This window comes from Vallitalea pronyensis, from assembly GCF_018141445.1.
Taxonomy (GTDB): domain Bacteria; phylum Bacillota; class Clostridia; order Lachnospirales; family Vallitaleaceae; genus Vallitalea; species Vallitalea pronyensis.
In genome coordinates this window covers 435,687-493,357 of sequence record NZ_CP058649.1, presented here as the reverse complement: position 1 = coordinate 493,357, position 57,671 = coordinate 435,687, and the positions used below count along the sequence as shown (strand labels likewise).

44 protein-coding genes, 1 tRNA gene and 1 other annotated feature (2 of these 46 cut by a window edge) are annotated in these 57,671 nt (G+C 36.6%); of the genes, 12 read left to right on the top strand and 33 right to left on the bottom strand.

The annotated features are described in order from the left end of the window. Window positions 1-96, bottom strand: the beginning of a protein-coding gene (locus HZI73_RS02080; RefSeq protein WP_212696610.1) for a methyl-accepting chemotaxis protein. Its footprint begins 2,124 nt before the window's first position; the window shows 96 of its 2,220 coding nt (coding positions 1-96); its start codon is at window positions 94-96; its stop codon lies beyond the left edge, outside the window. A gap of 623 nt (window positions 97-719) precedes the next feature. Between HZI73_RS02080 and HZI73_RS02075 the strand changes: the two genes are divergently transcribed. Further along, window positions 720-1,928, top strand: coding sequence for an AI-2E family transporter (locus tag HZI73_RS02075; protein WP_212696609.1), 1,209 nt, complete (start codon window positions 720-722; stop codon window positions 1,926-1,928). A 193-nt stretch (window positions 1,929-2,121) separates the two neighbouring features. Here HZI73_RS02075 and trxA read toward each other — a convergent pair whose 3' ends face one another. Then, entirely contained in the window at window positions 2,122-2,442 is a 321-nt protein-coding gene (gene trxA, locus HZI73_RS02070) for a thioredoxin (protein WP_330619680.1), read from the bottom strand. A 427-nt stretch (window positions 2,443-2,869) separates the two neighbouring features. Here trxA and HZI73_RS02065 point away from each other — a divergent pair, with 427 nt between their 5' ends. Further along, entirely contained in the window at window positions 2,870-3,868 is a 999-nt protein-coding gene (locus HZI73_RS02065; RefSeq protein ID WP_212696608.1) for a CPBP family intramembrane glutamic endopeptidase, read from the top strand. 174 nt (window positions 3,869-4,042) lie between these two features. Here HZI73_RS02065 and HZI73_RS02060 read toward each other — a convergent pair whose 3' ends face one another. The 4 genes from HZI73_RS02060 to trmB form a co-directional block, all read right to left on the bottom strand. Beyond that, window positions 4,043-4,192: a hypothetical protein gene (locus tag HZI73_RS02060; RefSeq protein WP_212696607.1), complete on the bottom strand. Its 150-nt coding sequence runs from the start codon at window positions 4,190-4,192 to the stop codon at window positions 4,043-4,045. Window positions 4,193-4,282: 90 nt separating this feature from the next. Continuing rightward, window positions 4,283-4,933 (bottom strand): hypothetical protein, encoded by a 651-nt coding sequence (locus HZI73_RS02055; protein ID WP_212696606.1) that lies wholly within the window; start codon window positions 4,931-4,933, stop codon window positions 4,283-4,285. 84 nt (window positions 4,934-5,017) lie between these two features. Further along, window positions 5,018-5,590, bottom strand: coding sequence for a hypothetical protein (locus HZI73_RS02050; protein WP_212696605.1), 573 nt, complete (start codon window positions 5,588-5,590; stop codon window positions 5,018-5,020). A 74-nt stretch (window positions 5,591-5,664) separates the two neighbouring features. Beyond that, the gene (trmB, locus tag HZI73_RS02045) at window positions 5,665-6,300 is read right to left on the bottom strand and encodes a tRNA (guanosine(46)-N7)-methyltransferase TrmB (RefSeq protein ID WP_212696604.1); all 636 of its coding nucleotides are present in this window, start codon (window positions 6,298-6,300) and stop codon (window positions 5,665-5,667) included. A 559-nt stretch (window positions 6,301-6,859) separates the two neighbouring features. On the opposite strand from trmB, the gene HZI73_RS02040 reads away from it, so the two are divergent. The 5 genes from HZI73_RS02040 (at window position 6,860) to HZI73_RS02020 (ending at window position 13,113) form a co-directional block, all read left to right on the top strand. Then, window positions 6,860-7,348, top strand: a complete 489-nt coding sequence (locus HZI73_RS02040; RefSeq protein WP_212696603.1) for an NADH-quinone oxidoreductase subunit NuoE family protein — start codon at window positions 6,860-6,862, stop codon at window positions 7,346-7,348. Window positions 7,349-7,466: 118 nt separating this feature from the next. Further along, on the top strand, window positions 7,467-9,260 hold the full coding sequence (locus tag HZI73_RS02035) for an NADH-quinone oxidoreductase subunit NuoF (protein ID WP_334300227.1): 1,794 nt from the start codon (window positions 7,467-7,469) through the stop codon (window positions 9,258-9,260). A 25-nt stretch (window positions 9,261-9,285) separates the two neighbouring features. Beyond that, window positions 9,286-11,100 (top strand): NADH-dependent [FeFe] hydrogenase, group A6, encoded by a 1,815-nt coding sequence (locus HZI73_RS02030; protein WP_212696601.1) that lies wholly within the window; start codon window positions 9,286-9,288, stop codon window positions 11,098-11,100. A gap of 414 nt (window positions 11,101-11,514) precedes the next feature. Next, entirely contained in the window at window positions 11,515-12,324 is an 810-nt protein-coding gene (locus HZI73_RS02025) for a creatininase family protein (RefSeq protein WP_212696600.1), read from the top strand. 423 nt (window positions 12,325-12,747) lie between these two features. Further along, window positions 12,748-13,113 carry a hypothetical protein gene (locus HZI73_RS02020; RefSeq protein WP_212696599.1) on the top strand — a complete coding sequence of 122 codons (366 nt, stop codon included), beginning with the start codon at window positions 12,748-12,750 and terminating at the stop codon, window positions 13,111-13,113. Window positions 13,114-13,240: 127 nt separating this feature from the next. Here HZI73_RS02020 and HZI73_RS02015 read toward each other — a convergent pair whose 3' ends face one another. Next, window positions 13,241-15,664 carry a hypothetical protein gene (locus tag HZI73_RS02015; protein WP_212696598.1) on the bottom strand — a complete coding sequence of 808 codons (2,424 nt, stop codon included), beginning with the start codon at window positions 15,662-15,664 and terminating at the stop codon, window positions 13,241-13,243. 349 nt (window positions 15,665-16,013) lie between these two features. Here HZI73_RS02015 and HZI73_RS02010 point away from each other — a divergent pair, with 349 nt between their 5' ends. After that, complete coding sequence (locus tag HZI73_RS02010; RefSeq protein ID WP_212696597.1) at window positions 16,014-17,066, top strand: pyruvate kinase; 1,053 nt, start codon at window positions 16,014-16,016, stop codon at window positions 17,064-17,066. A 114-nt stretch (window positions 17,067-17,180) separates the two neighbouring features. On the opposite strand, the gene HZI73_RS02005 is transcribed toward HZI73_RS02010, so the two are convergent. From HZI73_RS02005 to pgmB, 20 genes are all read right to left on the bottom strand, one after another. Then, a complete protein-coding gene (locus HZI73_RS02005) occupies window positions 17,181-17,978 on the bottom strand; it encodes a GNAT family N-acetyltransferase (protein WP_212696596.1) in 798 nt (265 codons plus the stop codon). Window positions 17,979-18,049: 71 nt separating this feature from the next. Further along, window positions 18,050-18,976 (bottom strand): GNAT family N-acetyltransferase, encoded by a 927-nt coding sequence (locus tag HZI73_RS02000; RefSeq protein WP_212696595.1) that lies wholly within the window; start codon window positions 18,974-18,976, stop codon window positions 18,050-18,052. Between the two features lie 50 nt (window positions 18,977-19,026). After that, on the bottom strand, window positions 19,027-19,905 hold the full coding sequence (locus tag HZI73_RS01995) for a glycosyltransferase family protein (protein WP_212696594.1): 879 nt from the start codon (window positions 19,903-19,905) through the stop codon (window positions 19,027-19,029). Beyond that, the gene (locus HZI73_RS01990) at window positions 19,902-21,038 is read right to left on the bottom strand and encodes an NAD(P)-binding protein (protein ID WP_212696593.1); all 1,137 of its coding nucleotides are present in this window, start codon (window positions 21,036-21,038) and stop codon (window positions 19,902-19,904) included. The genes HZI73_RS01995 and HZI73_RS01990 overlap by 4 nt, the downstream gene beginning before the upstream one ends. Further along, window positions 21,038-21,796, bottom strand: a complete 759-nt coding sequence (locus tag HZI73_RS01985) for an NAD(P)-dependent oxidoreductase (RefSeq protein ID WP_212696592.1) — start codon at window positions 21,794-21,796, stop codon at window positions 21,038-21,040. The genes HZI73_RS01990 and HZI73_RS01985 overlap by 1 nt, the downstream gene beginning before the upstream one ends. A gap of 60 nt (window positions 21,797-21,856) precedes the next feature. Further along, window positions 21,857-22,897: a glycosyltransferase family protein gene (locus HZI73_RS01980; RefSeq protein ID WP_212696591.1), complete on the bottom strand. Its 1,041-nt coding sequence runs from the start codon at window positions 22,895-22,897 to the stop codon at window positions 21,857-21,859. Window positions 22,898-23,525: 628 nt separating this feature from the next. After that, window positions 23,526-25,478 (bottom strand): FtsX-like permease family protein, encoded by a 1,953-nt coding sequence (locus tag HZI73_RS01975; protein ID WP_212696590.1) that lies wholly within the window; start codon window positions 25,476-25,478, stop codon window positions 23,526-23,528. Then, the gene (locus tag HZI73_RS01970; RefSeq protein ID WP_212696589.1) at window positions 25,475-26,230 is read right to left on the bottom strand and encodes an ABC transporter ATP-binding protein; all 756 of its coding nucleotides are present in this window, start codon (window positions 26,228-26,230) and stop codon (window positions 25,475-25,477) included. Before HZI73_RS01970 ends, HZI73_RS01975 begins: the two co-directional genes overlap by 4 nt. A 455-nt stretch (window positions 26,231-26,685) precedes the next feature. Further along, window positions 26,686-27,735 (bottom strand): sensor histidine kinase, encoded by a 1,050-nt coding sequence (locus HZI73_RS01965; RefSeq protein ID WP_212696588.1) that lies wholly within the window; start codon window positions 27,733-27,735, stop codon window positions 26,686-26,688. After that, window positions 27,710-28,399, bottom strand: coding sequence for a response regulator transcription factor (locus HZI73_RS01960; RefSeq protein ID WP_212696587.1), 690 nt, complete (start codon window positions 28,397-28,399; stop codon window positions 27,710-27,712). Before HZI73_RS01960 ends, HZI73_RS01965 begins: the two co-directional genes overlap by 26 nt. A gap of 532 nt (window positions 28,400-28,931) precedes the next feature. Further along, entirely contained in the window at window positions 28,932-29,150 is a 219-nt protein-coding gene (locus HZI73_RS01955; RefSeq protein ID WP_212696586.1) for a hypothetical protein, read from the bottom strand. A 200-nt stretch (window positions 29,151-29,350) separates the two neighbouring features. Next, window positions 29,351-31,291 (bottom strand): alkyl/aryl-sulfatase, encoded by a 1,941-nt coding sequence (locus HZI73_RS01950; RefSeq protein ID WP_212696585.1) that lies wholly within the window; start codon window positions 31,289-31,291, stop codon window positions 29,351-29,353. Window positions 31,292-31,394: 103 nt separating this feature from the next. Next, window positions 31,395-32,819 carry a stalk domain-containing protein gene (locus tag HZI73_RS01945; RefSeq protein ID WP_212696584.1) on the bottom strand — a complete coding sequence of 475 codons (1,425 nt, stop codon included), beginning with the start codon at window positions 32,817-32,819 and terminating at the stop codon, window positions 31,395-31,397. A 424-nt stretch (window positions 32,820-33,243) separates the two neighbouring features. Continuing rightward, window positions 33,244-34,620: a tryptophanase gene (locus HZI73_RS01940; RefSeq protein WP_212696583.1), complete on the bottom strand. Its 1,377-nt coding sequence runs from the start codon at window positions 34,618-34,620 to the stop codon at window positions 33,244-33,246. Window positions 34,621-34,998: 378 nt separating this feature from the next. Continuing rightward, on the bottom strand, window positions 34,999-35,919 hold the full coding sequence (locus HZI73_RS01935) for a hypothetical protein (protein ID WP_212696582.1): 921 nt from the start codon (window positions 35,917-35,919) through the stop codon (window positions 34,999-35,001). Between the two features lie 384 nt (window positions 35,920-36,303). Then, a complete protein-coding gene (locus HZI73_RS01930) occupies window positions 36,304-36,732 on the bottom strand; it encodes a hypothetical protein (protein WP_212696581.1) in 429 nt (142 codons plus the stop codon). 527 nt (window positions 36,733-37,259) lie between these two features. Then, window positions 37,260-37,333: transfer RNA gene (locus tag HZI73_RS01925), tRNA-Arg, on the bottom strand. 310 nt (window positions 37,334-37,643) lie between these two features. After that, a complete protein-coding gene (locus tag HZI73_RS01920) occupies window positions 37,644-39,461 on the bottom strand; it encodes a M56 family metallopeptidase (RefSeq protein WP_212696580.1) in 1,818 nt (605 codons plus the stop codon). Window positions 39,462-39,464: 3 nt separating this feature from the next. Then, entirely contained in the window at window positions 39,465-39,854 is a 390-nt protein-coding gene (locus HZI73_RS01915) for a BlaI/MecI/CopY family transcriptional regulator (RefSeq protein WP_246552319.1), read from the bottom strand. A gap of 345 nt (window positions 39,855-40,199) precedes the next feature. Continuing rightward, on the bottom strand, window positions 40,200-40,850 hold the full coding sequence (gene pgmB, locus HZI73_RS01910; RefSeq protein WP_212696579.1) for a beta-phosphoglucomutase: 651 nt from the start codon (window positions 40,848-40,850) through the stop codon (window positions 40,200-40,202). 571 nt (window positions 40,851-41,421) lie between these two features. On the opposite strand from pgmB, the gene HZI73_RS01905 reads away from it, so the two are divergent. Further along, the gene (locus tag HZI73_RS01905) at window positions 41,422-44,643 is read left to right on the top strand and encodes an SNF2 helicase associated domain-containing protein (protein ID WP_212696578.1); all 3,222 of its coding nucleotides are present in this window, start codon (window positions 41,422-41,424) and stop codon (window positions 44,641-44,643) included. On the opposite strand, the gene splB is transcribed toward HZI73_RS01905, so the two are convergent. Together splB and uvsE are read right to left on the bottom strand one after the other, a co-directional pair. Further along, window positions 44,640-45,653: a spore photoproduct lyase gene (splB, locus tag HZI73_RS01900; RefSeq protein ID WP_212696577.1), complete on the bottom strand. Its 1,014-nt coding sequence runs from the start codon at window positions 45,651-45,653 to the stop codon at window positions 44,640-44,642. The two genes, HZI73_RS01905 and splB, sit on opposite strands and share 4 nt — an antisense overlap. Before the next feature lie 48 nt (window positions 45,654-45,701). Further along, window positions 45,702-46,661, bottom strand: coding sequence for a UV DNA damage repair endonuclease UvsE (uvsE, locus tag HZI73_RS01895; protein ID WP_212696576.1), 960 nt, complete (start codon window positions 46,659-46,661; stop codon window positions 45,702-45,704). Between the two features lie 161 nt (window positions 46,662-46,822). Here uvsE and HZI73_RS01890 point away from each other — a divergent pair, with 161 nt between their 5' ends. Then, window positions 46,823-48,154: a M28 family metallopeptidase gene (locus tag HZI73_RS01890; protein WP_246552507.1), complete on the top strand. Its 1,332-nt coding sequence runs from the start codon at window positions 46,823-46,825 to the stop codon at window positions 48,152-48,154. Window positions 48,155-48,338: 184 nt separating this feature from the next. Here the strand turns inward: HZI73_RS01890 and HZI73_RS01885 are convergent, their stop codons facing one another. After that, window positions 48,339-49,214 (bottom strand): DUF3881 family protein, encoded by an 876-nt coding sequence (locus HZI73_RS01885; RefSeq protein ID WP_212696574.1) that lies wholly within the window; start codon window positions 49,212-49,214, stop codon window positions 48,339-48,341. A 289-nt stretch (window positions 49,215-49,503) separates the two neighbouring features. Then, window positions 49,504-50,778: an O-acetylhomoserine aminocarboxypropyltransferase/cysteine synthase family protein gene (locus tag HZI73_RS01880; RefSeq protein ID WP_212696573.1), complete on the bottom strand. Its 1,275-nt coding sequence runs from the start codon at window positions 50,776-50,778 to the stop codon at window positions 49,504-49,506. A 294-nt stretch (window positions 50,779-51,072) separates the two neighbouring features. On the opposite strand from HZI73_RS01880, the gene HZI73_RS01875 reads away from it, so the two are divergent. Further along, window positions 51,073-51,351, top strand: coding sequence for an ArsR/SmtB family transcription factor (locus HZI73_RS01875; RefSeq protein ID WP_212696572.1), 279 nt, complete (start codon window positions 51,073-51,075; stop codon window positions 51,349-51,351). 146 nt (window positions 51,352-51,497) lie between these two features. Here HZI73_RS01875 and serS read toward each other — a convergent pair whose 3' ends face one another. After that, a complete protein-coding gene (gene serS / locus HZI73_RS01870; RefSeq protein ID WP_212696571.1) occupies window positions 51,498-52,784 on the bottom strand; it encodes a serine--tRNA ligase in 1,287 nt (428 codons plus the stop codon). 60 nt (window positions 52,785-52,844) lie between these two features. Continuing rightward, window positions 52,845-53,053, bottom strand: a binding site (T-box leader). A gap of 46 nt (window positions 53,054-53,099) precedes the next feature. Continuing rightward, window positions 53,100-54,161 (bottom strand): HD-GYP domain-containing protein, encoded by a 1,062-nt coding sequence (locus HZI73_RS01865; RefSeq protein WP_212696570.1) that lies wholly within the window; start codon window positions 54,159-54,161, stop codon window positions 53,100-53,102. Between the two features lie 993 nt (window positions 54,162-55,154). Here HZI73_RS01865 and adhE point away from each other — a divergent pair. Next, window positions 55,155-57,671, top strand: partial view of a bifunctional acetaldehyde-CoA/alcohol dehydrogenase gene (adhE, locus tag HZI73_RS01860; RefSeq protein WP_212696569.1) — the 5' portion only. The gene runs 90 nt beyond the window's last position; only the first 2,517 of its 2,607 coding nucleotides appear in the window; the start codon lies at window positions 55,155-55,157; the stop codon falls past the right edge of the window.

Genomic DNA, 57,671 nt, shown 5'->3' with positions numbered 1-57,671 from the left:
GGATAGAATCATTTTTACCATTAAACTGTTCTTAAATTGGCTTAGTCGCATTTTTTTCTTACCTTTTGCTGTCTTATCCTTGTGTTTACGCTGCATGTTATACCCTCCTTGATAACGTGTCACTTAATTAGTCGTTCACTAAATAATACAAAATGATATTTTACCATTTCATAACTTAGTGTGGTGTTCCCAATGCATACTATACATGCTAACCTAATAACCCGTAAGGTTACCATTTTCCACTATCTCCTAATTCAGACCAGTTGGGATATGCAATAAAGCTAGGACTACTGTATTCTACTTCCTATACCATGACCGATTTCATATCCCTGAATTATGAAATAACCATAAAAAATACAAACATACAAATAAGCGATAATCTCCCCCTGAAGATACCCAATTATTGTAAAACCAGAAACATAACACACGTATGATTTTTCTTACTAAATTATATACTTTAAGACGTGTATAAAATTGCATATTTTGTATTTATTTGGTAATAATTATTATAATATGAATTGCTATAATTTACAAGTAGGATGTTAATCGTTTAACCCTTTGTGGATACTCATTTTCTGAAGAAAATATTAATTTTATATTAATTTTGGGTTATAATCCACTTCTGATTCATAAAATTTGTTATGATGATAGAAGCTAATATGGGATGGTTATCCCTATTTTCAATACTTGTAATTCGCGATGAAGGAGGACAACATAGCATGAAAATCCGTTGGAATAAGCAATATACAACCATCAGTGTATATGCTCTTTTGGTTATATTTGCTGGTCTTATTTTTTATAAATTTATAGGTAACTGGGAAGAAACGAAAAAATTTCTAAGAACCTTACTCCAAACCCTTTCCCCGTTCATACTGGGCTTCTTAATTGCCTATTTTATTGATCCCTTGGTAGTTTGGTATGAGAAATGTGTCACCAAAATGCGTATTAGAAAATTTCAAATCAAGCACCCAAAAATTAAACGTTCACTGGCCATCTTGTTAACTTACATAACTGTTCTAGGCTTTATCATTATGATCCTTGCTTTTGTTATACCAGAACTGGCTAAAAGTATTGCTGATTTGGTTAATGGTTTACCTGATTTGACAACAGACATAGTGAATACCCTTACGGCATTTATTGAGGATAAATCCTCTCAATTTGATTTTATTGATCCTGATAAACTGGAAGCTACCATTACAGAATATATTCCAACAACCATTGATTCTGTAAGAGAATTTGTTCCTAGTATTATGAACTCTGTATTTGATATGACCAAAAACTTCACCTTTGGTATCTTCAATGTTATTCTTGGCTTTATTATCGCGATATACTTGTTGGTCAGCAAAGAAAAATCCATTGCTGGTTTTGAAAAAGGCATTATCGCTCTATTTCATGAAAAAACATCTTCCAACATACTGTTTATCTTAAAAGACAGTCACCGTATCTTCTCGAGTTTTTTTGTAGGCAAGCTCATAGACTCCCTTATTATAGGTGCTTTGTGTTTTGTAATTACAGCCATTGCTCGTATTCCGAACCCTTTACTGATTAGTGTATTTGTAGGGGTAACGAATATGATCCCATACTTTGGACCTTTTATCGGCGGTTTTTTCGGTATCGTCCTTGTGTTTATACAATCCCCTATCCAAGCCTTATGGTTTGCACTTATTATATTAGGACTTCAACAATTTGACGGCAATATTTTAGGTCCTAAGATTCTTGGTGATTCAACGGGCCTTAGCCCCTTTTGGGTTATCTTCTCCATTCTCATTGGAGGAAAATTCTTCGGTATCTTTGGTATGTTTCTTGGTGTTCCATTCTTCGCAGTCATTAAAAATATCATTGATCGACATATTGAGAGTAAATATAAGAAGCGTATGGAGGATAAACGCCAGCAAGAATTATTGGATGAATCAGCCAACTTACCATAATACTTATTATGCTATAAAAGAGATAACAAAGGAGGCTGCGCCTCATTGGCAAAGAGATTTGTCTGTTAGGAAAGTTTCCTTAGCACAATTCTTAATGCTCCTATCTCATTTGTTACATTATAAACGCCTATAACATAAAAAAAGCTTCTAACCGTTTAATAGGATAGAAGCTTTTTAAGCTATACTATTGTGCTTACATAGCAGATTCAATTTTGGATTCAAGTTGCTGCTTAGGTACAGCACCAACAACGGTGTCGACAACCTTACCATTTTTTATAAGTAACATGGTTGGTATGCTCATCACACGATATTTCTGAGCTGTTTCCCCATTCTGATCAACATTAAGCTTTCCAATCTTTGCTTTACCTTCATATTTCACTGCTAATTCATCTATTACAGGGGCCATCATCTTGCATGGTCCACACCAATCAGCGTAAAAATCAACCAATACTGGTACATCTGAATTTAATACTTCCGCTTCAAAATTATTATCTGTGAATGCTAATGACATCATTAAAACCTCCTTATTATTTGTTATATGTTTTATATTACTATCATCTTAATATTATTATATTACAATATAGTAATATATGTCAACACTTTTTGTCACTTTTTTAAAAAATTTTTTTATTAGACTTAACACACATGGGCATTGGTTAAAATGTAACCTATTCCCTTTGTACATGATAATACCTTCATAGTATATCTCATATACCACTTTTTAAACACAGAATTGTAAAATTAATCCTAAACAATGGGTAAACAAACAACCATGAATATCTTCTCTTTCTTCAACATATGCAGCCCTTAGCGTTTATATCCATTATTATGGAAATTCTACAGATAACTGTTAACCATTTAAATATACCACTTCGGCTCCATTATTGCAATGAGAAAAGCATTATGCTATATTAGGATGTAATGACATATGCTATATCAAGATGAAGAATTGGATAGAAAGGATGAAATATACGATGAACTCTGCTAAGCGTGGCAATCGCTTTGTATTTCTTTTAATATTATTTAGTGTGATTATTGTCAATGTAATGGGAATTATATTGAGTATACAAGAAAGAACTTTAACAACTGTACAGAGTATTCTATTCTCCCAAGTTGTGCTGATTAGTTTACCCATCATCTTATACTTTGTGTTTACAAGAGCTAATGTGAAAAACACCCTGCTGCTTCATAAGATGGATACCATTAATGTGTTACTTGCCATTGGTATTGGTATTTTTATTCAACCCTTTTTAGGGCTTATTAACTTATTGTCACAGATTTTCTTTGAAAATCAAATTGCTGGTACCATTGAACCTTTGTTACAACAGCCCTTATGGCTATTGCTTACATTGGTAGCTGTATTGCCAGCCATTAATGAGGAGTTTCTTTTGCGTGGTATTTTACTCACGAATTATGAACATGTGCCACTTGTAAAAGCTGCACTGATGAATGGTTTATTTTTTGGGTTGCTGCATCAGAATGCCAATCAATTTACCTATGCATTTGCCATGGGTATTATGCTCTTTCTCCTTGTTAAGATTACAGGTTCTGTCTATGCCGGTATGATTGTCCACTTTATTGTCAACGGTACGAACATGGTCTTAGCAAAACTATTAACGGTGTTACAGAATATTTTTTCAAGCTTTGTGGAATCCGATGCTTTTGTTACTGCTCAGACCTCAGAAGTTTCCGTGTTATCTGCACTACCTCTTTATTTAGTGATGACCTTATTTTCCTTGCCTTTGGTGTATTTATTTTATAAAATTGCCATCACACATAATAAAAAGCAGCATCTGTTTACTAAGAAACATGTAGACCAAGATACATTAGAAGGGCCAAAAAGAAAAGTATTTGATGGTTATGTGATAGGTTCTATCATTCTCTTTCTGATTATCTTTTTCCTAAATGAACTATTACCCTTATTACTTCCTGCTGCTTAGCACATGATAAAAATAAGTGGCTTCATATTCAATACATTTATATGTATCCGTTCCATAACATATTATAGGTTAAGTGGGCTAAAAACAGTCACATCGAGACACTTACTTCCATGGATTTGTTATGCCATGGCTAGGTCTCAGAAAAACTTAACCTATAATATGTTTAACGTGTTTTTATTTTTTACTCTTGGTTAATAATTGTTCTAAGTAACTTTCCATTTCATCCAATGACCGTGTAAAAGCTTGTTTTTGGGTTTTTTTATTCCGACGTCCATAACTTTCCTGTAAATATCGGTATTTTAACTTCTCAAAAAATCGCATCATCTCACCCTATCGTATCAAATATACCTATTTGATTTTCGTTTTAATATAGTATATTCATGGAGGTACCACAATGCTAATGTGTGAACAACCTCATGTTAAGCTGTCATCCATAGCTGTAATATGGAAAATAATCTCGTCCATTTGATCGTCCTGTTCATTCACCTTCGTAAAATGAACCGTACATTCCCCTTCATGTTCAACAGCAAATCCCCAGTGCTGCCTCTTATAGCCTTCTTCATCTTCCTCGTGATAGCTTAGAAGACGCAGATGATCTTTTACCCTGTCATATACCCATCGCTGCCCCTTATCCTGTTTTAAAGTTATAGCTACCGTCTTATTTTTAGCAATGGTGATGTTATGTTCTTCCATATCCAATAAACCATCGGGAAAAATGCCCAAGTAACCGCTAATGGTTTCTCTTTCATCGATTTTAATGCTACGATCCTGTTCATTCGCTATGACTTTTGTAGCTGTGTAGACTTCATGATTTTCCTCATGTTCAACAGCATGCATCATCACAACATTCCCATCTGCTAATGCTGTTGATATACCTTCTTCAAACACAGCTTCATCATCAATACGAATGAGATACTGTCTTTCTTTATCAACGGTTTTCAGTAACCAACTGGCGTCATCTTTTTTTTCAATCACTTTAGCTATAATGTAAATCTCAGGATTATCTGCATGTTCACATTCTAGTTCTTGCTCTTTATGCTCGGACAAATCCAACACTCCTTTCATACTTAAAGGTATGTGTGTAATATCCAGAACATACATAAAAGGAGCAATCCTTTCTTAGCGACTGCTCCCTCCTTCATGTGTTTGTTATATACTTGTCATATAAGCCCCATCCACCTCCAGATCCGTTACAATCTTATGGAAATTAATGGCATTAAACAGCCCATAAGTAAAATATTCTTTATCAAAGAAAGAGTCAAAATAACCTTTTCTGAAATCTTCAAAGGTTTCTTCTTCATCTTTCACGAAGCCTATACCCATTTCCACATCATAGATACCAAAAATACGATCAAAGATATCCCGATTGAAATGACCTTCCGGTATAATAAATCCTATTTTATAAGAAGGATTGTTCTGCTCTTTCTTGGTGAATATACCAAAGATGGATTTACGATTGGTATTTTCTATGGGCATGACCGTATGTTGGTATCCTGCATCTTTTACATAGCGTTCAATGACCTTAATATTATCTCTCGGCACACTATTATCAACTGTACAACAGAAGTTGGTATTAATGACCATAAAAAACGACTTTTTTCCTAATAAATGGTCCAAGGCTTGAAATCGAAAATTTTCTTTATCTTTGTTTTTATAATAATCAATAAACGTTCTACCTAATTTCTCATCTTTTCTAACTGTCACAGGGTGCTTCATCATCATCACTCCTCATGTAACAAGTCCATGGCCTATGCCGTATGCTTGTCATTATAGTTTTAGTATAAACGATTTTAATGTTATTTAAAAGCCTCTAATCGATAAATAGGCATACCCAATCCTACAAACTTTTCTTCGTATTCTGTCATCACATTACCTTCTAAATAGGGGCTGTTATGTAAATCCCTTGTTACTTTTTCCACCTTCCAATGATGTTTTTCCATCTCTTCCAGTGAATAATCAAAAAGTAGCTGATTATCTGTCTTGAAACATATCTTTCCACCTGATGTTAATACCTTTTCATAACGTTCTAAGAAACCATGATGGGTTAATCGCCTTTTATCATGTCGGTCCTTGGGCCATGGGTCTGAAAAATTAAGGTAGATACGCTCAATCTCTCCTTCTTCAAAAACATCCAGAATTTCTTCCACATCCATGCGTATAGCGTATAGGTTCTCCATGGCTTCATCATCCAGATTACCAAGGGCTCTTACTAAAACATTGGTAAATTTCTCAAATCCTATGTAATTCACATGGGGATTCTGCTTGGCTAAGGTACTTATAAACTGCCCTTTACCCATACCAATCTCAATATGGATAGGATGGTTATTGCTAAACTGTGTGTGCCACTTACCTTTTAGACACTTTTCATCCTGAATAATCTTAGGATGATTCTCTAATTTCTCTGTTGCACCAGGGATACACCTTAATCTCATGATATACTCCTTACTTCAATCTATTTATAGGATACTGCTTCCATTCTACTTAACATGTCATTGTATCATTCTATATTATGATTTATGAATCTTTAAATGTCAACACACAAAAAAAACCTATCCATGCGGGATAGGCTAAAAGCTTTTATATATAAATAAAAGGGGGGTAGTTTCTACGTTATTATCGTAACATACAAATATGTCTAAATTATGAATTTAATATTACTATTAGATGTAAAGTTTTGGAACATTAGCCAACTATTTATTATCTTATTTTGCAACCACTAAGCCCATAAAATAAGCCTTTTTAGGTACTCGCACTTTTAATTATAAAGCATGCAATGTTACAAATAAATGTCATGAAAATACATATATGCCAAATATTACTATTAACCTCTGTAAAACTTGTCTATTATTTATCAATCAATAATCCCTTAAATATTCACCAAACAAGCAAGAACATATGAACTTTTAGCCGTATAAAAAGGTAAGGATTGGTATAGCCTAACATTAAGATGGCATGCGAAAGAAAATATGTTGTCATTCATGGAGGTGTCTAATGAAAACCCAAACCAACAATCAACTGGATGATTATAAGGCTCTGGATCAAGTCATAGAAACATACAAAGATGAACAGGGTACCCTCATTCATATTTTGCAAAAAGCTCAAGATATATTTGGTTACCTGCCCATGACCGTTCAATCCTACATTGCTGAAAAATTATCCATTCCAATCTCAACCATTAATGGGGTGGTCAGTTTTTATTCCCTATTTTCTCAAGAACCAACAGGTAAATATACCATTGGCGTTTGCCTAGGTACGGCTTGTTATGTAAAAGGTTCAAACGACATTCTTGAAGCCATTAAAGAAGAATTAGGTCTTGATGTAGGTGAAACCACATCTAATAAAATGTTTACCCTTAAGGCAACACGGTGTATTGGTGCGTGTGGTCTAGCCCCTGTTATCACCATTAATGATGATGTATATGGCCGGCTATCACCATCGGATATCCCGTCCATTATTCATAAATATACGAAAAACACATAAAGGAGATGAAGCTATGCAATATGAACCTATCCGCTCCATGGCTGAATTGAGCAAGCTCCAAGAAGAGCACTATCAAAAGCTTGTTCTTCGACTAGGTGAAACTTCTCTCGATGAAGAAATTCATAAATTCCATATCCTCGTTTGTGCTGGAACAGGTTGCACCGCTTCCAATAGTGGGCAAATACTTCACAAGCTGCAAAAAGAGGTAAAAAAAAGACATCTTGAAGACCAAGTCAAAGTATTTAAAACCGGTTGTTTTGGCTTTTGTAAACTGGGTCCCATCATTGTGGTTCACCCTGACCGAACCTTCTATTGTCAAGTTGACGTTACAGACGTGGATGATATTCTAGAAGAACATATTGAAAATCATCGTGTTGTGGAAAGGTTATTATACAAGAACCCTCGAACCGATGAGGTGCAGCAAAAGATTGATGATCTGGATTTCTTTAACCATCAACAGCGTATTGCATTACGTCATTGTGGTGTTATAGACCCTGAGAACATCTATGAATACATTGCCTTGAAGGGTTATGAAGCTGTTGGAACCATCTTAGATGACAAAACGCCTCCTGATGATGTCATTGACACCATCAAAACATCTGGCCTAAGAGGGCGTGGAGGCGGTGGTTTCCCAACAGGTAAAAAGTGGGACTTCGCAAAATCCTATGAAGGTAAGAAAAAATATGTGGTATGCAACGCCGACGAAGGTGACCCTGGTGCTTTTATGGACCGTTCTATTCTAGAAGGCGATCCTCATAGTGTGATTGAAGCTATGCTGGTAGCTGGTTATTGTATTGGTGCTGACCAAGGGTTTATCTATGTACGAGCAGAATACCCCATCGCTGTTGAACGATTAGAAATTGCCCTAGACCAAGCTAAAAAGTGCGGCTTATTGGGACAGAATATCTTAGGTACAGGCTTTCATTTTAATTTGGATATCCGACTGGGGGCAGGTGCTTTTGTCTGTGGTGAAGAAACAGCTCTTATATCTTCTGTCATGGGACTACGTGGCGAGCCAAGACCAAGACCTCCTTTCCCTGCTGAAGTGGGTCTGTGGGAGAAACCAACCCTTAATAATAACGTAGAAACCTACGCCAATGTACCGGCCATCCTTCTCAAAGGAGCTGATTGGTACAACAGCATTGGCACCGAAGACAGTAAAGGAACGAAGGTCTTTGCTCTAGCTGGTCAGATTAATAACACTGGGCTTATTGAAGTCCCTATGGGGACAACCCTAAGAACCATTGTCTATGACATTGGCGGCGGTATTCCTGGTGATAAGACATTCAAAGCTGTACAAACTGGTGGTCCTTCAGGGGGCTGTATTCCTGAAAAGCATCTGGATACCAAGATCGATTATAAATCCTTAACAGATATTGGCTCTATGATGGGTTCTGGCGGTATGATTATCATGGATGAAACCGATTGTATGGTGGATATTGCGCGGTTCTATCTGGAATTTGCTACAGATGAATCTTGTGGAAAATGTGTTCCTTGCCGTATTGGTACTAAAAGGCTGTTAGAAATATTAGAAAAAATCACAGAAGGAAAAGGTGACATGGAAGACCTTGATATTTTAGAAGAACTCTGTGTCAATGTTCAAAACGGTTCCTTATGCGGTCTTGGGCAAACAGCACCTAATCCCATATTAAGTTCCATGAACTACTTCTTACATGAATATAAAGCCCACATTAAAGAAAGACGTTGTCCATCTGGTGTATGTAACGCACTTCTTCAAGTGGTGATTAACGATGATACATGTATTGCATGTGGTATCTGTGCAAAGGTCTGCCCAGTGGATGCCATTACAGGAGAAAGGAAAAAGCCCCCTTACCACATCCATCAAGATATATGTATTAAATGTGGTGCCTGTATTCCAAAGTGTCCCGTAGATGCCATTTATAAACGGTAAGTATGGTAAGAAAGGAGGTCAATCTATGGAAAACATACGAGAAAAAGAAGAACAAGCCTTAAAAGATCAACACGTTACGGTCTATTTTGATGATATTCCCTATGACGTACCCATGGGTATGAGTGTACTAGAAGCAGCAAGACTAGTTCATATTGAGATTCCCAGCTTATGTTACCTAAAAGATATTAACGAAATAGGGACATGTCGGGTATGTGTGGTGGAAATTCAAGGCATTCGAGCCCTTCAACCCTCATGTGTGTACCCTGTTCGAGACGGTCTAAAAATAAAAACCAATACAAAAAAAGTCCGTGATGCCAGAAAAGCCGCTGTTACTTTACTGCTATCCAATCATCACAGAGAGTGCTTAACATGTATCCGTAATCTTAACTGTGAATTACAAAATGTAGCCGATCAGTTAGGTGTTCGTAACATTCCTTATACAGGCGAGATGCAGGATTATGGCTATTTTAGTGATAATGTCTTCATCACAAGAGATTATAATAAGTGCATTAACTGTAGACGCTGTATGGCCATATGCAATAAAATTCAAGAGTGTGATGTCTATTCGCCCCTCTGGCGTGGTTTAGAGACGGTCATTGCTCCTGCGTTTAAAAAAGATTTAAGTGAAGTATCCTGTATCACCTGTGGTCAATGTGTTATTGCTTGTCCTACAGCATCCCTATCTGAAAAGGAATGTATTCGTGACGTCTGGAAGGTTCTCAATGACCCTACCAAACATGTTATTGCTCAAACTGCTCCTTCTATTCAAGTCACCATTGGAGAAGATTTTAACATGCCAGTCGGTACATTTGTAAGGGGTAAACTGGTAACTGCTCTTAGGCGCCTTGGCTTTAACAAAGTCTTTGCAACGGATGTCACCGCTGACCTCACCATCATGGAAGAAGCCAGTGAGTTAAAGGAGCGGGTTACAGAACATCCTGAACGCTTACCCTTATTATCCTCTTGCTGTCCGGCTTGGGTGAAATTTGCAGAGCATTTTTATCCTGATTTACTCCCCAACCTATCCACGTGTAAATCACCTCATGAAATGTGTGGTGCCATGACAAAAACATGGTATGCACAAAAGTATGGTATTGACCCATCAACCATTGTTAATGTAGCCATCATGCCTTGTACAGCCAAAAAATATGAAGCAGCCCGTCCAGAAATGACCTCAGATGGTTTTCGAAATGTAGATTATGTTTTAACCACCAGAGAACTGTCTCGTATGATTCGCTCTGTGGGTATTGATTTTGATGATTTAGAAGACAGCAAATATGATAAACCTTTTGATCAATTCAGTAGTGCCGGTACCATATTTGGTGCAACAGGCGGCGTGTTAGAAGCGGCTGTTCGTACAGCTTATTATTTCATGACAGGCGATGAAATGGGTGTACCTGATTACGAAGACGCCCGTGGGCAAAAAGGTTTGAAATACGGAAACGTAGCCTTTGGTGATCGAACCCTGACCATTGCCATTGCCCATGGTGCGGGCAATGCTAAAAAAGCCCTCACAAGGCACCTAAACGGCGAAAAAACCTTTGATTATATGGAGGTTATGGCATGTCCTGGTGGTTGTGTTGGTGGCGGTGGTCAACCCATTTTAGGGGGTAAGGATCAAAAAAGAATCTCCTTAGATTATCGGCATAATCGAGCGGATGCACTCTATAACATTGATAAAGGCAGTAAGATACGTAAATCATATGAAAACCCTGTCATGCAGGAAATCTATGATGAATTTCTTGGTAAACCTTTATCCGAAACGGCTAAGAAGTATTTGCATACGAGTTATGTGAAGCGAGGGCGCTTTCCTTATTTGCGGGAAGGGGATAAGTCATAAAGGAAGTTATATATTAAATAAATGGAAAGTGTCAGAACTTTAAGTTTGACGCTTTCCATTATGTAGTATATAACTAATTAAGTTAATATTTTTTAAGTGCATTAATTTTTAAAGTTTAGTAATTAACTAGTTATCTATAGCACCTAACTATTGTAGTATCTAGAATAAAAAGACGTAACAAAATATAGATTGGACTTGAGTCATTACAGTAGACACAAGTCTACTTCATATGAAAGTAAGTTTATAACAGAGGACTAATTATAGAGCATATTATCCTCTTAAGCTACTAACTGAATTCAAATAAATATTTAAAAAAGATATGGTATAATTACATTATTAGTATTATATAACAATCATCATATTACATAACATTTAAAACTAAAGATAACTTTGTATTATGGGAGGAAACAGAATATGTCTGATGGAATTTTTAAAGATACGATGGCTAATATGAAATGGACAGATATTCAAAATTATGTGGATAAAAATGCAATTGTTTTGTTACCGTTAGGTGTTATTGAAGAACATGGTCCACACTTATGTTTAGGAACGGATATATACATTGCACACATTCAATGTACCTTTATTAAGCAAAAACTCAAAGAGAGAGGATTTGAAGTTGTTATTGCTCCACCGTTTTATTGGGGCATATGCCAGTCAACTGGGAGCTTTATAGGTTCTTTCAAAGCACGGAAAGAAACTGTAAAGGCATTACTTTTTGACATAATGGCTTCACTGGCTGAATTTGGATTCAAACATGTTTATGGGATAAATGCCCATGGTGATATAAATCATAGTGTCGCATTGATTGAAGCTTTTAAAGAAGTAACGGAAAAACTTAGAATAAATGCTCGTTATGCTTTTGCACAAGATATTATGCACCACTATGGACTTAATGGTGATGAACCATATATATGCTCGATAAAACCTACAACTATAAATGTAAGCTCATCAAAATATCCAGATGTTCATGGTGGGGACATTGAAACAGCCACAATGTATAAGTTTTATCCACATTTAACGGATGTTAAAAAAGCTAAATCATTACCCCCAGTAGAGCTCGGAGATGATAAAATTATGACATGGTTATATGGCGGTCATACAAAAGAACTTTCACCCGAAGGATATTTAGGTGCTCCAGCAGATTTTGAAAATGTTAATGTATTGAGTAATTTACAAGATATAGCTTATAGAATATCTGAGACAATCATTGATTGTTTATAAATAAACTGTTCTCAATATACAAAAGGAGATGTTGTTAGTCCTAATTCTCTTTGGTACAACATTGGGTTTGTAAACTTTACGGTCTCTAGGTACAACAATATCAATCTTGTCAAACTGTATTGAACAGATTTCCTTAAGCAAAGAAAAACCTCTTTGGTTACTTATTTAGATAGCCAAAGAGGTTGGTAATATTTCCTAATATACAAGAAACTCTATGCCTTCAAAAGTAATACGTCATACAAAACATGACAAACGAAACGTCCCCTTGTCATATGTTCGCATGTCATGTTTTTGTCATTTAATTGTAATAACATTCTCACATATTGTAATTTAATGCGATTATATTTATAATAATCGTACTAGTTTTCTACATTCTTTTTATTTGATACATGCTACACTAATACTAGAAAGGAGGTTATGAAAGTGAATAAAAAGTTTTTTCGTATCATCTTAACGCTAACACTTATATTCAGTATGTCAATGACATCGTTAGCTTTACCTAGAGAATGTCCTGAGTGTGGTTGTAGTGGAACATACAAACAAGTGGTTGTAACCTATGACGTTGAATTTAAGGGGTATGCTATAGGCAATGACTATTTCCCACCTAGCATAGAACTTCCACATGCAGATAGAGTATACGATCTCCAAAAATATAGATATAATATATGTACTTCCTGTTTTTATAGGACGGAAAAAGTATACTTTAGTAATTTAGGCGTTCGTTTTAGTCCTGATGAGCCTCAACCAGAAGTAACCGTTGATCCTTATCCTATTGATATTGGTCCATGATAGTACATAGTAATGCTTTTTATAGCCCTTTTTATAAAAAGGGCTATTTATTGTATTAATTGTAAACAGTGGGCGTTATCCTAGATTATATTAACAAACCATCTTTTTGATTCATATCAATAACACGCTAACCCATTTCCTCACTACCTCTATCACCCGTTTTCACTTTCCTAAAGGGTACCTCAAGTTCGATGGTTTGATTTTGCCAGAAAAACATTTTGTAGGCATCTTCATACACAAACCAAGCTTTTGACCTACCATCATTTTTATGGATGATGATATCACTCCATGAGAAAGAGATATCTTTGACATCGTGAATCATCAAAGGGTTGATAGTAGTCTTATGGGTAATGGTATAATTTTCTTCATCATAGCTAGGATTTATATTAATACTATAGATCTTATTTTCTTGATCCATTGCAATTGCCGTTGGAAATATCCTTCCATGCCATATTTTTTTTATGTTTGGCACTTGATCTATTTTATACAGTAGTTCAGTATAGATTTTGTGACGACCTGATGTATAATCATCTAATCCTCCTATGTAGTAAATATCGTCATTGATATCCTGTACTATATTATCATACTCTCCAGAAATCAACTGCTTTATATTGTCCATGATGAAATGAAGGTGGATATTCTCATCTTTTATATCAAACCAATGGAGGTTTCCGTTATGATCTAAAGCAAATCCATAGCCTATGTCTTTCATATTTTCAAATAGCAGTTTGGCTACTGGTATGTCTTTCAAACTAAGTGCCAGCACTTTCTCATAGGTATAAAGAAACCAGCAACGTCCTTGATTATCTAGAATAAGTATATAGATATCATATTTGAGAATTTTAGTCACATCTGAAGCTTTTAAACCATCAGGGAGATAACCAACGATGTGTTCTATCACTTTGGTTTTTCTGGCTGAATGTACTTCAAAGCTCCAGATAACACCATCACTTTGCAGGCAAATCCTATCATCAATCAGAACACCTTTATTCATACCAGGTATAGGAATTGGGTTATATAATTGATAGCCTCCTGCTCTGGGCCATCTAAGGTAGTACCAGACAGACCCTTCTGTGTCAAGAATGGTTTGATTTTTATACTGTTTTATTGATACACGAAGTTGTTCATAGCGTTGATCAGCATTGTTATTAAAATAAACATCACCTTTATCATCTAATACAAAACAACCCAGATACTGCCTATTATCAATGGCTACTATTTGATGGTCTTCCTTAAATGCTTTTAAGTCAAAATTAGTGTATTGACAATAATAGTCTAACTCTGATTCTGTTAAATCCATTTTTTTTACAGCTTTGCTCATCTGCCATGAACTAAGATCATGATTGTATGTTTTTTCCCATTCCCAGATAAATCCTTCTTCATCTAATGCTCGATAGAAATCCTTATGACATGAAATCTTTATCATCTTAGGTATACTTTCCTTCTCTCTATAAGATGCTCCATGAAAATATATGCTGCCTAACTTGCCAAGGGCAATGAATACGTCACCATCTCCTGTAACATCTTGAATGGGTTCTGGAAACGCCATCGGTACATATTGATTGGAGCTGTCATCACATATCCAGACACTTCCATCTAATTGTATAACAATAAAATCACCATAGTTATCCATATACATACCTGTGATACACTTTAGTTGATAGGGTTCCCATGTGGATATCTTGATTAACCCATCCTCAACCCTTTTATAACGTGGTTGCATCTTATCCTCTAAATGTTGTTGATGTTTATTGATATACAATGTACCATCTTTTTTTAAAGCATAACAAAGAAAGCCTTCCGCTACATTGGTTAATGTTTTATGTTGAACAAATTGCTTCTTATTATCAAAATACCACCAATCACCATTAACAATATAATTGCCTTTTTCTAGAAAAAAAGCATGTCTAGAATTCTCTACGATTGTGGCCATTTTTGTAAGGTATACAATCGCTTCTTCCACAGTGACAGAAGCCGTTAGTGTGGTCACATCCTCTACATTATCTGTCATGAGATCATTCCCAACTGCAAGCTCAACGGCTTCTAATGATCCTTCATGAATATCTTCCAATCCTTCCATATGACTGAGGTCAACCTCTCTATCAATGACAATCTGTCTATCTAATGCTGTCTCTAACCGTTCCATGGTCCTTATGATGACAACCGCTATTTCTTCGTAGGACATTGGATCATCTGGCTTAAAAAGGGAAATGGATTTACTTTGGATGATGCCCATGGTATAAGCTTTATGTATACTTTCATCATCCGTATCCATAAAAGGTAACTTAGATGTTGTTTCAATGGTTTCATGGGTTAGCTTTTCATAGGTACTTACGACATAGGTATAGAATGATTGTCTTGTGATGGCTTTTTGATATTGTAAGTCTTCTTCAGCAGCGATTAAGTCTATTTTTTTTGCCATGTCAATATATGGCTTAGCCCAAGGACTAGGTTCTTCTTGGGTATGCCCAGCTTTTAACTTGAATCCATTATATTGTATGGCCGCTATCAGCAAAACACTCAACACCATTACCTTACTTATTTTTTTCATCTACTTACACACTCCTCATTACAAATGGTAAAAAAATGCAACTTATCTATACACATATTTTATCACATATATCTGGTAAATAGATAATATAATCATTAAGTTTCCATTAAATTAAAGCGTTTACGACTATATTTGCTCAACTTACTCCATAAACGAGTGATGGGTAACACACTAGAACCCTTTATATAAATCCATTAGTCAATAAACGTATGAAGTAATCAACACAGATGAGAGATTGTTGTTCACCATATGAAGGACAACCTCATATTATATGTAATATAATAAGTAATTTTATTTATGAATGATGATTCGGAGATTGGCTATTAGCGCATATTATGGGGGGCCTTATATGATCTGGATTAGCGAAAAAGTAATTGTCACTTTACGAAAATATGATGAGGATAAAGATATGACGAAACTCCTGAATAAAGTGGATGAATTATATGCTTTAGGCATTCGACGATATCGATTCAATCTTGGTAAATTAAGCAACAAGCAAACCATTGAGGATACGTTTATCGTTATTAAAAAAATGAAATCTTTGTATGGAGACATTCGCATTATGGTTGATCTAGGCTATCCTGGAACCGGTGTAAGGTTTCAGTTGCCAGCAGATGAGAAGAAACGAAAATTCAGTAAAGATGAAGTAATTTTTTTCATCAGTACCCAATACAGTGGACAAGAAGCTTATAACACGTTACGTATCAATGCCCATGACTTACGTCCGCTTTTTACAGAAGGTCAATTGCTGTATTACCGTGATGGCGATGTTATGTTCCGTGTTGTATCGTGTATCAGTCAAGATAAAGTATCGGTTATACCACTAATGAACATTAAAATCAAAGCAAATGCAGCCATAAAATGTGGTACTTTTATTAAGGACCATGATACACATGGTATGGTCATGTCCCTTGTGGATGATGCACAGCCTGAAGAAATTGCCTTATCTTTTGTTGAAAATCCCAAAGATATCCTTGCTTTAAAGAAAGAACTCACCTACAGTTCCTATAAGATCATCAGTAAAATTGAGACCACGAAAGGCTTATTGCATCTTGATGACATTATAGATCACTCCCATGGCATCATGCTTGCTCGGGGGGATCTTGCCTTTAACAGTCCTCTAAGTGATTTCTATTATAATCAGAGTAAAGTCATTCGAGAAACACGCCTAAGAAACAAAGACATCTATGTGGCTACAGATATTCTTAGTTCCTATTGTAAATTGGCCTTTCCATCACGAAGTGATGTGATTGATTTAGGGCGTATTATTGCTGAAAATGTTTCTGGTATCATTCTTAATGGTAATCTTGTATCCAGCCAAAATTTTGAACAAGCTCTTCATCTCATTGAAGACATGTATATAAAGTTTGCAAAAGGTCTATTAGTCTATGATTGTTCATGAAATTCCTTTAATAGGCCTGGTTAATGTCATGAGCCATCACCTTCTTTGATGATGACTCATGTATTTTCTTACAAGGTTACTATTCATTAATGGTCTTATAAGGTATTTTAAGGGTTAGGCCTCCTTTAGACGTAAGGAATAAGCATGATAGGCTTCTTTAAAACGATACCCTAACTTTTCTGCAAGCTCCAATGAACCCTTGTGGGCAGCATCCCAATGAGGGTATTTTTGCTGTTGGATACATGCCAGAATAAGGGCAGATGCACATGCTATAGCAAGACCTTTACGTCGGTGCTCTTCCTTGGTTGTAATCTGTACCTCAATACCACCATCATATACAGAATAAGATGATGCTCCACATACTAGATTCCCTTTATAGACCACGCCAAACCCGATACCTCTATCCAAAAAATCTTCAGCTGAGGCATAGTTTAAGCCAAAACACATGGACCATTCCTTGGTCATGGCCTTCTGGTACAATGCTTCATCAAATGGTTTAATCGTATACTCAGCAGGTAGTTGCATGATATAATGCTGTAATTGCTCTTTGTCAAAGGCATGCATATCTTTTACCGTTGTATAACGCTCATAACGTCTGTATCGCCCTTTATAAGCTTCTTCAATAAGTGCACCCCATCCTGTATCATCTGGCATGGCATTAATATAGGCATCTTTGTAGGACTTAGGTATATATCCCACAAGGGCTTTAGCAGCTTCACTGGTATAATCGCCACCATAAAAAACATAATTGCCTACGATAATCATGGCACATGTGGGGTTTTCTAATTGATCCACCCAAGCCTGCCCCATCTGCCCATCCAGATAAGCATAAACTAATGTGTCCTCTGCACCATCAAAAAAATGTTTTATGATTTCTATACTGTCTTTTTTTAACGCTATCATATCACCCATATTCTACACCCTTTCATTATGTTCTTAATACACCATAGACTACCTTCGGCTTAACTATCTATCATTAGATTCTATGATATGACCCATTTCTTATGCCACACGTCATCTCTAAATGCTATGGAAAAGCCAATGGACAGATAAAAGTCTTGAGAAGAACCCACATACATCTTCTGGGCACCTAGGGCTTTAATCCGGTTAATACCTTCATAAATGACGGCTTTCCCAAGACCTTTTCGTCGATATTTCGGTATGGTACCAACAGGTTCTAGAATACCCATACGATTGGTTGCATCGTACCAAATTGTGGCAAAAGATGCAACGTCACCATGAGGGTCCAGTACGTATAGGTCTAATGCTGGTTGGTAGTCTGGTGCATGTGGCATGGTTTTATAGCCAGCTACACTCTTCTTATAACCTTCTGGCGTTTTTGAATTGCTGTGCCCAAAAGCACGACTATGGGCTAATCCTTTTTTATGATGATCCACCCTATGCCCATCACTTATATAAAACCCTTCAGGTAATTGGACTAAGAAATTGTCATCCAAACCCATCACAGCCTTATCTTCTGCCCAAGATTCTACAGTATACTGTCTGTTCTTCAATAGCTCTTTTATTTGCGTTCGTTCAGGATTCACTCTTAAATAGATATGTCGCTCATTCTCCTTTTCATATGCCAGCGTACTTTCAGCGTAATCAATCATGTCCTTGAGACATTCATGGGAGTAGACCCTTGAGCAAAGCTGTATGAAGGCCTCTCCTTTATTCTCGCCTTCTGAGTGAACGACAGATAGAATGTTATCCTCTTCATCTACCCATAAACCTACTTTCTGGGACCATGCTGAAACTGTACCAAACATGGGTTGCACAAAATAGCGGCAGAAATTCCATCGTTCAATAAACCAATTGTAATGGTCCGATGATTGAGAATAGGTTTTTTGTAAGAAATCCCTTATCTTGATAAAATCAGTTTCCTTATATGCTCTTTTAATTGGTGTCATAAAAAGTCCTCCTCTATATTTTGTAAATGTTACCCTATTAAACAAAGGGTTTATTTTAATCGCCTAACTTCTAAAACCGTATAGGATACCGTGTTCTTGGTCTCCCGATATAGCAATAAAAGGTGATTCATAAGCATACCTAGTAGTATAAGTAAAATGGAAAAACTTAATAAGAAAAGTGGCACCACATAAGTTTTATCCAAATTGTCTATGAACATAAAGCCCAGAAAAATCATTAAGTAAATACCCGATAGGATGTAAGCACATTTGCTTCCTATTTTCTTAGCACGCAAGAAATAACCTACTTCCTTAAGGAACTGACCATGCTTTACCTTATTCTGCTGCTTAACATGCATATGCTTTACATGTAATCCGCAAAGCTGGTACATAAGATTCCTTGTGTTTTCCTCTTCTCGCTGATGTTCCATCCGGTTAAGGCTCCTTCTTGTCACTAACCGCATGATATTGCCACCTAAAACAATGGATGCCTTACCCCTTTGTTCAAAAATCTTATTAACTATACCATTAAGTATACCCTTTTTGTGAGGGCGTAGGAATACCATATCGTTATGTTCTTCGATTAAATTGTTATACATCTTGTGCATATACTGACATGTATCCCCGTTAACATGGGTCTCTATTTCATAAATATAATCGCCAATGGATAGATCCATACCTGCCATGATGCCACATGCCTTGTTTTGACACTGACTTAATGTGACCAAAATAACATGCCCATTAATCATCCTTTTGGCTTCTTGTAGTAACTCATTAGACGTTTCATCAAGTCTCTCGCCTAGTATTACGATGATTTCATAGTTCTCCACAAAGTCGCCCATAGCATGAGCCACATCATAGAGTTGCTGTAAAAAGCACTGTATCTCACAATCCTTATACATCACCACTGAAAAATACCCTTGTTCTTTCATTCAATCACCTTCTTCAAATCATAAACTGTATTGATTTTACCGGATAATACGGTCATTAATGTAGGACCTCTTTGCTGATCCCCATCTATCTTAATGATGGTTGGTCTAGCATCATCCATCTTGGATGTCTCTAAGAGCGGTTTTATGGCAAACAAGGATGTCTTGTACTGAATACCCATATCCATTGCCAGAAATTTATTGGCCATTTGCTTCATACTGTTATAAAAAGACTTAGGCCTTGCTGAACATGTATTACAATTGGCTAATTGCTCCATAGTACATAATGGATTATGCTGTTGACATTGAAACGTTGGTAAGGCTTCATAACAAGCCTTATGATGCGTAAAAGTCACAGAAGTTAGAGAATGATACCCTGAAAATCCAAACGGCATAATGGAGAAAAACGGTCCATCCATAAGGGTCAACCCTAGATCTTTGTACAGATTTTTTACTTGACACAGGATGATTTCACTCATTTCATAGCGAATAGGAAAAGGGTCCACATGAAATTTCTTTAACACCTGATTGACGCTGGCATAGGTTGTATTGATGACCTGAGGTGCAATAAACACATGCCCATCATCTGTTTTTATATGATACTTCTTTCCCTTAATCGTCACGTCCTTCAAGCCCACTTGATAATGGATGGAACATCGCTTCGTTTCTCTAAGTTTTTCATGGAAATAATCTTTGATACACTTGGCATCCAGTACATATTCTTCTGTTAAGAATGCCTGTTCCACTAAATGTGGTTTGTAATACGTTTGTGTAGCCACTTCTCTACAAGGAATACCAGCCTTCTCACAAAAACTTTTAAACTGTTTGCTGTTTGTCATGGAGTAATGCTGAGCAATACCATAGATCTTCGTTAACTTGCTGGATATAGCAAAATGAAAATCTTCATAAAATCGTCTAAAATAGGACGCTGATTTCATGGCTGTAGCATAACTTCTGGGATAATGATAACCTCGATGTACCCTTGCTTGGTTGATATAGGACGCTCGACTAAAACTATCCTCATCGTATTCCAGTACCACAGTCTTATACCCATTTTGGACCAATAACTGACTGGCATATAAGCCATACATACCTGCCCCTAATACAATGTAATCCGCTTCAATCACCATACCCATCACCCTATCTCTTTTATAAATCTTTTAATGTCTGCCATCACATGGTTCTTTGAATACATATATGGTGAATGCCCATCATGTTTTACATAGCGTGAACGTACATCATAGAGCATGGGCTTTGCATCTGTTTCATTAAGAAAGTCCTTCTGAAAGCACACCTGAGCTAATTCACGGGCTGTTATAGGCTCAGAGTTTACATGCAATAAGCTTATCCCCGCCTTCATGGCTCTCTGAACATCCTGCCATAGATAAGCCAAGTTATAATATTGATATTGGCTGTCCTTATGGGTCCAATGCAAACACTGGTCATGGATTAAATCGTATAAAAAGTTCTTCTTCAGCCCCTGACCAAATAGGGCTGGTAAGCGCACAATCAAATGCTGTTCAAAATGTTCCCTTACGAATGTTTCAACCATATAGCGGTGTTTTCCATATGAATGCAACCCATCTGTATCCACGGTTGTGTCTTCATCAACAGCAACGGGATACTTATACACATCTACGGTTGACATTAAAACAAGATATCCACAGTTGACCCCTTTTAAACTGTTTATAAGTTGATAGATGGCTTCCAAGTCTTCCTCTGGGAACTTATTGGCATACCATTTGGTACCATACATGCCTGCACAAATAATCAAATCATATTGCTTACCCCTTATTTCTTCTATGTTTTTCCGGTTATACTTCCCATGGCATACAAGCTGTCTATTCAGATGGCTCCCAACTAGACCTGTATAACCAATTAATGCTGTTTTCATTGTTTGACACCTCATCACTATTCTTAATCTGTCATTGATGGTACCCTTTAAAGACCTTGCTTAATCCTGGTCTTCTATGGCATCACCAAACATATCTAAGATATTCCCCAACAATCTTCTTAGCTTTCGACTTTTCATGAACTGAGGATAATCGACTTGCATCATTTTAACAAAAGTTTTATACCAATATATAAAATCTTTTCGATGACCTAGACGGTTAATCTTCTTTCTATCTTTAAAGTTCCATGGCTTAAATCCTGCATAATGCAGCCCATAAAGTAAATCAATAGTGGGATAACCGCCAAACCCGTTAAAAATTAAATCTATGTTGTGCCATCTGCCAGCCCAGTGAACGGTGGCATACTGCATTTCCGGCCAATTAAATACATCACCAATCAGTTCTCTTACGTCATCCCGTTTTACATCCTCCATCACATCTTCATAGTCTTTCATATTAGGGGACAACACCCATAAAGAACTGTTAATACCCATGTTATTGGGATTCTGGATAACCCGATGGCAGATTTCTTCAGGCACTAATGCACCATGAGGACAGATAGGGTCATAGGTGCGATGCCATATCCACTTCTTCGTCTTTTCCACATCTTCTGGAATGATGTACTGTCCATCCTCACCATACTCCATGGTATATCGTTTCATCTCATTGCATGTACCAGCAGGTGTATCCAGTCGAAATAATTGGTCATAATGTTTTCGAGGCAATACATCTGCATCCAACACCACAACTTTGTCATATTGAAACCCTAAGTCGCCGTCCTCACCTAATCTTAAGGCGTGAAATCTGGTGAATAAAAAGGGACGATCTTGTCTTTTCTGGCGTCTCTTGTGATGTATAAAAACTTCTTTTACATTTACTACATAATCATAAATGTTAGCAATAAGTGCCTTAGCTTGTTCCGATATATTTTCAGTGACTAAGCATACCAAATCTGCATGGTAATGACCTTGTCGCAGTTGATTACCCTGCATGAGAATACCTGGAAGAAAGTGATCATTCATCATAAGAAATGTCACAAAAGCATACCTGCGGCTGCCATCTTCCCTTGTCATCACAAGGGGCTTACTATCCATCGTTTTCAATATTCTTCACCTCTTTTTTTATATACATGTTCTTCGTGAAGAAATATACTTGCTCAAATTTAATAAGACCATCTTATTCTGTTTTTATGCTTATCCTAATATAAGGTATAAAAAAGCTATAAATGAACACAGTTGTCATTTATAGCTTCTGTCGTATACGCGATTCTATGTAGGCTCATACATTTACACCTAAAGACGACTTTTCCTTCTTTTTTATTGCTTCAAAAAGAATCTATCAACCACTTATAAGTCACCTTACCTACTATTTCTCATGTCAGCATGATTTACATACCCTATAGAAGGGTACAAAAAAACATGCCTACAAGCATGATGTATAAACGTTCTCCATATGCATACTAAACTTGTGTTCTTAACTAAATCATCGCAAAGAGTACCACAAACAAAGCCATCTCTGACCTGCTCTTACTATCTCTTCACTTCTTATTCAATTTGATTATTTAGTTAAGTGTTTAGACATTGCACAACCTCTTCTCCTATTATTTAATTTCATTATAGTATAGCCCATGGGGACTGTCAAGGTATAAAAAAATGATGGGATACCGTATCATGAAAGTTTGTTGGTTAGAATTGTTACTTTCATGATACGGCATCTTTTGATGGGGTAAGGTTATATTTTCAAATGCGCTAATATGGTACGCGTATATTTACGCTTGGTTATGATGTAAAAGATACCTGTAAAAAGGGTATAAATCAATACAAGATAAGCTGTATTCATCAGTAGTTTATCATATATGCCCGTACGTCTATACAATAGGGCTATAAACCCTAATCCTGCCAGCCCACCTAGTATAACGGGTATAAAAAAGACTGGTTTTATTTCATCAGCGATTGCTTGTTTTATTTCTTTTACCATAATACCTGTTTTATAAAGCATGGCATATTTAACTTTTGCCTCTTCCATACTGGTATAAACTTTAAAATATAACATAACACCACTTGATATAAAGAATAAAATACCTATTAATCCTGTTATGAATAAGGTAAAGCCAAATACCGCTATACCTGCCTTCATTTCTACAAGATTAGAAGACACATGGAAATATTTTTCATAGCGATATCTAAAAATCCGCTCATTTGCTTTTTCTTCGCCATATTGTGCTCGAATAATATGTCTAAGGACTTTTTCCGTTGTTGGGTCATCCTTAAAATTAAACATATGCAATGTTGATGGTGCCAAACCATACGTATGCATAACGGTGGTATAATCATCATCATCTAATACAATAAGAGTCTGATTTCTAAACAAACGACTAAAGCTTTCATTACCCACAACTTCATAGATTTCTTCACGAACGGTATACGTGAATTCAGGGTTATTTCCTTCTTTTATCTTGAGAATCTCCCCAGATTTACCCCATACCTCTTCATCCCTTGATCGAATAGATACAACTTGGCCCGCCTTAATATCGGTTAATTCTTGATGGAGGTGGTCTTTAATGGCTGATTCTGACACAAAGGACTCTCTTGATGCTATTATTTCGCCTCTATGGGGATAGTGTAACGTACTTTGTATAAAATCCAATGTTTTCGCTTCTGTCATATTGGCAGATTCTTGGTCGATAATTTCATATAATTTTTTTCTTGATAAATTGTCTCTATCTGCCATTTCCATATACACCACATCATAAGGGGTATATTTGCTGGTCATATCTCTACTTATTACATAGACGCTGTAGATAACGCCTACAAAAAAAACAACAGTGCAACTTAGTATGGTCACACTAAATAAAATTTTACGATATCCGATAAAACGATAATTAATCGTAGATAGACCGATGATGTGTTTGTAGTATCTTTTTTTACTGCTTTTAATCATAAGCGCACCAAAATGACTGATAACCAGATACAAGCCAACACTAAACAATACAAGGACTAATATCACCGTGTCATTGCCTTTTAAACCAACTTGTATGGCATAATGGATGTAACCATAAGCACCACCAACCATGACAAGCCCTAGGAGTCCAATTACCCATGAGGATTTACCCTGCTGTGACCGCCTAGTATCTTTCATTAATTCTGTTAATGCCAATTGTCGCATATAAAACTTACGTTTAATGTACATAAAACTGTTAATCACCATAAACAACAAGAACGTTAAACCATATGCTTTTGGATTGAGCATAAAAGTCATGCCATCAAATTCAAGTATACTGACGCCTGCCATAAAGAATAACCTAGATAACACACTACCGGCTACAATACCAACAATAAATGAACCAGTGCTGATCATCACATTTTCAACACGTATGGTCTTTTCAATATCTTTCTTACGCATCCCAAGGGTAAGAAAGAGGCCAAATTCTGCATTTCTCCCCCGCATAAAAGAACCATTCACATAGCTGATAAACATAAAGCAGAAAATCACCAGAGCAAATAAACACAGTCTCAGGGTTATTTCGATAACTGTTCCCTCCGTGTTTTTTACAATACTATCGTTATAATAAAATGTAGCATACATGGTTAAAACCAGTACATTAAAAGAGCTGCATAAAAAGTAAGCAATATACTGTCTAAAGTTGTATTTAAAATTCTTGATGACAATATCCCTGAAGGTCATCGACGATCACCTCCCAAAATAGCTTCACAGTCCAAAATCTGATCGAAGAATTCTTGGCGTTCCCCTTTTTTGACAATTTCCATTTCAATGGAACCGTCTTTGATAAAAATAATCCGATGGCAAAAACTGGCTGCAAAGGGATCGTGAGTCACCATTAGAATGGTACTGTTCCTTTCTTTGTTCATCTTAACTAAGGTTTGCATCATGTTATTAGAAGATTTGGAGTCTAAGTTGCCTGTGGGTTCATCAGCAAGTACAATACTTGGTTCATTTATTAAGGCTCTACTAGCTGCTGCTCTTTGCTTCTGTCCCCCTGACACATGATAGGGGTATTTGTCTTTGATGTCGTAGATATCAAAAAAATGCATGATGTCCTGAGCTCTTGCTTCCATTTCTTTGGTTTGTCTTTTGTCGAGAATCATGGGAAGCATGATATTTTCTCTTAAGGTTAGACTGTCCAGTAGGTTGAATTCTTGGAAGATAAAACCGATGTTTTGTCTTCGGAATAACGCCAGTTGGTCTTTTTGTAAGCTTTCCATGTTGTTGTTCATGATTTTGATGGTGCCGGATGAGGGTTTGTCGATGCCACCCAGGATATTGAGTAGGGTTGTTTTGCCACTTCCTGAAGGTCCCATGATACCTACGAATTCGCCTTCCATTACTGTAAGATCAATACCACATAAGGCATGTGTTTTAGTGTCTTTGTTGCCATATATTTTTGTGATGCTTTTTGTATCTAATACGGTTTTCATGTGTTGCCTCCTGTCTTGGGTTGTAAGCCTTGGGCTTGTTGTATGTATAGTATAGGGGTTGGGGGGTGATTGCGCCATTGAATAGGCTTACAGAAAGCTTACAGTTTTGAAAGGGTTGGGCTTATGGGATGTTTCCGTAAGTTAAGGACTTAATATTTGGGGCTAGGGGTTGTTGGAAGATACCATAGGGTGTGCTTTTCAGGCACCTAAACGTCCGTGTTTAGAGTGCCTGCGCTCACCGTCCGTGGTTCGCTTGACGCACACCCTATGGTATCTTCTTGTGATGTTGACGTTGTATTAAGTCCTTAACTTACTGGTGTGGTGGGTATATTTTTGGATAGGGGCTTCATATTCTGCGTATGTTGTTGCTAATGGCGTTGATAGTTTTTGTAATTTTAGGATGGGTTATGTCAAGGGAATGGGCAAATTGTAGGGCTATAGATAACCAAATTGTTTTAAAGTGTGTTTTCGTTATTTTTGGTTAGACATTTGATTTCTACGGTGGTGCCTTTTCCTTGGGTTGATTGGATGGTAAGTTGGTGATTTAGCTTGTTGGCGATCATATGGCAGAGATAGAGTCCCATACCGGTGGCATTTTTATGGTGTCTGCCGTTTTCTCCGGTGAAGAAGGGCTGGTATATGCGTGGTAAGTCGTATGGGGGGATACCTATTCCTTCGTCTTTTACGTAGAGGTAGGTGTGGGTGTGGTCCTGTTTTATGTTAAAGTAGAGATTTTTGCTTTGGTTTTTGGTTGTACTGTATTTGATACCGTTGGAGATAAGCTGTTCAAGCATGAAGCGGTACCATTTTTTATCGGATAGAATACAGCTATTATCTGGGTTGCCTTCAATTACAGGGAATACATTATGATAGATGAATTGTTTTTTATGATTATTGATGACATCTTTTAGGAGCTTAGATAGGGAGACGGGTTCGGGTTGATAGTCCTTGGCAAATTCTTTTAAACGAACCATGTTAAGGGCTTTATCCAAGTTATCAAGGATTTTATTGTTTTCTTGGCGTATGTCATGGATGAATACCTGGTCATCTGGAAACCTTTCGTCCAATTTTTGAAGAATAAGATGGATAACAGAGACAGGTGTTTTGGTTTCATGAATCCATTGATAGAGAAATCGGTTATTGACTGTATTTTCCTCTTGAAGGGTACTAAGCCTTTCCATGTAGTGTTTATGCAACTGACGAAGGGCTTTTAGCATTTCCTGGTGCTCATATGTATCTGCTGACACATCATAATGGGGATCAACTTTGGCATCTTGGATTTTTTGATGAAATTGGACATAACGAAAACCTACCCATATGCCATAGCATACGAAGGTAAATAGGGATAGGATTATAGGATAAGCTATGGATACTTGACCGTCGGTTGAAAAAAAATAAAACATAATAATCAAAGCCGTATTGATAAAAAATACACCTATCACACTGGTTTGGTCCTTTATAAATCGTACCAAAAGTTCTTTATAAGGCACCGCTTTCAAAAACATATCCCACACCTCTTTTTGTTTTAACCACATCCAAAAGCCCTGCTTCCTTTAATCTATTCTTAACCCGTGTCACGTTAACCGTCAACGTATTATCATCCACAAAAGCATCCTCATCCCATAGTACCGTCAATAAATCCTCTCTGGACACCACATGATCCACATGTACCATGAGCATCTTAAGTAATGTAAATTCATTCTTACTGAGCTCATAAACCTGCCCATGATAGTTCATCTTAAAACTACGTTCATCCAGTGTAAGACCCTTAACCCCCATTACATCACGTCCAACATCACCATACTCCCCATAAACTCTTCTCAAAAAAGCATTAATCTTCGTCAACAATAACTGCAAACTAAAAGGCTTCGTTATATAATCATCCCCACCCAATTCAATGGCCCTAATCTGCTGTATATCCTCTGTCGTCGCAGACACAAACATAATAGGAACCTTAGACTTCTTCCGAATAGCCCGACAATAATAAAATCCATCATAATAAGGCAGATGGATATCCAACAAAACCAAATCCGGCTTAATGACATCAAACTCCTCGTCAACCCGCTTATAGTCTTCCACCACATAAACCTCATAATCAAACTTCTCCAAATAAGCCTTCATATGATCCCTCAAACCTCTATCATCTTCCACTAAATAGATCTTATACAACCCAAACACCCCTTCTGCTCCTTCAACGTCCTAACATCATCATTCATTCCCTCTATTATACTACACCACCTAACACATAAACAACACGAAACATCTTTCAAACAAATATCCCCCTCACCTATCTATTCCTAAATTTATTCACCCATCCACACACATCCCCCCACCCACACAAATCCTCCACTCCTCTTACTTAATAAACTGTTTTACTCACTAAAAAGTGGCACCCACTTCAATACCCTATCGTGTGTTCATAAAGGACTTTTGCAGCTTGTTGCCACTCTCCTCCAACAGATAAAAGCAACAAATGCAACGAAAGTGCATGAACACACGATAGGGTATCACATAACTCCCGTTGGCTGTTCCCCCCACTTACCTTACCTACAAAGCCGCTACATGATATCTTGCAAAGCAAGTTATTTAATAAAAAAACCTTCACTCATATATAATTGAAAGGCTAAGTTAAAAAAAATTTCTATAAGACATAAAAAGAGACTAAGAAGCCTCAGCCCCTTAGTCTCTAATTTCAAACATCTTACTCTACATTACCCTCAGCATTATCCACACTGCCATCAGCATTGTCTACATCATCAACATTGTCCGTATCTTCTGGAACCATCTCACTGGTACCCCCACCCGTTTGTGACGGTGTGGTTGGATTCTCTGGATTTGGTTCATCACCTTGACATCCTACCATTAATAGTAAACATAAGCCAAATACAGCTAGAATTGCTTTAAAACTTTTATTTTTCATTACACTCACCTCGAAAGTTATTTTTGTTACTTCTTCATTACTTGTGTTTCATTTTCCCTTACAGCATGCTCCTACTATACCCCTAGTTTAAGTGAATAATCCGTCATGAACCTTGTCATCACTGTATTATTCATCTTATTATAGTATGAGCAATATCTTCTTATACATACCTATTATTAATTATTTATAACTATAGCAGATTAAACCTTATTGATTCTTGTTTCTTGTTCTAATGGTGTCATGATATTGAAACTAGGATTAATATCCTCTAAAACATCTAAGAACGCATCCCATTTCTTCAAATCACCTAATACCACAATGGTTTTAGGCACTTTGTTCGTTGTGGATAAGGTATATAGTTCTTTTCGTGTCATCAAGAGCATTACATCCGGTTCATACAACGCATCAGCACCCAGATACCTAAAGATTCCCCGCTTTAGCTCTGTATATGCAGTCTGTTCTGTATCTTTTATGTGAAACCCTAATGTAAAATTATAATCACCAGCTCTAACACCATCTATTCTGATACTCATTAAATATAAAACGTTTTGCAGTGGCAGTGCATTAAGAACATCATCTGTTATGGTGGAACCAAGCATTTTAATGGCACCAAACCGCAGTTCAAAGGCACCCATCAAGTATTCATTACGCCATGCACCTGACTCAGCAATGTATCCCAGCTGTTCTAGAGCATCAGCACATAGTTCTTTTGCTTTTTTATTATCTGGGTTGTGGTAGATAATGTGTTTCATGGCTTGTGCTACCCATTGGTATTCGCCTTTTTTAAAATCTTCAGTGGCTTTTTCTAACATACGTTCTTCACCACCCATGTATTCCAGGTATTTACGACCTGCTTCTTCAGGTGTCAAAGGATTTAAATCAACTGGATTACCACTATACCAACCAATATACCTCTGGTAAATGCCTTTGGCATTGGTATTGACTGTTCCGTAAAACTGACTGTTAAACCACTCATCGCCCAAACTATCTGGTAAGGTAAGTACCTTACCAATATTATCAATGGTATAACCTTTATTCAGTAATCGTAACGTTTGGTCATTCAGGTATTGGTACAGGTCCCGTTGTTTTTCCATGAAGTCAATACAGTCATCATGGCCTATTCTGGGCCAATTATGCACTTGAAAGATATATGCTAAATCTTTGCCAAATGCATCAATGGCTTCTTGGATATAATAAGCCCACGCTACTGGATTACGTATTTTTGCGCCTCTTAACGTATAGATATTGTGCATGGTGACACTACAATTCTCTGCCATACACAAGGTTTTTTGCTGAGGAAAATAAATGTTCATTTCTGCTGGCGCCTCTGTATCTGGCGTTAACTGAAATTGCATGGGTATACCATCAATGGTTTTCTGGGTATAGGATAGTTTTGGATTTTTATTGTCAATGTGTATGAGACGATTGGTTAATGTCTGGTTGCCTAATGAGACATATTTCCCAATACCACAATCGATTTGTCCTCTTGGGTCTCGGGGTAATATCTCGCCATACATGTATAACCCTCGTCTTGACATGGCAATCCCTGCGTAAACATTCTCTTCGATGACAGCGTGCATAAAACCCTGTGGCACATATACATACAACGCCTTTGAATCAGCCTCATCTAGAACACCCAGTACACCACCGTAGTGATCTGCATGGGAATGGGTTATGATGACAGCACTTATGCTGAAATCTTTTATTTGCTCTTTTGCAAATTGAATAGCTGCCCTTGCTGTTTCTTCAGATGATAAACACCCGATGACAATCCATCCTGTATGTCCCTTAATCAAATTCATGTTAGCAAGATCATATCCCCTTATTTGATAAATCTGCTCAGTCACTTGAAAAAGTCCTGCTAAAGCATTCATTCTACCTTGTTGCCATAACTTCGGGTTAACGGAATCAGCACCATTATTCTCAAATAAAAATTCATAAGGTCTTAGATTCCATGCAGGTATGGGTATTGTCTTATTACGTATAAATGGTATTGTCCTTTTAATCATATGACGCACTGCTAATTGTTCCTCAACAGCCAATTTACTCATATTCATGGCCTTAAATGACTGTTGGTTAATCCTACTTGTTTTTGGAGTTGCTCGCTTACGAATAAGGTTAAGAAGACGTTTCTTTATCACAACTTCACCTGTTTCATCTTTATTCTATAAAAGTTTATTGAGCCACTCTAAAAAGTATACCTATTGATTAAATCATTACATATCCTGTTACTTGCCTAACCTTCTAATCCTTAATGAAGTTTTGTGTGTAATAGGGTGTATTGTCACTTTTAAACCATACACCAACACCTAAGCCTGTACAATCTGTACTTAATATACTTCTTCTATGACCTGATGAATTCATCCATCCGTTAACAACATGCATGGCATCTTTCTGACCATATGCAATGTTCTCACTAAAATAGGAATAACTAATGCCAGCTTGTTTCGCTCTATCCCATGGTGCTTGTCCTTGCTTATTGGTATGAGAGAAATAATCATTAGCAATCATATCTTTGCTATGATCCCTTGCCACTTTAGCTAAATCATCACGCCATTTGTATGGTTTTAATCCTTTATTTACACGCTCTACATTTGTAAGATCGAATACTTCATTTTCATAGCTGGTACGTAGTTCTGCACTACTTTGCACATAATAACCTTTACTTTTTACACCCTTGTCCATCATAAGAACTGCAACTACTTTGTTATTGTCATACTGGTCCACATAGAACGTATAGTCCATATCACCAGCTGTTGTCTTTAACTGGTTACCATAATCATTCTTGGCTCCAAAATCCTTCTTAACCGTGTCAGTCGATGCCCCATATCGAACTGTTTCGGTCAATTTCCAATAAGAAGCATTGGTATAAAGCGCAACAACTTTATTGTCTTTGATACCTATTTGTAAATATTGCTCATATGCTTGATTATAAATATACCACTTAAAGCCATGACCACTTACATCTGTACGCTTAGGTTGCCCTAATTTATCTGTTACTTTTGAAACGTCATCTCCAATATGGATGCCCCTTAACGCTTCTTTACTAAACTCTACAGGTTCTGCGGGTTCTTGAGGTTGTTCATTACCATTGTCACCTGGTTCTGTAGGCTGCTCTACTGGTTGTTCATTGTTATCACCCGGATCCACAGGTTCTGGTTCTGTTGGTTCTTCTGGTTGTTGCTGATCATCACCTGGCTGAATGTAGATACATCCATTGTCACCATCCCATTTAACGTTATAACCAAAAGCTTCCAACACAATGCGCAATGGTAAATGAACCCGTCCATTAATAATAACATTCTGTGTATCACTATTAACGACTTTGCCATTCACAGTAATATAGTTCTTATCCACTGGAATTGTTACCGTCATGTCACCCTTTTTCGCATAACCTGTTCTTGTCTCACCATCCCAACCAACTTGAAATTGACATGCTTCTGAAAAAGCTCTGAATGGAATTTGTGTTCGATTAGAGCGATCTATGTAAGGATACCCTAAGTCTTTATTAAATAATACTTTATTACCGTTCATATAAACTTTAGGTCCAGTCGCCCTTTCTTGTGTGTATCCACAATTTTGTCCCGTTGCCTGTGCACTTATCGTTGTCCCAAATAAGCTAAAAGCCATTACAACAACTAGTAGTAATCCTACTAGTTTTTTTGTCATTATTTATCGGCCCCTTTCTACTTCCCTCTTGCTTGGTTTACGAGTAACATTTAGCCCTTGAAGCAACTTAACAAGTTATTACACAAATATTAAACAAATATTAATGTTTCAAACATGTTTTACTGCTCCACAATTCTTATTATACACAAAACCGTTGATGTATGCAAGTAATATATTACAAAAGTATTAATTAATTGTTACACAGACTTAATATTTCTTGTCATATTTCAGATTAAAAAACATCAAAAAAAGACCATTCTTATGCTTATTGAGACAGTTTGAATGGTCGTCAAAATCCTATTGATTTTTTAAGAGAATTATTTAAAAATTTACATAAAAATATTTTTTATTTTTTCTTATATAATTTAAAGATAATTCTGTTTATATTAGCATTTATACTTAAAATAGATTGACACAAGAGTCTTTACTGAACAGGACGAAGCCTTGCTGTAAAATGTCTTAGAACCTTTGGTTCATAATCAAATGCCAAGCCTACCAGTTGGTCAGCATGATGAAAAACTTCAATAACGGCATCCGCAACAACATCCATATGACGATTGGTGTACACTCTTCGTGGTATCGTTAATCGCATGAACTCAAGAGGTGACTCTAGGTTTTCACCTGTATCTGGATCTCTTCCAAGTAGGAAAGACCCGATTTCTACGGCACGCACACCACCAGCAAGATAAACGGCATTACATACAGCCTGTGCAGGAAATTGGTCATAAGGTATATGGGAACATATTTTTTTACAATCCACAAAAACGGCATGACCTCCTGTAGGGTACTGAATGGGAACCTCTGCTTTGATTAATCGCTCACCTAAGTATTTAACTTGATCCATTCGATATGCCAGATAATCCTCTTCAAGGGCTTCTTCAAGGCCTACTGCCAAGGCTTCCATATCTCTACCTGCCATACCCCCATAAGTAGGAAATCCTTCTAAAGGCACCATAATGGAACGGCATGCTCGATAAAGCTCCAGATCATCATGTATAGCAATAATACCACCAATGTTTACCAAACCATCCTTCTTACAACTCATCATCATCCCATGACCATAGCTAAACATTTCAAGTGCAATTTCCCGTATGGTTTTGTCTTGGTAACCCTCTTCTCGCTGTTTAATGAAATAGGCATTTTCTGCATAACGAGCAGCATCAAAGAAAACTTTCAGACCATAATGGTCCGCAATTTTCTTAACGCCTTTAATGTTGGCCATGGATACAGGTTGCCCTCCTGAGGAATTACAGGTTACCGTCACAACGATACACGCTATTTTCTCTAAAGGATTATTCTGTATAAAGGCTTCTAGCTTTTCAAGATCAAAATTACCCTTAAAATCATCATAAGTCATGGTATCAAAAGCCTTGTCATCAATAAGATTGATGGCTCGGCCCCCTGCAATTTCCACATGTGCCTTCGTTGTATCAAAGTGCATGTTATTTAATACATAATCCCCTTTGTTTTTAATGACATTAGGGAATAATATTTGTTCTGCACCACGACCTTGATGGGCAGGTATCACATACTGATAGCCTGTAATCTTCTTCATCACATCTTCTAAGCGATAAAAACTACGGCTTCCAGCATAGGATTCATCCCCCATCATCAGTGCTGCCCATTGACGGTCACTCATAGCACCGGTTCCACTATCTGTTAACAAATCAATGTACACATCTTCCCCACGAAGGGCAAAAGGATTATAGCCTGCTTCCTTAAGACGTGCCTCTCTTTCTTCTCTGGGAATTAATCGAATAGGTTCCACCATCTTGATTTTAAACGGTTCCGCTTTTCGCATATCCTTACCTCCTCCAAACATCTAAGCCACCTTCTCCTTCTATCTTTTGGCTTCTATTTTTCATTATATTACATAACAATTTGCCTCACAATATAGGCTAGATAATACCATAAATAAAATGGTTTTTTGGTGGTTTCTTTTGTTTTAATTACTTATTGATAATTGCTGCTTTAATAAATAAACGTATATAATGCAACCACCTAACTGGTTAAAATTGATATTAAATGATGAAAATATAATAGCTATCTCCTTATGTTTTTAACTATTAATTCTAATATACCTTCATATCTAGCATATAAAAAGGCTACCTCCATTTATGTTAGGAGACAGCCTCTTTTTACACATTATGGTTAATCTTTATTATTTTTCAGACTTAGCTTATTCTTCACTGCTTTGAAGCTCTTCAAGCATTGTGGTAATCTTTTCTTTTACTTTATCGTAGCGTTCTTGATCTATTTTACTTTCACTAAGCTGTTCGTCTAACTTTGTTAAGTGCTCTTGAAGCTTTGTAACCTTTTCTTCATCTGTTAAGGCTTGGAAATCACCTTTTTTATCTCTTATTTTATCGCCAAAACCTTTAGGTCTTCTACCATCAAACTTCTCTTTTAAAGAACCATCAAAGATTTCCTCGCCGTTCTCTACTTTAACGCGCATCTCTTCTATTTTTTCTTTAATTGCCGTGTATTTTTCTTCTGTTAAGTCTCCTGCTGTATATTTTTCTTCAAGATTAACTAATTTCTCATCCATTTTAGCTAAGATTTCTTCTTGCCTTAGATTTTGAAAATCTATGCGATGGGGCTTCTCGCCTCTCTTACCACCTTTTTTCCCAAAGAATACTTCTTCATCGTTTTCAATCTTAACACGCATCTCTTCCATTTTTGCTTTTGCAGCTGTATAGCGTTCCTCGTCTATATCACCATTGCTATATTTCTCTTCAAGACCAGCTAACATGTCATCTACTTTTGCCAGTTTTTCTTCTTTTGTCATTTCTGTATGCATGGGTTTACCTGGTCTACCAGTGAATTCACCACTTTCAATACGTTCCATGATCTGTTGTAATCTCTCTTTTTTAAGCTGATAATCCTCTTCTGATAAACTACCATCTTCATAAGCTGCTTCTAATTTCTCTAAAGCACCATTAAGCCATTCTTCTTTATCACCCCTATTGAATCTTTTTTGCATCGAATAACTTTTTTCTGCTTTACTTTCTTCTACAACCTCACTTGCATTAACTGGTGCCAACAGGGTTGCTGATAATAAAACACCTAATCCTAATACTGCTAAATTCTTTTTCATCATAACGCATAACCTCCATATTAATTGTATTTGCCTTAATCGGCATATTTTCTGAATTTCTTGTCATTGAAATTCTTCTATCGAATGAATTTGTGTTTTTCATTCAACCTATAGTTAAAAGGCTTTGTTTTAACTATGGGTTTAGTATAAACACAAAATACGGAGTAATTATCATGAAATTATGTGAAAATGTGAAAAAGGATAATCTATCCAATTCATGGTATTTGATAAACTACTTGTAATACACCTTTGATGATAGACTTAGATTGACTAATGAATCATACTTTATCTAAATAGATTACATAAAAAAAAGCCTACCAATAGGTAGACTATAAAGTGTAGTTATTTTACTACTTTAATGATTTGTCCTAAATATAGGCTTATGTATTATTTTAAGTAAAAATATAATCGGTAATCGCCTTCTAAATCTCCGCTATCATGATCAACACATACATAAATATAATCATTTTCTTCTAAATAAAAATCTGCATCGAAGCTGCTTTCAACATTCGAAAATTTATCTGTTCTTTCTCCTTCCATATTATAGATTTCCAAGTCTATATCTGGATTGCCATCATAATGAAATCTAATTTTCAAAGTATCTGTTTCATCTGCATATATCTTAAAATAATCTCTATCGCCTTTTTCTTTAAAATCCCCTTCTACAACGGCGTTTTCATAACGCGCATAAAATCTATCTGCCCTTGATAATGAATCGTTATTTTCACTCTCACTATAATTCGTTTGAGCTTGTGCCGCAATTCCAGTACTTAAAATGCCCAAGATAATAGTTAAGCTTAATAGTATTTTCTTCATAATATTTTCCTCCTAAAAATTATTATTTCTATTACATTTACTAATATGTTTTTTATTTTTCATTCCTATATTTAATAAATTTCTATTAGTATAAAAACTTACATTCTTCACTTTAAATCTATATACTACTTATTTGACGTCAATTTATTATGTTATCATTATCGCCAACCAATGTTGTCTAATGTAATTCATTCTTTATGTAATTTATAACCCCCTTTATACTGACTTCGTGTATTAATTAAATAATTATGATGTATTATTTAATTAAATATTGTTTGAATTTATCACTTCGATCGAAAGTAATACAATAATAGCATAATATTTCAGAAATGTTTGTCATAATTTGGCATAGAAATTCGTCTTTTTTCGACTACGCTTGTAATCAATTATTAAGATCATAACGTAGCAAATAAAAAACAAGCTCTAGTAAGCTTGATTTTTGATTTCCTTATTTAACTGTGATAACTTTTTGGTAACTTTAAGTATTTTATAATTTTCCCCAAGACCGCAATCCCTTTATTTATCAACGTTCCCGGCGGGATTCGAACCCACGGCCTACCGCTTAGGAGGCGGTCGCTCTATCCTGCTGAGCTACGGAAACATCTGTGCACAATTTTGCACATCTGTAATATATTTTATCATGTTTTGAATGATAGTCAAGTACATAATGCTTTTGTATTTATAATTCTGCTCAAACCGTCTCTTGGCATGTCCATATAAGAAATAATCGTACAAAAAGTTACGTGGTTCACAATAATTTATAAACAATAGGCAAAGGGGCTATCATAAAAGTATTTACGTATATGGTCAAGCAATTCACCAAAACGATAATGCTTTTATCAAACAGCCCTTCTGCATCTCTTTTATGGCGCTACATTATAAGAATTACTATAGCACTGAATTACAATTTATTACTCACTTTCCCACCATGTATCATCAGGAGCACCACTGGTCATTAAACCTTCCGCGTACCATCCTTGTTCGCCCTTATTTAAGTAAAGCCATCTTGGAAAGATGCCCGTTTCAAATGCAGAATTACCTCCATCTGAAATATCCAGTTCTAAAGAATAATATGCCTTGTTGCCTCTCGTCTCGCCATGAAGCAGTTTAACCGATTTTATCTGAATGGTATCATATATGTCTTGACCATCTGTATGATATTCACTGCCATAGCTGATGGCATAGATAGCCTCATAATTACTTTCTAAAAGGGCCTTGATATAAAATTCAACGGCCTCTTTGGTTGTGGTGGTAAAATAATGTTGCCCACCCTCATTGTCTTTGACTTCTTCTGATTTAGCATGTATACCATATTGTTTAAAAATCTCAATAAAATACTTTGAATCCGTAGCCATGGCTTGATCGTAGATTGTTTCACCGTCTGAGGTGGTCACAAAGGGGTCTGCACCGGCATGTAACAATAACTTAGCCATATCACAATTGGTCATGATTAAAGTCACTGCTAAAGGATACCGACCTTTACTGTCTTGTATGTTAAGGTCTAGATTACCTTCTTCTATGACATCTTTGACATAACGTATATCATTGCTTAACACAGCATTCGTTAAACGATCCATGGCTACAGGATCAACTTCACCATGACTATCCTCAATGGTCGTATCATCTGTGGCCGTATCATCTGTGGTTGTAGCTACAGGTTTTTTTTCAGGCATGATGTCAATATCCATTTGCTTTGCCGTTACATGATCAAATGTCAATAATCCACTGATCACAAGGGTGCATATACCAAAAGCACCAAACAAAACCATGCCATTTCTTCTTTTTTTCATATTAATAATACCTCCTAATCGGTCTTTTACCATTTTCTTTCCTTGATTAAAGTATGTGCATAAAGCCATGGGATACTTTTGTTGTTCCGATATGGATGCAAGTATGGTCTTGCCGTATTGTATGCGTTGTTCAAAGGTACACCCTTTTACCACATCGTCATCACAACATAACTCTATGTCTTTCGTGGCATGTTGACGCATGATATAGACCAAAGGGTTAAACCAATGTAATCCATTCACCATGAGTAACAATAACTTATACCACACATCATGACGCTTATAATGCATGTATTCATGCTTCATGATATAATGTAACTGGGTCTTATTATAATCTCCCTTAGGAAATAGTAAGACAGGTTTTATAAAACCAATCATCATGGGTGTCCAAACTTTTTCACAAATATAGCAAGGTATATGTTTGGTTATATGCATATGGGTCGTCACCTTATCAATTTCTTCCAACATACAGCCATTGGTAATCGGTCGACTCCATCTTAGTACTTGATGACGCATATAACGGTATGCCATAAGATGATATAGCATATATAACAACATGCCACCAACCCAGATATAGAGCAACACTTCTTTTATCGTGATAGGTTCGGATTTAGTGTATAAGGTCTGATGATTCACGGTAGTTTTCTGTATGTGGGAATCCACTATCTGAAAAGGCATTCCCGATTGCCCTGCATTAAATGGGCTTACTTGTTGAGCTTGAGAATTCCTTATCATGGTTATCTTAGGTAATTCAATGTCATATCCCTCCAGAATAGGCGTATCAAAAGGTAATAACAGCCGAAGAGCTAATAATAACCAAATCCAATACTTCCACTTAGCCCCATAATGTTTCTGTATCATGGGTGATAGCAACATTAATCCAACAATAACGATACTACAACCTAATGATACTTCAAATAAAGAAGTGATAAACCCTAACACTTATCATACCTCCTTATGAGCCTTGTCTAAGAATTCTCTCAATTCATCAAGGTCCTTTTCACTTATGGCCTTGCTTTGATAGAGGGCTGTAACAAAACTTTTAAAAGAATTACCATACAATTTTTCTAATATGGATTTACCTTCCTTTTCCTTATAGGTATTTTCGTCAACAATAGAACGATAAAAGTTATTTCGCCCTTTCTTCTCACAAATCAAAAATTCTTTCTTGATTAATCGTGTAAGGACTGTCATAAGGGTAGGTAATGCCCACTTTCTTTTGCCTTTCAAGGCTTCTAATATATAAGAAGCGCTTACAGGTTGTTCTGAATGCCATATAACCAGCATAATTTCAAGTTCTGCATCGGATAATCGCTTAGCTTCTTTTGTCAACAAACTCCACTCCTTTTCAATTACACAATTGTATAATATGATTTCATTATACAATTGTATAATTGAAAAGTCAAGGATAATATTATTTATTTTTTATATCCTATATCATAAACCCATTGTCCACTACAAAAAAGGTTATTCATTAATTATCTAAACAAATATTAACATACAATTTGCCAAGTTTAATGATACACATAGAAAAAGATGGATTTCACAATCCACCTTTAATCAATATCTATATGATGTTCAACAGCTGGTTTTACCTGATCAACTTGTCCAGCTTACTAAGATTCACTTTTTGAAATAACACGTAATCCTAATCCATATAACCTCTCCGAAGCTTCTTATCTATAAAATATCTGCTAATTGAATGTCTTTTGTATGCGCATACACCATATCCGCTTGATGAAGAACAGAGGCTTCACCAATACCAACTGCTAACATACCTGCTGACTTGATGGCTTCTACTCCTGCTTCAGCATCTTCAACACCTACACATGCCGAAGGGTCTATCCCTAAATCATGAGCAGCCTTTAAGAAGATATCTGGTGCTGGCTTTCCCTTTTCAACAGATGCAGGGTCAACAATATAATCAATGTAATCCTTAATGCCTAATAGATTAACCAAAGTCGGTGCATTTTTTGAAGCACTTCCAATAGCAATCTTAATACCCTTCTCCTTCAACCCTTCAAAAAGCTCTTTCACACCCTCAAACAAATCATCTTCCGTACACTTAAGAATCATTTCCTTGTAATTCTCATTTTTCTTATAAGCCAGTTCTGCTTTCTCCTCCGCCGTGAAATCATGACTCCGATTACCATATGCCAAAATACGCTCTAAAGAATCCATCCTTGAAACACCTTTTAATTTCTCATTAAACGTACGATCAATGTCAATACCTAACTCATCAGCACATTGCTTCCACGCCTGATAATGCTGTTCACTGGTTTCCGTAATAACACCATCCATATCAAAAATAAAACATTTATATTGACTCATGCTTTATACCATCCTTTCATAATATAATTCGCTCTAAAAAATTATACACCATATACCCACAACCTTCAATACCATTCCATCACTCGTATACCCACCGTTTACCCCTAGCCCCTTCACACTTGCCTAGTAGGTCGATAGGTATCGTTAATCTGTGATGTTTAAAAAATGCATAGAAATTCTTAGTAAACGGAAAGCTGAATGCCGTAAAAAAACTTATGTGTCTGAGCGTCAGCGAGTTATAAGTTTTAGGCATTCAGCTTACCGTTTGCTTAGTATTTCTCGCATTCTTTAACCTGAACAGATTAACGATACCTATCTAACTACGGCCGTCTTGCACATACCATATTATTCTGCATCTTTTCATGCAATAGCCTTTGACTAACTCTGTACATCCTTACATCTAGTCTAACCCCATCCCACAATTTCATACCCACAACCATTATCTAAGCCATTTAAAAAAGAAACACATTTAAATCCACTAAACTGTTTTACACCTACCCAATAAATGATATAATAATAGATAACGCAATTTCATGCATCTACGAGGCTCTAACAGAAAGCTGGTGATAAGATGATTCAATATTCTCTCGTTGATATTCGAAAATTATGTAATGATACCATTTTTATGCGAGGTGTTAAATACTATAACAAAGGTCATGTGGTCGACATTCAATTTTATCATGATTTTTTTGAAGTGAAGGTCCAAGGCAGCGACCTCTATGATGTGCTGATAGAATTCGACCAACGAACAGGAAAAATAAACTATACCGAATGTAACTGCAAAGCTTACCATCAATATACAGGCGTCTGTAAACATATTGTGGCAGCACTGCTGACCATTCTCTATAAAAAAGAGCAATTTAATAAAGATGCCGTTGTAAAATCCTACGACCATATCATCGATAATTTTTCCGATGCCCTTACAAAAGGTATCTGGAAACACCAAGCTAAAACAAGAGTGAATCTAGAAATCACATTCTTTCCTGTGGATGTTACCAACCGCTATGTGACCTCATCATATAAATTAAGAATTGGTGAGAAACGTTTGTATGCCTTAAAACATTTTGATGAATTTTATAAACAATACAAAAAAGGTCGTATCAATTTTGGTAAGGAATTTACGTATGATGCCTCTTATCACTATTTTAACGACATTGACAATACGTTTTTAAATACCTTAGGCGACTATTTCCAAATGGAAGCTTTTATTAAGCAAGAACAAACCCACTCTAGCTTAAGTTCATCTAATAAGAACAACTTAGCTATGCCCGAAATCTATATTAAAAAGACCTTATCCATCTTAGAAGATCGTTCCTTTCATATGAGTTATCATGATATTATATTTAGAGATTGTCGTATACAAACAGATATCCGTATGGTTTTTGATGTGACCAAAACAGAACATTGGATTCGTATATCCATTAAAGACTATCTCAACTTCTTTCCCCTGACGAAAGATTGCCAATATGTTTTCTATGACGACCATATATATCAATTAGACCAAGAAAAGCAGCATCTCTTTCAGGTGATCTATAAAGCCTTTAACAACGATACCAAATCCATTGAGCTGAGTGAACAGTACAAACATAAATTTGTTTCATCCATACTTCCTGTTTTAAAGGAAATGGGTACGGTATCCATGGACACAGAAATCAAACAAAAGCTCTATACAGAAGACTTGATATGTGATATTCATTTGGATAAGTATTTTAACACGGTAAAAGGTACCGTAACCTTTAACTACGGCAATTATAAAGTAGGCGTTATACCCGTTTCAACACCGGACTTACCACCAGACTTAATACTGGTTCAAGATATAAAAAAGGAATCCAATATATTAGCCTTATTAGCAGAAGCTTCATGCATTCAAAAAGAAGATCAGGATTTTTTCACCATTGACCAGGAAGATGCCCTGTATGATTTTATCTATTATTATCTTCCACAGTTACAAGATATGGCTACCATTTATTACTCTGAAAACTTTAAGAATATCCATATCAAAGAAAAATACGCCATGAGTGGTGGTATTAAGCTGAATGAAACCTCCAACATGCTGGAGTTCACCTTTAATATTGATGGCATTGACCCATCCGAGTTATCCGCCATTATGCAATCCCTACAAGAAAAAAAGCGTTATTATAAGCTTAAAAACGGCGGCTTTTTGCCTTTGGATAATGAAGAAACAGAACATGTAGGAACCTTAATTCGTGAATTGAACGTATCAGCAAAAGATTTTGATAAAACCATGATTGAAGTACCAAAATACAGGGCTTTATACATGGATGCCCTTCTACGTGACAAACAGATAAAAGTATTTCATCGTAATCAAAGCTTCAAAAAATTAGTCAGTGATATAAAAGAACCAGGTGATATGCATTTTACACCACCTGACAACTTGGCAAATATTTTAAGGGACTATCAAAAACTAGGCTTTAAATGGTTACGAACCTTAGCTCACTATGGCTTTGGTGGTATACTGGCAGATGATATGGGGCTTGGGAAAACGTTGCAATCCATTGCTCTTATCCAATCAACAGCCTCTAAACAACCATCATTAGTGGTTGCTCCCACATCCTTAGTCTATAACTGGGAAGAAGAAATTAACAAGTTCGCTCCTGATATGCAGGTATTAGTCATTACAGGACCTAGAAAAGACCGTGAAACGTTATTTGAAGCCATAAAAGATAGCCATGTGATTGTTACCTCCTATGGCCTTCTTAAACGGGATATTGAGGACTATAATAAGCATATATTTGAATATTGTTTTATTGATGAAGCCCAACACATTAAAAATCCTAGCTCTCTTAATGCCAAGGCTGTTAAACAGATACGGTCTAAAGTGCGCTTTGCTTTAACAGGTACCCCTATCGAAAACTCATTGACCGAATTATGGTCCATTTTTGATTTTATTCTACCTGGTTATTTGTTAAGTCACAAAAAATTCATTCTTCACTATGAACGACCTATTATTAAGCATCAAGACCAACATGCCCTACAGCAATTAAATACACAGATACGTCCTTTTATTCTACGGCGATTAAAGCAAGATGTATTGACCGAATTGCCACCTAAAATTGAAACCAAGATGACCACAGAATTGACAGAAAGTCAGAAAAAAATATATCTTGGCTACCTGCAGCAAATTAAAAAAGATTTGGCCATTGCCTTCAAGGATAAAGGGGTTAATCAAAGCACCATAAAAGTATTGGGAGCCCTTACAAGACTTCGCCAAATCTGCTGCCATCCAAATACGTTTATTGATGGGTACACGGGTGATAGCGGTAAATTACAGTTGCTTTTAGAATTGGTTACGGATGCTGTTGAAAGCGGCCACCGAATTTTAATTTTTTCTGGCTTCACCAGCATGCTGCGTATCATAAGGGATTTATTAGATCAGTACCAAATCTCACAGTATTATCTGGATGGCTCAACACCAGCAGAAGAACGTCGAGATATGGTTCGTCACTTCAATACAGACGATACCAGTGTATTCTTGATTTCATTAAAAGCTGGAGGTACAGGTCTTAATTTAACAGGTGCAGATATGGTGATTCATTATGACCCATGGTGGAATCCGGCTGTTGAAGATCAAGCAACCGATAGAGCATATCGTATTGGGCAACATAAATCTGTGCAAGTCTTTAAGCTCATTACAGCAGGCACCATTGAAGAACGTATTTATCAGCTTCAACAACGAAAGAAATCCATGATTGATGCGGTGATTAAACCTGGGGAAACCCTGTTAACGAAGCTAGATGAGAAGGAAATACGAGCCTTATTTGACATGACTTAAATGATATACTTAATGTCACTCCTAGAAAAATAGAGTCCCAATTGCTCCTGAAAAAAGATTTTTAATTCTTGGAGTTGGTCTTTATCATACACATACTTACCGTAGCCAAATTGCCCATATTTAAATTTACGCTGTTCGTCCTCCATAGGCAGAGTTGTGTCAGGGAAAACATCCCTAATACGGTTTTTGGCTTTGGTAGTATACCGATGGGATATGATTTCAAAGGTTAAGCCTCCATGTTTATCCACAGGAATGGCTTCTGCCAGAGCTTTTATCAACTGTTTATAGTCTGTTTTCCACTGTTCATATAAGAATACAGGTGCAATGATGAATCCTGCTGGGTAGCCTGCGTCAATGACTTTTGATGCAGCGGCTATACGGTTTGCCATGGAAGGCGTTCGATGCTCATAGCTTTTGATAACCTTATCGGTATTGATACTAAAGCGAATGGTCGTATGACCTCTATGATCTAAGGTTAATAGATCGTCTATATTGGTGTACTTGGTCACAAATCGAAATCGACCTCTTGGTTCGTGGGCAAAAAAAGTAATGGTTTTTTCTAAAGCATGGGTATAAGGTTCAACGGGTAGCGGGTCTGATGTCGCTGCGCCTTCAAACACAATCACCTCTTCCCCATTATCCATGTACGTTTTAGCCCGTTCCAATATGGCGTCAATGTTGACATATACTCTTGTATAAGGCTTATCCCCCAATTGTGTATTGAGGTAACAATATTCACACTGACCAATACATCCTGTAACCAGTGGTAATTGGAAATGTGCTGACGGTTTACAGGTCTGAAAATCGAGACTTTTTCGTACCCCAATCACAAGGGTATTTTTTCCTTCCTGGTATTTTTCTTTTTTACTGGTACCTGGAATACCTTTGGTTCGGCTGCTTTCTAATAAAATAATGTCGGTTCCATTATCTTGGAACTGTTTATACAATGTTTGACCAAGTTCATAGGTCAACGCCTCTTTTTCAATAAGAACTCTTGCTGGATTAAACATGATGTGCCTCCTTAAGCCAAGTCTTTCCCTTTTCACTATGACTGTTTTCTATAATGTTATGGTGGTTTCATCCAGAAACCCCCATGAAAGATCCATGGTTTTTATATCTTCCACTAATTGAAATAAAGCCAAATCCTTTTTTTTGGCTTCTAGCATGATATCATAATCATGGGTTGTATATGCCTTCGTTTTCTCTATAAAAGCCACAAAAGCCTTTGCATCAATAAAATCACTATGCCGTCTATCCATGGGTGTATTTTTTGGACTGGAATAGTGAATTTTGGGGATGAATGGATCACCTTGCCAAGTGTTGAAAATGGTTTCTATATAATCATGGAGGTTTTCTCCTCGATTATGACAATGTTGATGGTGGACATCCAGTACCATGGGTACCTTCAAGCGGTGACAAAGGCCTAACACATCCAGCATATCAAAACTTTTATCGTCATTTTCAATAATGATTTTATCGGTTATGGCTTTTGGGAAGTATTCAAAATGCGTAACAAACCGTTCTAATGATGCTTGTTTTCCTCCTTGAGTGCTCCCTACATGTATGATAATTTTCCCTTCTGAGTAGAGCATATCATCTAACATATAGGCCAGATAGAGAAGATTACGAATGGTATTCTCAACCACCTTTGGATTGGTACTGTTAATGACATTAAATTGGTCCGCATGAACATCTACGCGAAGACCTAAATCTTTGATTAATCTGCCCATGTATTCAAAATCTGCTTTAAACAACCGTCGATAAGGCCAACCGATTACCTCATCATGGGTTGCAAGGGGTACTAAAGAGGAGGTTAATCGGTAAAAGTGAATGTGATGTGCGTCATTATATTGAAGTATGGTTTCTAAGTCTCGTATATTGGATGCTGTGACCTGTTTAAGCTTATTTATTTTTTGTTCACTGGTTAAACCTTTATAATACCGATAAGTAACCGTACTTGAAGACGTTACTTTCTCTAAACCAAGTGCCAGAGCTACGTAGCCCAATTGTATATGCATGCTTTCACCTACTTTATATTAACATTAGTATTTATCTTGAGCATTATTTTATTCGCTTCTTTCATATAATATCATGTAGTAATGACGATATTGCCATCATATGCTATACTATATACAGACTACATTTGTAGCCTGTAAAGGAGGGATTAACCTTGAAAAAGATGGTACACTTTATTCACACAATTCTCATACTGACCATGATGACCTCTTGTGCCCAACAAGATAAAGACTTACATACACTGGAAAGCAGTCTTACCTTTTTGACATCTGACGAATGCATGGGACGCTCAACTGGAACAGAAGGTAATCAGCTTGCTGCATCCTATATTGCTGACCAATATAAAACCTTTGAACTGGATACCTACAATGATCAATATTATCACCACTACAAACAATCTACCTATGATCCAGCTACTGCAACACAAGAGTTAACCGTTTTTTACAAAGATGGTACGCAAAAAAGCTATGTTTATGGCTTAGATTTTCTAGGTTCCATGATCGAAGATACATCTGTCAAAACCCAGATAACAACAGATATCCATGATTTAGATGACAAGATAATTATCGTAGATGAACATACTCCTGCATTTAACTTTCGACAATCAAATGCTGTTGGCCGGTTTAAGAAAACTGATGTATTGTTTAAATCAAACCACGTTAGAAGCGATGATAAATTCTCCGTTGAGATTACCAACACGCTATATGATGATCTCATGTCAAAAGATGTGGACTATGTTACCTATAAAGATAACGTATCGACAGAAGAAAAAGAGGTTAACAATGTGATAGGCATTCTTAAAGGAAAGGATTCAACCCATGCCCTTGTTTTATCTGCCCATTTTGATCATGTTGGCTTTGCAGGAGATACGATTTTTCGAGGAGCCATTGATAACGCGTCAGGTGTTGCCATTCTTCTTGAATTAGCGGAACGTCTTAAAAAACGCTCCCTTGAAGAACCTTTTGACATGGATATTGTATTCGCCGCCCTTAATGGTGAGGAATATGGCCTTATGGGCAGTAAAGCTTTTGTCCCAAGCATCAAAGAGCACTATCATTTTCTATACAACATCAATATGGACTGTATTGGAAAAAAAGATGGCGGTGATCTAGCCGTTAATAGCCAACGAGAAGAATTGCTTCTCAATAAAAAATTACAAGAAGCCTTATTTAATCATTTTTCTGAAAGTGATATACCGGTAACCGACCAATTTTATGGTTTAAGTGACCACTACTCTTTTAATCGGATGAATGTTCCCGGTGTAACCATTGGTCAAGGAGAAGTTTTTGGCGAAAACGACACGACTAGCATTCATACGCCTGAAGATACCGTTGATATCGTTGACTATGATTATATGAATCGTGTTGTAGATGTTCTATATGATTTTATTATCCATCATGATGGGAACATGTTCCGACGCCATGAGGATGTATCCTTATCTGTTACTGGAGCACGATGGATTGAGAGAAACCTCTTACACCCATTGACAGCATAGGCATTCACCGTCCAGAACGAAGCGACTTCGTCGCGTCTTGCGAAGCACGTTGTTGCGTTAGGCAAGTTTCCTGGACGCATATGAAAACACTTTTATTTCATATGCTAAATTCAGAGGACTTTCCTAAAGAACAATGAAAAGGCTATGGCATCAAACACATGTTTTAATGCCATAGCCACATTATTTAAACAAATTCAATATGTCCTTGTATCATGCAGACGCCTTTAAAGCGCATGCCTTTTGAGGGTATACCCATTAAATCCTTCTTATTAATACACACCTCTACGCGAAAATTAAGACAATCTAAATCTAAGATATAAACCTCTTCACCTGTCATGGTATTACGGACCATACGAGAATCCAATATGGTACCAAGAAGGGAATATTCCGATTCATGAAACCCATGGGGTATAAAATAACCTTCTAATATGGTTAATAAATCTTCATGTCTTGTCCGGTATTGAAACAGCTCTTCTGTTTGCTCTGCATCGATTTCCAACAAGGAGATAGCCTCTTCATCACCATCTTTTGCCATTTCCAATAGGGATGCCCGCCATTTTTCCTCTTCTTCTTCCACCATGATATCCACTTCATCTTTACTTATGGGTAATATAACCGTTCCTTCTATGGAAAAAGCAACCAATCGAAGGCAACGTATATAGACATCTCTTTCTTCACCAATATCAAAGTAATCCACTAGATTTTGCAAGTAAAAAGTCATGGCATTACCTGTTTTATCATCTTCAAAAAAACCATAATACTCATCTTTACCAAAATCAGCTTCTATCACATCAATCTCACCTACATCCATGGGAATTGTACCTTTCTTATAGGGTAGCACGGATGAAACTTTTATCTCTTCCTGGTCGTCTAATTCTCCTCGAACCATGATGCCCAATTCTTCTTGATACTTTTTATGGTATTCTACCTTTAGCTTTTCCTTGCCAAAATTAGATATATACTTCTCTGTTGGGTTTTGAATGATATCTCTGACTAGCTCTTTTATTTGTTCTTTATTGGCATATCCTTTAAAGCCAATTGCGCTTAAGTACTTTTCCATCCTATTCACCACTCTTTTAGCTTTAATAAGTCAAATCATCATGATGTAACGCGCTATATAGTTGCTCTTTGACTTAAAGAGTTCCTTCATCTTTTTCATCTTGTCGTTATGCATCATATAAGTGTAACTAGAACTATAGTATCATTCAATGCACTAATTGTCTAGCTTTATCCATTAGAAATATCCACAAAGAAGCTACCCAAATTATGCTGCAAAGCTGAGGAAACGTTTATCCTTCGTTTCTTCTCTTTAGCATAACCCAGATAGCCTTTATTTGACCTATGATTGATTATTGGCGTAGTGCTTGTTCGATGTCCGCCTTAATATCTTCTATGTTTTCAATACCAACAGAAAACCGTATTAAATCCGGTCTTACCCCTGATGCCAATTGCTCCTCTTCGGTTAACTGACGATGGGTTGTACTTGCTGGATGGAGCATACAAGACCGTGTGTCTGCCACATGAACCACTAAGGCAATCATTTTGAGGTTATTAATGAGCTTTTCCCCTGCCTCTCGACCACCTTTTACACCAAAGGTTAAAACACCACTGCATCCTAGAGGCAAGTACTCCTTAGCTAAAGCATGACTAGGATGACTATCTAGACCAGGATATACCACCCATTCAATCTGGTCATGCTGCTCTAACCACTTAGCAATGGATAATGCGTTTTCACTATGCCGCTCCATTCTGAGTGGCAAAGTCTCTAATCCAACACTCATTAAGAACCCATTAAAAGGACTCATGGTTGAACCCATATCCCGTAATAATTGCACTCTTGCTTTGGTGATGTAGGCTGCTTCCTTAAAGTCTCTTACATATACCACACCGTGATAACTGGCATCAGGAGATGTCATTTCTGGAAACTTACCATTGGTCCAATCAAACTGGCCACTGTCAATGATCATACCACCAACACTTGTGGCATGCCCATCGATATATTTCGTACAAGAATGTATGACAATATCCGCTCCATGCTCAATGGGACGGCATAGATAAGGTGTAGCAAATGTATTGTCAACAATTAGGGGTAGTTGGTTGTCATGGGCTAACATGGCAAACTTATTAAAATCTAAGATATTTAGTAAAGGATTCCCAATGGTCTCTGCAAATACCGCTTTAGTATTGGGTTGAATATAGCTTTTTAAGGCTTCCAGACTTAATTCAGGGTCAACAAATGTGACATCAATGCCAAATTTTTCAAAGGTTGTCTTCAATAAAGAAAAAGAACCTCCATATAAGGTATTGGCTGCTACGATATGTTCTCCAGATGAACAGATGGTCATAATGGCTATCATCGTCGCTGCTTGTCCAGATGACGTGGCCATAGCACCTATACCACCTTCCATCATTGCCATTTTCTTTTCTAGTGCCTCTAATGTTGGATTGCTGATTCTTGTATACATATGTCCTGGGGCTTCCAGATCAAACAATTTTGCTACCTGTTCACAAGTATCATATTTATAGGTTGTGCTTTGATAAATAGGTAAGACTCTGGGTTCACCACTTTTTGGTTCATAACCGCCTTGTACGGCTGTTGTTTCTATACGCCACTTATTATCCACGTTAATGACCTCCTTCTTATGGATGTACCGACTTTAAATATTGTATATATTATAAAATAGAATGTATAAAAATTCAATGAAAAGGTGTTCCTATTGTGCCATGATACTATTTTTTTACATGTTGATGCCCTTCAACTTGCATGCTTAGCCTTACTCATATAATTTTTTTAATTCTGCGTCTTTTTTAAATCTATAGGTTTACATCCCTAAATATGTTTGCTACAATAAAATATAGAATATTGAAAGCCATTAAGAGAAAAGCTAAGGGTAAGGACTTATTAGGGGGATTATCAAATGGAAGATATCAATAACTATTACGAAGTAGCTGAGCTTCTAAAAGTATTAGGACACCCCGTTAGGCTGTGTATTGTCAACGGATTACTTCGAAATAAAGGCTGTAATGTTTCATTCATGCAGAGCTGTCTAAATATACCTCAATCAACAGTCTCCCAACATCTTGCAAAATTAAAGTCAGCTGGTATTATTGTTGGTGAACGAAACGGACTTGAAATAAAATATAAAGTAGTCAATCAAATCGCCATCGATCTTGTAACGTCTTTATTTGATGAATAATTACACAAGAATAGCGTCTTCGTAATAACTTCCCTCAGGGAAGCTAAAGTGCCAAAGAAAGTATGCATCAACACTTTCTTATAGCAAAAAGAGTGCTCATCATCTACAAAAGATGGATAGGCACTCTATTATATTATCCTGTGAAACTAGTTAACAGGTTTAATGACGGATTGGTGACCCATATAAGGCCGTAAAGCAACAGGAATATTTACAGAACCGTCTTCATTTAAGTTATTTTCTAAGAAAGCAATGAGCATACGTGGTGGCGCAACAACTGTGTTATTTAAGGTGTGTGCAAAGAACTTGCCGCTTTCTCCGACTACTCGGATTTTTAAGCGCCTTGCCTGTGCATCCCCTAGGTTAGAACAACTGCCTACCTCAAAATACTTTTTCTGTCTAGGCGACCAAGCTTCTACGTCAATGGACTTCACTTTTAAGTCTGCAAGATCCCCTGAACAGCATTCTAATGTTCTGACAGGTATATCCATGGAACAAAATAGATCCACTGTGTTCTGCCATAACTTATCAAACCACGCCATGCTGTCTTCAGGCTTACACACCACAATCATTTCTTGTTTTTCAAATTGATGGATCCGGTAAACACCTCTTTCTTCTATACCATGAGCCCCTTTTTCTTTTCTAAAACAAGGTGAATAACTTGTTAAAGCATGTGGTAATGACGTTTCTTGTAAAATCGTATCAATGTATTTACCGATCATGGAATGTTCGCTTGTACCAATTAAAAAGAGATCTTCACCTTCTATTTTATACATCATGGCTTCCATTTCAGCAAAACTCATAACACCTGCAACCACGTCACTACGAATCATGTACGGCGGAATACAATAGGTAAAACCACGATCAATCATAAAATCTCGCGCATAGGAAATGACCGCCGAGTGAATGCGAGCCATATCACCCATGAGATAATAAAAACCATTACCAGCAACTTTTCTAGCGCTCTCTAAATCAATACCGTTGAATCGCTTCATGATATCAGTATGATACGGAATCTCAAAATCGGGTACCACAGGGTCCCCATACCGTTCTACCTCTACGTTCTCACTATCATCTTTACCAATAGGGACGCTTTTGTCAATGATATTGGGAATAACCATCATGATCTTGTTTACTTGCTCTGCCAGTACTCTTTCTTTTTCCTCTAATTCCACTAAGCGTTCAGAACCTGCCGCTACTTGTCGTTTAACCTCTTCTGCTTCATCCTTTTCACCCTTCGCCATGAGCCCGCCAATCTGCTTTGAAAGTTTTTTCCTCTTAGCCCTTAGCTGGTCCGCTTCTTGTTGGGTGGTTCGTCGCTCTATATCTAACGCTATTACTTCATCCACCAACTCTAACTTACTATCCTGAAATTTGTTTTTCATATTTTGCTTTACAATATCCGGGTTTTCTCGTAAAAATCTTAAATCTAACATATCTACACTCCTTTACATGTATTTATTTTTTCCTACTAAAAAACCTTCCATCCCATGAAATCATGGGACGAAAGGTATCTCCGCGTTGCCACCCAAATTATTACAGCCCATTGGGCTATAATCTCTTGTATAGTTTGATAAAGGTGACTAACCTCTGATTCATCATCAGTTACTCCGGAAGTGGACAGATTGTTTCATTTTATCAGTTTTCACCAACCACTGACTCTCTTAAAAACGAAGGCAATCTTATTTTCCATCATAGCAATTCTTTTATTTATTATAATCCATATGATTTTATATTTCAATGATTTTTATTTATATTTCATAAGTATCTACAATAAAGATTTTTTTATTCTCCAATAAATCAATTTCAATCCAGTCTTCACACTTACCATGTTCATCTTCTAATATCCGTATAATGGGTCTGGTCGTGAACCCATTATTTTGTTTAAGCACAATACCTTTTCTTCCATCATTGGTTATGATACCCATACCAGAAGGATAAACAGCAATGTATTTAATAAACACATCCACAAGTTCAGCATCAAATAAGCGATTCTTATTCGCAACAAGGTATTCAATAACTTCATATATCTTATAAGCGTCACGTTGGGCATTCCTTGTAACCATCGCATCAAAAACATTACAAATAGAAATGATTTTTGTGGCATTGTTAATTTTATTGCCGCTCCATCCAAAAGGATATCCTGAACCATCTATATTTTCATGATGGGTTAAAATGATCACTTTCGATATAGAGCTAATCCATGAAGCCTCTGACAAAGCTTCATAGCCATAAATAACATGCTTTTTAATCATCTCATTTTCTTTTTCACTGAGTTTATCGGGCTTATTTAGTATTTCTTCTGGTATAAGCACTTTACCAAGATCGTGCAATAGGGCGCCAACAGCAATGTCTTTGACTTTGTTTTTATTATAGCCTAACTTAATGGCCATCAAGACTGCTAAAGCACATACATTAACCGAATGAGCATATGTATATTCATCTTTTCGACGTATATCCACTAGATTAACAATAATATTGCGTTGTGATAAAACATCATCAACAATATCATGAGCAGCATTAACAACATTGGTTAACTCCAAATGCCCTTGGGTGCTATACACCTCTAATACTTTCTTCACTTCTTTTTTACAATTCTCACGTGTCTTGTCCTCAATGAAATCATTGAGTTCCACACCCTTCGATAGTTCATCCTCAATATATATGTAATCTACTCCAAGTTCTCTTAATCGTGTCATATAAGATCTTTTTATATGAATTCCTTTCGATAAGAGAAAGCTACCATTCACTGAATAAACTGGACGAGCTACAATCTCATTTCCTTTTAGATTGTCGATCAGTACTCTTCTCATAATTATCCCACCTATGGAATTATAAAACATGTTTTAACATCTATCATATGTTAATTTCGTTATCATCCCTACAATGAAGTATAATTGCCCTATTATTATACTTTTTTTAACGAACACATTCTATATTCCTATATATTTTCAACCAAGAAAAACGTTGTGATGATTAACGTCCAAAAACTCTGATTGCCTATATTCAGCCAAAAATATATGAACAAAAAAGTATGCTTTGTTACCATTTATATACTGCCATTGGTCATATTATCGCACAGTCCCTATCTGAACAATCATATAACATGTGTCATGAAACAGCCTACAAATGTTAAAAAAATATACATACAATCCTGCCTTTATTTTTACCATCAATACAACTTGTGTCTATTTAATGTAGAAAGCTCTTTTTGATTAAAGGTTAATCGATATTATAATATCACTTTTTCAGCATCTCTTCAATTAAAATTAAAATAAATGAATAAAAAGACTTATATTGGCAATGATTATTAATGTACCATTTATTTACAATATTATATTTATGAGGAATTAGGTTTAGTCAATAAGCCTCATGAACATGGTACATCATCTAATACCCCCCTCAACCTGCGTTTTATTCCCCCCCTGAAACGCAGGTTTTTTTTGTCCATTATAAAATAGTAACTTTGTTATAATTTTAACTATTTTATGTGGTATTACATACTTAAGTAGGTTTGCTTGTCAAAAGAAGCATTTATTTTATGGCAATTTTGCACAAACAATATATGATAACCGTGTTTATATATAGGCATTCATACAGCTTGTATACTGTATTTATCGTTATTATGTACACATATTGGCTGTGTTTTTTGGTATAAGGGATTGACAATTATTTATCAATCTGTTACGATATCCTCGACGAAAGATTTTCATTATTTTTTTAGTAAGATTTGTGAAACATTTAACATAATTTAATGGTTATGCATTGGTAAAAATAAGATAAGAATAATGAAGGAGGTAGAACTTATGGCAAATCAAAAAGTTACAAAAACAAATGATATGGATGTAACCAAGATGGTGGATACATTGGTATCAAAAGCAAACAAGGCTCTTGAAGCTTACATGAACCTGGATCAGGAGCAAATAGATAATATCATCAAGGAAATGTCCCTTGCTGGTGTGGACCAACACATGTATCTTGCCAAACTGGCAGTAGAAGAAACGGGTAGAGGCGTATACGAAGATAAAATTACAAAGAACCTCTTTGCTACAGAGTATATCTATCATAGTATCAAATATGAAAAAACAGTTGGTGTCATTGATAAAAATGAAGAAGAAGATTACATGGAGGTTGCTGAACCTGTTGGTGTAGTAGCTGGTGTAACACCTGTTACAAACCCTACTTCAACAACCATGTTTAAAGCTATTATTTCCACAAAAACAAGAAACCCCATTATCTTTGCTTTTCATCCATCTGCTCAAAAGTGTTCCGCTGAATCTGCAAGAATTCTAAGAGATGCAGCTGTCAAAGCAGGTGCACCAGAAGATTGTATTCAATGGATTGAAACACCTTCACTAGAAGCTACAAGTGCATTAATGAACCATCCTGGTGTTTCCCTTATCCTAGCTACAGGTGGATCAGGCATGGTGAAGGCGGCTTACTCAACAGGAAAACCTGCCCTTGGTGTGGGACCTGGTAACGTACCATGCTTTATTGAGAAAACAGCTAATATTGAACGATCTGCTACAGACCTCATTCTATCAAAAGCTTTTGATTATGGTATGATTTGTGCGTCTGAGCAAGCTGCAATTATTGAAGAACCTATTTACAAAGCCTTTACAGATTATATGAAGAAACACCATTGCTATTTTACAACAAAAGCTGAAACGAAGCGAGTGGAAGGCGTTGTCATGAATCTTGAAAAAGGTATGGTTAATGCAGCTATTGTTGGTAAATCCCCAGTAGAAATTGCAAAGTTAGCAGGTATTGATGTACCGGAAAATACAAAGATTCTGTGTTGTGAAATAGGTGGTGTTGGTGATAAGTATCCCCTATCAAAAGAAAAATTATCACCTGTCTTAGCTATTATTAAAGCTAAGGATGTTGAAGAAGGTATTGCTTTAAGTGAAAAGATGGTAGAAATCGGCGGTCTTGGCCACTCATCTGTGGTACATTCTAATGATGATGACGTTATTCATGCTTTTTCTGATCGCTTAAAGACAGGCCGTATTATTATCAACTCTCCTTCAACCCATGGTGCTATTGGTGATATTTATAATACAAATATGCCATCCCTTACGTTAGGATGTGGTTCATACGGTAAGAACTCCACCACTTCTAATGTAACAGCAATCAACCTGATTAATAAGAAAAGGGTGGCGATCCGAAGAGTGAACATGCAGTGGTTTAAGATTCCAGAAAAAATATACTTTGAGCCTGGTTCCGTGCAATACCTTAGTAAAATGCCAAATATTACAAAAGCATTTATTGTTACAGATCCCTACATGGTTAAACTTGGCTATGTGGACAAAGTGCTCTATCATTTAAGAAATAGACACGGTTATGTACACTGCGAAATTTTCAGTGATGTTGAACCTGATCCCAGCATTGAAACCGTTAAAAAGGGTGCACAAATGATGCAAAACTTTGACCCAGATGTTATTATCGCACTGGGTGGTGGTTCGCCAATGGATGCGGCTAAAGGTATGTGGTTATTCTACGAACATCCAGAAGCGCGTTTTAGCGATATGGCTCTTAAGTTCATGGATATTCGAAAACGTGTATACAAGTTCCCTGCAATGGGTAAAAAATCAAAGTTTGTTGCCATTCCAACAACTTCAGGAACAGGTTCTGAGGTAACATCCTTTGCTGTTATTACCGATAAAACAAAAGGCATTAAGTACCCCTTAGCAGATTATGAGTTAACACCCGATGTTGCCATCATCGACCCTGACTTTGTTATGTCTGTCCCCGCTCGTGTCACAGCGAACACAGGGCTGGATGTACTGACACATGCTATAGAGGCATTCGTATCTGTACTGGCTTCTGATTATACGGATGCATTGGCTATGAAGGCCATTGAACTGGTATTTAAGTATCTTCCAAGAGCTTATAAAAATGGAAATGATGCTGAAGCAAGAGAAAAAATGCATAACGCCTCTTGTATTGCAGGTATGGCATTTACCAATGCATTCTTAGGTATTAACCATTCCCTTGCTCACAAATTAGGAGGAGAGTTCCATGTACCTCATGGTGCAGCCAATGCCATTTTATTACCACATGTTATTGAATATAATGGTTCCACTACACCAACTAAATTTGCTTCATTCCCTAAATACGAAAAATTTATTGCTCCTGAAAAATATGCTGAGATTGCTAGACATATTGGATTACCTTCTAGTACATCAGAAGAAGGTGTACAATCATTAGCAAATGCAGTACGTACACTCATGAAAGAATTAGATATGCCTATGACAGTTAAAGCATGTGATATTGATGAAAAACTATATCTAAGTAAACTTGATTACCTTGCTGATAAGGCA

Coding starts and splice junctions, on each gene's coding strand:
- HZI73_RS01995 (WP_212696594.1), bottom strand. CDS start 19,905: ATGAAAGAACAAGGGTATTTTTCAGTGGTGATGTATAAGGATTGTGAG.
- HZI73_RS01975 (WP_212696590.1), bottom strand. CDS start 25,478: ATGACCTTCAGGGATATTGTCATCAAGAATTTTAAATACAACTTTAGA.
- HZI73_RS01865 (WP_212696570.1), bottom strand. CDS start 54,161: ATGAGAAGAGTACTGATCGACAATCTAAAAGGAAATGAGATTGTAGCT.
- serS (WP_212696571.1), bottom strand. CDS start 52,784: ATGTTAGATTTAAGATTTTTACGAGAAAACCCGGATATTGTAAAGCAA.
- HZI73_RS01940 (WP_212696583.1), bottom strand. CDS start 34,620: ATGCGAAAAGCGGAACCGTTTAAAATCAAGATGGTGGAACCTATTCGA.
- HZI73_RS02010 (WP_212696597.1), top strand. CDS start 16,014: ATGATCTGGATTAGCGAAAAAGTAATTGTCACTTTACGAAAATATGAT.
- uvsE (WP_212696576.1), bottom strand. CDS start 46,661: ATGCATATACAATTGGGCTACGTAGCTCTGGCACTTGGTTTAGAGAAA.
- HZI73_RS01970 (WP_212696589.1), bottom strand. CDS start 26,230: ATGAAAACCGTATTAGATACAAAAAGCATCACAAAAATATATGGCAAC.
- trxA (WP_330619680.1), bottom strand. CDS start 2,442: ATGATGTCATTAGCATTCACAGATAATAATTTTGAAGCGGAAGTATTA.
- HZI73_RS01955 (WP_212696586.1), bottom strand. CDS start 29,150: ATGAAAAATAAAAGTTTTAAAGCAATTCTAGCTGTATTTGGCTTATGT.
- HZI73_RS02050 (WP_212696605.1), bottom strand. CDS start 5,590: ATGATGATGAAGCACCCTGTGACAGTTAGAAAAGATGAGAAATTAGGT.
- HZI73_RS01985 (WP_212696592.1), bottom strand. CDS start 21,796: ATGAAAACAGCATTAATTGGTTATACAGGTCTAGTTGGGAGCCATCTG.
- HZI73_RS02065 (WP_212696608.1), top strand. CDS start 2,870: ATGAAGAATTGGATAGAAAGGATGAAATATACGATGAACTCTGCTAAG.
- HZI73_RS02055 (WP_212696606.1), bottom strand. CDS start 4,933: ATGAAAGGAGTGTTGGATTTGTCCGAGCATAAAGAGCAAGAACTAGAA.
- HZI73_RS01935 (WP_212696582.1), bottom strand. CDS start 35,919: ATGATGAAAAAGAATTTAGCAGTATTAGGATTAGGTGTTTTATTATCA.
- HZI73_RS01875 (WP_212696572.1), top strand. CDS start 51,073: ATGGAAGATATCAATAACTATTACGAAGTAGCTGAGCTTCTAAAAGTA.
- HZI73_RS01890 (WP_246552507.1), top strand. CDS start 46,823: ATGGTACACTTTATTCACACAATTCTCATACTGACCATGATGACCTCT.
- HZI73_RS02000 (WP_212696595.1), bottom strand. CDS start 18,976: ATGACACCAATTAAAAGAGCATATAAGGAAACTGATTTTATCAAGATA.
- HZI73_RS01965 (WP_212696588.1), bottom strand. CDS start 27,735: ATGTTTTTGAAAGCGGTGCCTTATAAAGAACTTTTGGTACGATTTATA.
- trmB (WP_212696604.1), bottom strand. CDS start 6,300: ATGAGATTAAGGTGTATCCCTGGTGCAACAGAGAAATTAGAGAATCAT.
- splB (WP_212696577.1), bottom strand. CDS start 45,653: ATGTTTAATCCAGCAAGAGTTCTTATTGAAAAAGAGGCGTTGACCTAT.
- HZI73_RS02075 (WP_212696609.1), top strand. CDS start 720: ATGAAAATCCGTTGGAATAAGCAATATACAACCATCAGTGTATATGCT.
- HZI73_RS01930 (WP_212696581.1), bottom strand. CDS start 36,732: ATGAAGAAAATACTATTAAGCTTAACTATTATCTTGGGCATTTTAAGT.
- HZI73_RS02025 (WP_212696600.1), top strand. CDS start 11,515: ATGTCTGATGGAATTTTTAAAGATACGATGGCTAATATGAAATGGACA.
- HZI73_RS02040 (WP_212696603.1), top strand. CDS start 6,860: ATGAAAACCCAAACCAACAATCAACTGGATGATTATAAGGCTCTGGAT.
- HZI73_RS01905 (WP_212696578.1), top strand. CDS start 41,422: ATGATTCAATATTCTCTCGTTGATATTCGAAAATTATGTAATGATACC.
- HZI73_RS02005 (WP_212696596.1), bottom strand. CDS start 17,978: ATGGGTGATATGATAGCGTTAAAAAAAGACAGTATAGAAATCATAAAA.
- HZI73_RS01885 (WP_212696574.1), bottom strand. CDS start 49,214: ATGGAAAAGTACTTAAGCGCAATTGGCTTTAAAGGATATGCCAATAAA.
- HZI73_RS02030 (WP_212696601.1), top strand. CDS start 9,286: ATGGAAAACATACGAGAAAAAGAAGAACAAGCCTTAAAAGATCAACAC.
- HZI73_RS02060 (WP_212696607.1), bottom strand. CDS start 4,192: ATGATGCGATTTTTTGAGAAGTTAAAATACCGATATTTACAGGAAAGT.
- HZI73_RS01990 (WP_212696593.1), bottom strand. CDS start 21,038: ATGGGTATGGTGATTGAAGCGGATTACATTGTATTAGGGGCAGGTATG.
- HZI73_RS01945 (WP_212696584.1), bottom strand. CDS start 32,819: ATGACAAAAAAACTAGTAGGATTACTACTAGTTGTTGTAATGGCTTTT.
- HZI73_RS02015 (WP_212696598.1), bottom strand. CDS start 15,664: ATGAAAAAAATAAGTAAGGTAATGGTGTTGAGTGTTTTGCTGATAGCG.
- pgmB (WP_212696579.1), bottom strand. CDS start 40,850: ATGAGTCAATATAAATGTTTTATTTTTGATATGGATGGTGTTATTACG.